Annotated in this window: 43 protein-coding genes, 2 rRNA genes and 1 riboswitch (1 of these 46 running past the window's edge); of the genes, 21 read left to right on the forward strand and 24 right to left on the reverse strand. The window is 67.3% G+C overall.

Annotated features, from left to right (window positions below):
- The 3 genes from AC50X9_RS17820 to AC50X9_RS17830 form a co-directional block, all read left to right on the forward strand.
- Positions 1-2496: ribosomal RNA gene (locus AC50X9_RS17820) — 23S ribosomal RNA — on the forward strand; the annotation flags it as partial.
- A gap of 196 nt (positions 2497-2692) precedes the next feature.
- Positions 2693-2809 (forward strand): 5S ribosomal RNA (rrf, locus tag AC50X9_RS17825).
- Between the two features lie 158 nt (positions 2810-2967).
- Complete coding sequence (locus AC50X9_RS17830; RefSeq protein ID WP_494895687.1) at positions 2968-3816, forward strand: SDR family NAD(P)-dependent oxidoreductase; 849 nt, start codon at positions 2968-2970, stop codon at positions 3814-3816.
- A 111-nt stretch (positions 3817-3927) separates the two neighbouring features.
- On the opposite strand, the gene AC50X9_RS17835 is transcribed toward AC50X9_RS17830, so the two are convergent.
- The 7 genes from AC50X9_RS17835 to AC50X9_RS17865 all read right to left on the reverse strand — a co-directional run bounded on the left by AC50X9_RS17835 (position 3928) and on the right by AC50X9_RS17865 (position 14316).
- Complete coding sequence (locus AC50X9_RS17835; protein ID WP_494895689.1) at positions 3928-6030, reverse strand: putative bifunctional diguanylate cyclase/phosphodiesterase; 2103 nt, start codon at positions 6028-6030, stop codon at positions 3928-3930.
- A gap of 132 nt (positions 6031-6162) precedes the next feature.
- Positions 6163-8412, reverse strand: coding sequence for a sensor domain-containing protein (locus AC50X9_RS17840; protein WP_494895691.1), 2250 nt, complete (start codon positions 8410-8412; stop codon positions 6163-6165).
- A gap of 91 nt (positions 8413-8503) precedes the next feature.
- Positions 8504-9934 (reverse strand): UDP-glucose dehydrogenase family protein, encoded by a 1431-nt coding sequence (locus tag AC50X9_RS17845; RefSeq protein WP_494895693.1) that lies wholly within the window; start codon positions 9932-9934, stop codon positions 8504-8506.
- Positions 9931-11079 carry a glycosyltransferase family 4 protein gene (locus AC50X9_RS17850; protein ID WP_494895695.1) on the reverse strand — a complete coding sequence of 383 codons (1149 nt, stop codon included), beginning with the start codon at positions 11077-11079 and terminating at the stop codon, positions 9931-9933. The genes AC50X9_RS17845 and AC50X9_RS17850 overlap by 4 nt, the downstream gene beginning before the upstream one ends.
- Positions 11080-11412: 333 nt before the next feature.
- Positions 11413-11664: an NfeD C-terminal domain-containing protein gene (locus tag AC50X9_RS17855; protein WP_494895697.1), complete on the reverse strand. Its 252-nt coding sequence runs from the start codon at positions 11662-11664 to the stop codon at positions 11413-11415.
- The gene (locus AC50X9_RS17860) at positions 11661-13097 is read right to left on the reverse strand and encodes a flotillin family protein (RefSeq protein ID WP_494895699.1); all 1437 of its coding nucleotides are present in this window, start codon (positions 13095-13097) and stop codon (positions 11661-11663) included. Before AC50X9_RS17860 ends, AC50X9_RS17855 begins: the two co-directional genes overlap by 4 nt.
- Before the next feature lie 310 nt (positions 13098-13407).
- Positions 13408-14316, reverse strand: a complete 909-nt coding sequence (locus AC50X9_RS17865) for an HNH endonuclease (protein WP_494895701.1) — start codon at positions 14314-14316, stop codon at positions 13408-13410.
- 54 nt (positions 14317-14370) lie between these two features.
- On the opposite strand from AC50X9_RS17865, the gene AC50X9_RS17870 reads away from it, so the two are divergent.
- Positions 14371-14550 (forward strand): hypothetical protein, encoded by a 180-nt coding sequence (locus AC50X9_RS17870; RefSeq protein WP_494895703.1) that lies wholly within the window; start codon positions 14371-14373, stop codon positions 14548-14550.
- Between the two features lie 572 nt (positions 14551-15122).
- Here AC50X9_RS17870 and AC50X9_RS17875 read toward each other — a convergent pair.
- A complete protein-coding gene (locus tag AC50X9_RS17875) occupies positions 15123-15527 on the reverse strand; it encodes a DUF4383 domain-containing protein (protein WP_494895705.1) in 405 nt (134 codons plus the stop codon).
- 252 nt (positions 15528-15779) lie between these two features.
- On the opposite strand from AC50X9_RS17875, the gene AC50X9_RS17880 reads away from it, so the two are divergent.
- Entirely contained in the window at positions 15780-17096 is a 1317-nt protein-coding gene (locus AC50X9_RS17880; protein WP_494895707.1) for a cell division protein PerM, read from the forward strand.
- Between the two features lie 13 nt (positions 17097-17109).
- On the opposite strand, the gene AC50X9_RS17885 is transcribed toward AC50X9_RS17880, so the two are convergent.
- On the reverse strand, positions 17110-17550 hold the full coding sequence (locus AC50X9_RS17885) for a hypothetical protein (RefSeq protein ID WP_494895709.1): 441 nt from the start codon (positions 17548-17550) through the stop codon (positions 17110-17112).
- 39 nt (positions 17551-17589) lie between these two features.
- Here AC50X9_RS17885 and purN point away from each other — a divergent pair, with 39 nt between their 5' ends.
- Positions 17590-18168 (forward strand): phosphoribosylglycinamide formyltransferase, encoded by a 579-nt coding sequence (purN, locus tag AC50X9_RS17890; RefSeq protein ID WP_494895711.1) that lies wholly within the window; start codon positions 17590-17592, stop codon positions 18166-18168.
- Between the two features lie 574 nt (positions 18169-18742).
- Positions 18743-19471: a hypothetical protein gene (locus tag AC50X9_RS17895; RefSeq protein ID WP_494895713.1), complete on the forward strand. Its 729-nt coding sequence runs from the start codon at positions 18743-18745 to the stop codon at positions 19469-19471.
- 174 nt (positions 19472-19645) lie between these two features.
- Here AC50X9_RS17895 and AC50X9_RS17900 read toward each other — a convergent pair whose 3' ends face one another.
- Positions 19646-20998, reverse strand: coding sequence for an MFS transporter (locus AC50X9_RS17900; RefSeq protein WP_494895715.1), 1353 nt, complete (start codon positions 20996-20998; stop codon positions 19646-19648).
- 151 nt (positions 20999-21149) lie between these two features.
- Here AC50X9_RS17900 and purH point away from each other — a divergent pair, with 151 nt between their 5' ends.
- A complete protein-coding gene (gene purH, locus AC50X9_RS17905) occupies positions 21150-22835 on the forward strand; it encodes a bifunctional phosphoribosylaminoimidazolecarboxamide formyltransferase/IMP cyclohydrolase (protein WP_494895717.1) in 1686 nt (561 codons plus the stop codon).
- 294 nt (positions 22836-23129) lie between these two features.
- Here purH and AC50X9_RS17910 read toward each other — a convergent pair whose 3' ends face one another.
- Positions 23130-24131 (reverse strand): trypsin-like serine peptidase, encoded by a 1002-nt coding sequence (locus AC50X9_RS17910; RefSeq protein WP_494895719.1) that lies wholly within the window; start codon positions 24129-24131, stop codon positions 23130-23132.
- Between the two features lie 245 nt (positions 24132-24376).
- On the opposite strand from AC50X9_RS17910, the gene AC50X9_RS17915 reads away from it, so the two are divergent.
- Positions 24377-26596: an NADP-dependent isocitrate dehydrogenase gene (locus AC50X9_RS17915; RefSeq protein WP_494895721.1), complete on the forward strand. Its 2220-nt coding sequence runs from the start codon at positions 24377-24379 to the stop codon at positions 26594-26596.
- A 219-nt stretch (positions 26597-26815) separates the two neighbouring features.
- On the forward strand, positions 26816-29035 hold the full coding sequence (locus AC50X9_RS17920) for a catalase (protein ID WP_494895723.1): 2220 nt from the start codon (positions 26816-26818) through the stop codon (positions 29033-29035).
- Positions 29036-29159: 124 nt separating this feature from the next.
- Here the strand turns inward: AC50X9_RS17920 and AC50X9_RS17925 are convergent, their stop codons facing one another.
- The 9 genes from AC50X9_RS17925 to AC50X9_RS17965 all read right to left on the reverse strand — a co-directional run bounded on the left by AC50X9_RS17925 (position 29160) and on the right by AC50X9_RS17965 (position 42182).
- A complete protein-coding gene (locus AC50X9_RS17925; protein ID WP_494895725.1) occupies positions 29160-29669 on the reverse strand; it encodes a mucin-associated surface protein in 510 nt (169 codons plus the stop codon).
- Entirely contained in the window at positions 29666-30928 is a 1263-nt protein-coding gene (locus AC50X9_RS17930) for a serine/threonine-protein kinase (RefSeq protein WP_494895797.1), read from the reverse strand. Before AC50X9_RS17930 ends, AC50X9_RS17925 begins: the two co-directional genes overlap by 4 nt.
- A gap of 2268 nt (positions 30929-33196) precedes the next feature.
- Complete coding sequence (locus tag AC50X9_RS17935; protein WP_494895727.1) at positions 33197-34267, reverse strand: Gfo/Idh/MocA family protein; 1071 nt, start codon at positions 34265-34267, stop codon at positions 33197-33199.
- A gap of 183 nt (positions 34268-34450) precedes the next feature.
- A complete protein-coding gene (locus AC50X9_RS17940) occupies positions 34451-35158 on the reverse strand; it encodes an ABC transporter ATP-binding protein (protein WP_494895729.1) in 708 nt (235 codons plus the stop codon).
- A gap of 2 nt (positions 35159-35160) precedes the next feature.
- On the reverse strand, positions 35161-36612 hold the full coding sequence (locus AC50X9_RS17945) for an ABC transporter permease (RefSeq protein ID WP_494895731.1): 1452 nt from the start codon (positions 36610-36612) through the stop codon (positions 35161-35163).
- A gap of 189 nt (positions 36613-36801) precedes the next feature.
- Complete coding sequence (locus AC50X9_RS17950; protein WP_494895733.1) at positions 36802-37902, reverse strand: substrate-binding domain-containing protein; 1101 nt, start codon at positions 37900-37902, stop codon at positions 36802-36804.
- Between the two features lie 75 nt (positions 37903-37977).
- The gene (mmsB, locus tag AC50X9_RS17955) at positions 37978-39246 is read right to left on the reverse strand and encodes a multiple monosaccharide ABC transporter permease (protein ID WP_494895735.1); all 1269 of its coding nucleotides are present in this window, start codon (positions 39244-39246) and stop codon (positions 37978-37980) included.
- Positions 39247-39304: 58 nt separating this feature from the next.
- Positions 39305-40861: a multiple monosaccharide ABC transporter ATP-binding protein gene (gene mmsA, locus AC50X9_RS17960; RefSeq protein WP_494895737.1), complete on the reverse strand. Its 1557-nt coding sequence runs from the start codon at positions 40859-40861 to the stop codon at positions 39305-39307.
- 130 nt (positions 40862-40991) lie between these two features.
- The gene (locus tag AC50X9_RS17965; protein ID WP_494895739.1) at positions 40992-42182 is read right to left on the reverse strand and encodes an ROK family transcriptional regulator; all 1191 of its coding nucleotides are present in this window, start codon (positions 42180-42182) and stop codon (positions 40992-40994) included.
- A gap of 254 nt (positions 42183-42436) precedes the next feature.
- On the opposite strand from AC50X9_RS17965, the gene AC50X9_RS17970 reads away from it, so the two are divergent.
- Positions 42437-43228 (forward strand): nitrilase-related carbon-nitrogen hydrolase, encoded by a 792-nt coding sequence (locus tag AC50X9_RS17970; RefSeq protein ID WP_494895741.1) that lies wholly within the window; start codon positions 42437-42439, stop codon positions 43226-43228.
- An 11-nt stretch (positions 43229-43239) separates the two neighbouring features.
- On the opposite strand, the gene AC50X9_RS17975 is transcribed toward AC50X9_RS17970, so the two are convergent.
- The gene (locus tag AC50X9_RS17975) at positions 43240-44985 is read right to left on the reverse strand and encodes a PucR family transcriptional regulator (protein ID WP_494895743.1); all 1746 of its coding nucleotides are present in this window, start codon (positions 44983-44985) and stop codon (positions 43240-43242) included.
- Positions 44986-45126: 141 nt separating this feature from the next.
- On the opposite strand from AC50X9_RS17975, the gene AC50X9_RS17980 reads away from it, so the two are divergent.
- Together AC50X9_RS17980 and AC50X9_RS17985 are read left to right on the forward strand one after the other, a co-directional pair.
- The gene (locus AC50X9_RS17980; RefSeq protein WP_494895745.1) at positions 45127-46668 is read left to right on the forward strand and encodes an amino acid permease; all 1542 of its coding nucleotides are present in this window, start codon (positions 45127-45129) and stop codon (positions 46666-46668) included.
- Positions 46665-48368, forward strand: a complete 1704-nt coding sequence (locus AC50X9_RS17985) for a flavin monoamine oxidase family protein (protein WP_494895747.1) — start codon at positions 46665-46667, stop codon at positions 48366-48368. The genes AC50X9_RS17980 and AC50X9_RS17985 overlap by 4 nt, the downstream gene beginning before the upstream one ends.
- Positions 48369-48382: 14 nt before the next feature.
- Here the strand turns inward: AC50X9_RS17985 and AC50X9_RS17990 are convergent, their stop codons facing one another.
- Positions 48383-48901, reverse strand: coding sequence for a gamma carbonic anhydrase family protein (locus tag AC50X9_RS17990; RefSeq protein WP_494895749.1), 519 nt, complete (start codon positions 48899-48901; stop codon positions 48383-48385).
- A gap of 187 nt (positions 48902-49088) precedes the next feature.
- Between AC50X9_RS17990 and AC50X9_RS17995 the strand changes: the two genes are divergently transcribed.
- The gene (locus AC50X9_RS17995) at positions 49089-49580 is read left to right on the forward strand and encodes a DUF2231 domain-containing protein (RefSeq protein WP_494895751.1); all 492 of its coding nucleotides are present in this window, start codon (positions 49089-49091) and stop codon (positions 49578-49580) included.
- A 99-nt stretch (positions 49581-49679) separates the two neighbouring features.
- On the opposite strand, the gene AC50X9_RS18000 is transcribed toward AC50X9_RS17995, so the two are convergent.
- Both AC50X9_RS18000 and purU read right to left on the reverse strand, forming a co-directional pair.
- On the reverse strand, positions 49680-50105 hold the full coding sequence (locus tag AC50X9_RS18000) for a class I SAM-dependent methyltransferase (RefSeq protein ID WP_494895753.1): 426 nt from the start codon (positions 50103-50105) through the stop codon (positions 49680-49682).
- 61 nt (positions 50106-50166) lie between these two features.
- Positions 50167-51027: a formyltetrahydrofolate deformylase gene (gene purU / locus AC50X9_RS18005; protein WP_494895755.1), complete on the reverse strand. Its 861-nt coding sequence runs from the start codon at positions 51025-51027 to the stop codon at positions 50167-50169.
- A gap of 60 nt (positions 51028-51087) precedes the next feature.
- Positions 51088-51174: riboswitch (ZMP/ZTP riboswitch) on the forward strand.
- A gap of 170 nt (positions 51175-51344) precedes the next feature.
- On the opposite strand from purU, the gene glyA reads away from it, so the two are divergent.
- The 7 genes from glyA to AC50X9_RS18040 form a co-directional block, all read left to right on the forward strand.
- Positions 51345-52646 (forward strand): serine hydroxymethyltransferase, encoded by a 1302-nt coding sequence (gene glyA / locus AC50X9_RS18010; RefSeq protein ID WP_494895761.1) that lies wholly within the window; start codon positions 51345-51347, stop codon positions 52644-52646.
- Between the two features lie 3 nt (positions 52647-52649).
- A complete protein-coding gene (locus AC50X9_RS18015; protein WP_494895764.1) occupies positions 52650-53600 on the forward strand; it encodes a bifunctional methylenetetrahydrofolate dehydrogenase/methenyltetrahydrofolate cyclohydrolase in 951 nt (316 codons plus the stop codon).
- A 203-nt stretch (positions 53601-53803) separates the two neighbouring features.
- Positions 53804-54754, forward strand: coding sequence for an ABC transporter ATP-binding protein (locus AC50X9_RS18020; RefSeq protein ID WP_494895766.1), 951 nt, complete (start codon positions 53804-53806; stop codon positions 54752-54754).
- Between the two features lie 10 nt (positions 54755-54764).
- Positions 54765-55649, forward strand: coding sequence for an ABC transporter permease (locus tag AC50X9_RS18025; protein ID WP_494895799.1), 885 nt, complete (start codon positions 54765-54767; stop codon positions 55647-55649).
- On the forward strand, positions 55646-56479 hold the full coding sequence (locus AC50X9_RS18030) for an ABC transporter permease (protein ID WP_494895768.1): 834 nt from the start codon (positions 55646-55648) through the stop codon (positions 56477-56479). The genes AC50X9_RS18025 and AC50X9_RS18030 overlap by 4 nt, the downstream gene beginning before the upstream one ends.
- Before the next feature lie 58 nt (positions 56480-56537).
- Entirely contained in the window at positions 56538-57113 is a 576-nt protein-coding gene (locus tag AC50X9_RS18035; RefSeq protein WP_494895770.1) for a hypothetical protein, read from the forward strand.
- A 10-nt stretch (positions 57114-57123) separates the two neighbouring features.
- Positions 57124-57671 carry the 5' portion of an exodeoxyribonuclease III gene (locus AC50X9_RS18040; RefSeq protein WP_494895772.1) on the forward strand. 286 nt of this gene lie beyond the right edge of the window, so 548 of the gene's 834 nt are visible here — the first part of the coding sequence; it begins with the start codon at positions 57124-57126; its stop codon lies off the right edge, out of view.

Here is a 57671-nt window from a genome sequence, read left to right on the forward strand (position 1 = left end):
TGTGACGGCGTGCCTTTTGAAGAATGAGCCTGCGAGTTAGTGTTACGTCGCGAGGTTAACCCGTGTGGGGAAGCCGTAGCGAAAGCGAGTCTGAATAGGGCGTTGCAGTGGCGTGATCTAGACCCGAAGCGAAGTGATCTACCCATGGCCAGGTTGAAGCGACGGTAAGACGTCGTGGAGGACCGAACCCACTTCAGTTGAAAATGGAGGGGATGAGCTGTGGGTAGGGGTGAAAGGCCAATCAAACTTCGTGATAGCTGGTTCTCCCCGAAATGCATTTAGGTGCAGCGTTGCGTGTTTCTTACCGGAGGTAGAGCTACTGGATGGCTAATGGGCCCTACAAGGTTACTGACGTCAGCCAAACTCCGAATGCCGGTAAGTGAGAGCGCAGCAGTGAGACTGTGGGGGATAAGCTTCATAGTCGAGAGGGAAACAGCCCAGACCACCAACTAAGGCCCCTAAGCGTGTGCTAAGTGGGAAAGGATGTGGAGTTGCGAAGACAACCAGGAGGTTGGCTTAGAAGCAGCCATCCTTAAAAGAGTGCGTAATAGCTCACTGGTCAAGTGATTCCGCGCCGACAATGTAGCGGGGCTCAAGTACACCGCCGAAGTTGTGGATTTCAGATTTTTGCTAAGCCGCCCCCTTGTGGGGTTGGTTCAGGCGTCTGGAGTGGTAGGGGAGCGTCGTGTGGGCAGTGAAGTCGCGGTGTAAACCAGCGGTGGAGCCTACACGAGTGAGAATGCAGGCATGAGTAGCGAAAGACGGGTGAGAAACCCGTCCGCCGAATGATCAAGGGTTCCAGGGTCAAGCTAATCTGCCCTGGGTAAGTCGGGACCTAAGGCGAGGCCGACAGGCGTAGTCGATGGACAACGGGTTGATATTCCCGTACCGGCGAAAAACCGTCCATGCTGAACAGGGGATACTAACCGCCCGAGACCTGCCCGATCACCCTTGTGGTGTGAGGGTTTTGGTGGAGCGCGGGACCTGATCCTGGGAGGCAAGCGTATTAACAGGTGTGACGCAGGAAGGTAGCCGAGCCGGGCGATGGTTGTCCCGGTCTAAGGATGTAGGGCGAACGGTAGGCAAATCCGCTGTTCATGATGCCTGAGATCTGATGGGACTCCCGTAAGGGGGGATTCGGTGATCCTATGCTGCCGAGAAAAGCATCGACGCGAGGTTTTAGCCGCCCGTACCCCAAACCGACACAGGTGATCAGGTAGAGAATACTAAGGCGATCGAGAGAATTATGGTTAAGGAACTCGGCAAAATGCCCCCGTAACTTCGGGAGAAGGGGGGCCCCCATCGTGATGGACACTTGCTGTCCGGAGCGTGCAGGGGCCGCAGAGACCAGGGGGAAGCGACTGTTTACTAAAAACACAGGTCCGTGCGAAGTCGCAAGACGATGTATACGGACTGACTCCTGCCCGGTGCTGGAAGGTTAAGAGGACCGGTTAGCCGCAAGGCGAAGCTGAGAATTCAAGCCCCAGTAAACGGCGGTGGTAACTATAACCATCCTAAGGTAGCGAAATTCCTTGTCGGGTAAGTTCCGACCTGCACGAATGGAGTAACGACTTCCCCGCTGTCTCAACCATAAACTCGGCGAAATTGCAGTACGAGTAAAGATGCTCGTTACGCGCAGCAGGACGGAAAGACCCCGAGACCTTTACTATAGTTTGGTATTGGTGTTCGGAGTGGCTTGTGTAGGATAGGTGGGAGACGTTGAAGCCCGGACGCCAGTTCGGGTGGAGTCATCGTTGAAATACCACTCTGGTCACTTTGGACATCTAACTTCGGCCCGTAATCCGGGTCAGGGACAGTGCCTGATGGGTAGTTTAACTGGGGCGGTTGCCTCCTAAAAAGTAACGGAGGCGCCCAAAGGTTCCCTCAGCCTGGTTGGCAATCAGGTGTCGAGTGTAAGTGCACAAGGGAGCTTGACTGTGAGAGAGACATCTCGAGCAGGGACGAAAGTCGGGACTAGTGATCCGGCGGTACATTGTGGAATGGCCGTCGCTCAACGGATAAAAGGTACCTCGGGGATAACAGGCTGATCTTGCCCAAGAGTCCATATCGACGGCATGGTTTGGCACCTCGATGTCGGCTCGTCGCATCCTGGGGCTGGAGTAGGTCCCAAGGGTTGGGCTGTTCGCCCATTAAAGCGGTACGCGAGCTGGGTTTAGAACGTCGTGAGACAGTTCGGTCCCTATCCGCTGCGCGCGCAGGAAATTTGAGAAGGGCTGTCCTTAGTACGAGAGGACCGGGACGGACGAACCTCTGGTGTGTCAGTTGTACTGCCAAGTGCACCGCTGATTAGCTACGTTCGGATGGGATAACCGCTGAAAGCATCTAAGCGGGAAGCTCGCTTCGAGATGAGATTTCCATACACCTTGTGTGTGAGAGGCCCCCAGCCAGACCACTGGGTTGATAGGCCGGATGTGGAAGCGAGGACTAACGACTCGTGAAGCTGACCGGTACTAATAGGCCGATAACTTACACCACACACCACCCCCGCAAACGAACTTCAAAAGCGTTTGCACCCAAAGGGGTGGTAAAAAGAAACAAGACTGCTTGCGTCCACTATGTGGTTCCCAAACAACAAACCCGTTGTCTGAGAACCAACAACTACATAACAACACCACAGTTGTAACACCAGATTTCCCACCCCAAGCCACGGCACGGGGTGTGGAGCAAGGGTTACGGCGGTCATAGCGTGGGGGAAACGCCCGGTCCCATTCCGAACCCGGAAGCTAAGACCCACAGCGCCGATGGTACTGCACCCGGGAGGGTGTGGGAGAGTAGGTCACCGCCGGAACATCATTACACGGTCGAGAGCCCCAACCACACAGGTCGGGGCTCTCCCGCATTTAAGGCTAAATCCACATAGGGAACATCTGTCGTCCCGGCGTCGTTGACTTTCGGTAGGCTCGATTCCGACAGCCTGCTTACCGTCTCCGCTCAAAGGACTCTTTCATGACCGCACGGACCATCGTTATTACCGGGGCCAGTGACGGCATCGGATCGTCCGCCGCGCGGACCCTGAGCAAACAGGGGGAGCGGGTCGTCGTCGTCGGGCGTTCCGCGGAGAAGACCGCGAGGGTCGCGAAAGAGATTGGCGCGGACTACTTCGTCTGCGACTTCGCCGAACTGGCACAGGTGCGCCAACTCGCCGCGCAGCTGAGGGAGAAGTACCCGCGGATCGATGTCCTGGCCAACAATGCCGGCGGCATCATGGGCCACCGCGGGCTCACCGTGGACGGACATGAGAAGACTTTCCAGATCAACCACCTGGCCCCGTTCATGCTCACCACCGAGCTGCTGGACGTGCTCACCGCGAGCAGCGCCACCGTCATCAACACCTCCAGCGCGGCGAACGCGCTGTACGGCAAGCTGGACCTCAACGACCTCGAGACGGCCACCAAGTATTCAGCCAACCTGGCATACGGCAACGCCAAGCTGGAGAACATCCTCTTCACCGCGGAGCTGAACAACCGCTACCAGGCTGCGGGGATCTCGACGGCTGCGTTCCACCCCGGCGTCGTGGCCACCAATTTCGCCGCGGACACCACCAGTCCGTTCCGGTTCATGTACCGGAGCTTCCTCAACAGGTTCATGCTGAGCCCGGAACAGGGCGCGGACACCCTGGTCTGGCTTGCCACGGCCACGCCGGGACAAGACTGGATCTCCGGCGGTTACTACGTCAAGCGGGCACTGGCGAAAGCGAACAAGCAGGCGTACGACCCGGAACTCGCGCGGGGCCTGTGGGAGCGCAGCGCAGCCATGGTGGGCGCAGACCTGGGCGAGCTCGATCCCCGGAACTGACCGGAGCTAAACCGGCCGTTATACCGAAGTTCCCCGCGCCGGCCGGAACCAGTCGAGCCGCAGTTGCGGCCGGAACCAGCCGAGCCGCAGTTGCGTCGGCGGGACCTTCAGTTATGCCGGACGGGACGCCCCGGTCAGCGCCGCCACGGCGGCGGCAGTGTTGCGGATGCCGAGTTCCCTGCGGTGCTCCGGCTCGGGCCGGGAAAAGAGAAAGCCCTGCAGGGCATCGCAGTCATGGTCCATCAGGTAGTGGGCCTGTTCCGGGGTTTCGATGCCCTCGGCCGTGACCTTCAGGCCCAGGCTGTGCGCCATGTGGATCATCGAGGTCAGGATCGGCAGCTTCTCCGCCCCGGTGTGCAGCAGCGACACGAAGGACTTGTCGATCTTGACGATATCCACCGGGAGCTCCTGCAGACGGCCCAGCGAGGAGTAACCGGTGCCGAAGTCGTCCAGGGCCACCCGGACCCCGGCCGCGCGCAGGCTCTCAAGCTGTGAGATGACGTGGGAGCGGGGGTCGAAGAAGACACTCTCGGTCACCTCCAGCACCAGCTGGTGCGGATCCACGTTGCCGTACGCCGCGACGTCCAGGACGCTTTCGGCGAAGTCCCGGTGCAGCAGCTGCACGCCGGAAACGTTCACCGCCAGGGTCCGGGTCGGGTCCTCCGCCAGCCAGGGCTGCAGCTCGGCGCAGCTGCGGCGGAGCACCTCCGTCCCGATGTCCCGGATCAGGCCGCTGCGTTCCGCGGTCCGGATAAACTCGTCCGGCGGGATCAGCTTCCCCTCGAACTGCCAGCGCGCCAAAGCCTCGAACTGCACGACCTCCAGCAGCCCGGTGGACACCACCGGCTGGTAATGCACAATGATCTGGCCCAGTTCCACGGCCCGCCGCAGCCCGGCCGTGAGCTGGGTCCGTGTCAGCAGCTCGGCCAGCATCTCCGGCCGGAAGTGCAGATAGCAGTTCTTGCCGGCTTCCTTGGCGGCGTACATGGCCAGGTCCGCCTGCCGCAGCAGCTCCGAGGACGTCATGGCCCCGGCGCTCCGCGAGGCCACCCCCAGGCTGAGGCCCGGCCGCAGCAGGGTGCCCTCGATGGAGAACGGCGCGTTCAGGGTGGCCACGATCCGCTGGGCCACGGCATCGGAATCGTTGCAGCCCACCAGCAGCACGACGAACTCATCCCCGCCGAGCCGGGCCACGGTGCCGTGCGGCCCGACGCACTGCTGCAGCCGGCCCGCGATCTCCACCAGCATCTCGTCCCCGGCGTGGTGGCCCAGGATGTCGTTGACTTCCTTGAAGTCATCCAGGTCCAGCAGCAGCACGTCCACCGCATTTCGGGTCAGCAGGGCGGCGGCGACGCGTTCCGTGAACAGGATCCGGTTGGCCAGCCCCGTCAGCGGGTCCCGGAAAGCAAGTTCCTTGAGTTTGTCTGCCTGTTCGGCGAGTTCCTCCAGCGCGCGTCGGGCCCGGTCCTCGGCGCGCTGTTTGGAGGTGATGTCGCGGAAGTTCCAGATCCGGCCCACGACCACGTCCGCGACTTTCTGCGGCCGGGAATAGAGCTCCACAGTGCGGCCGTCTTTGAAATCCAGCACTTCGTTGCTGTGTCTGACATTGTCCGTGTAGAGTTCCGTGACTTTCTGCAGGAAGCTCTCCGGATCACGGAGCTGCCGGGAAATGAAGGTGACCAGCGCCAGCGGATCTTCAGCCGCGATCAACTCGGGCGGCATGCCCCACAGCTTCAGGTACTGGTCATTGATCCCGGTGATGAGTCCCTCGCTGGAGATCACGACAATCCCGTCTGCGGTGGATTCCAGCGTGGCATCCAGGAGCGAGACGGCCAGGCGCCGGCCAGAATCGGTGTCCTTCCGGTGGCTCCCGTCCCTGATGGCTACCGCCATGGCCGGTCTGGTATCGACTGTGACCAGCGAGCAGGTGATCTCCAGGGACAGCTCGCGGCCGTCCCGACGGCGGCCTGCCGCAGCGAACGGCCGGCTGACGGACAGGCTGCCGCGGCCCAGCCGGCCCAAGACCCGCACGAAGCCGCCGCGCTCGTCCTCGGAGAGCAGGATACTGTGCGCGGCTCCGAGCAACTGGTCGCGCGGGTAGCCAAAGAGGCGCTCAGCTGCAGCGTTCACAAAAGCGATCGTGCCATCCGCGGTCAGCAGCAGGAAAGCATCGGGACTCTGCTCAAGCAGACCCTCTTCAATCCCTGTTCCCACGGTGATACCGGCCCCCCAAAGCGACGGTTAATGTGCTGATGACTGTCCCGGCGGCGCCGCGGACACTCCGTTCCCTGAATCATAGGGTCCGCTGGCCCCGAATGCAGTACCCCGGCAGCGGACTCTGCCGGGTCACCGCGGCCCGGACACCCGCTCTCCCCGCAGGACGGCGAACGCGGCGTTGGACCGGGCGATGGCGGACCGCAGCCCGGGCCCTGCGGTGGGGCGGGCGAACAGGAAACCCTGCAGCGAATCGCAGTCCAGTTTCATCAGGTACTCGGCCTGCGCCGCCGTCTCGACGCCTTCGGCCGTGACACTCAGGCCCAGACCGTGGGCAATGGTGATCATGCCGTCAAGGATCGGCAGCTTCTCATCGCCGGTGTGGATCATGTTCGTGAACGACTGGTCGATCTTCAAGGTGTCCACGGGGAGCCCCTGAAGCCGCCCCAGTGAGGAGAACCCGGTGCCGAAGTCATCCAGCGCGACCCGCACGCCGGCGTTCCGGAGCGCGGTGAGCTGCCGGATCACGTGGCCGTCGTCGTCGAAGAAGACACTTTCGGTGACTTCCACGGCCAGCTGCCGCGGATCCACCCCGGTGCTGCGGGCGACGGCCAGCAGCAGCTCGGCGAAGTCCCCGTGCTGGAGCTGGACCCCGGAAACGTTGACGGCGAGGGCGCGCGCGGGGTCCTCCGCCAGCCAGGGCCCCAGTTCGGTGCAGCCCTGGAGCAGCACCTCGGTGCCGATTTCGACGATCAGGCCGCTGCGTTCCGCGGCCGGAATGAACTGCGCGGGGGAGACGATGCCGCCGTCGCGCTCCCAGCGGGCCAGCGCCTCGACCGTCTCGACGACGCCGCGCCGGGTCGAGAGGATGGGCTGGTAGTGCACGGTGATCTGGCCGGCATCCACGGCCAGCCGCAGCCCGGCCTCCAGCTCGGTCCGCTCGACCAGGCTTTTCATCATCTCGGGCCGGAACCGCAGGTACCGGTTCTTCCCGGCAGCCTTCGCCGCGTACATCGCGACGTCGGCCCGGCGCAGCAGCTCGGAGGCGTCCACGGCGTCCTCATGGATCGACGCCACTCCCAGGCTGAGGCTCGGGTGGAGCATGGTTCCGTCGATCCAGAGGGGCGCCTTCAGGGACGCGACGATCCGCTCGGCGACCATTCCGGGATCCAGCGAGCCGACCAGAAGCACCACGAATTCGTCACCGCCCAGGCGTGCTACAACGTCGTTCGGGCGGACACACTCGCGCAGCCGCCGGCCAACCTCGATCAGCAGCTGGTCCCCGGCGTGGTGGCCCAGGATGTCGTTGACTTCCTTAAAGTCGTCGAGGTCCAGGAGCAGGACGTCGACGGCGGTGCCGCAGGGCCCGCGCAGCGCCGCCTCGAGGTGGTCGTTGAATAGCTGCCGGTTGGACAACCCGGTCAGCGGGTCCTGGAACGCGAGGGCCTTGAGCTGGGCGGCCTTCTCGGCCAGGTCGGCCAGGGCCTGGGTGATCAGGTCCTGCGCGACACGGGCCGGGGTCACGTCGCGGAAACTCCACACGCGGCCGACGACCCGGTCCGCGACCTTCTGCGGGCGGGAATAGCGTTCGAAGGTGCGGCCGTCACGGAAGTCCAGGACGTCGTGGCTTTCGGCGTCCGGATCGGCGTAGAGCGCGGCGACCTTTTCCACGAACTGCGCGGGGTCCACCAGCTGGTCCAGGACAAAGCTCAACACAGCTTCATCGTCCTGGGTGGCCAGCAGCTCCCGCGGGACGCCCCACATCGAGGTGAACTGGTTGTTGACGCTCGCGATCCGGCCGTCGCCATCGACGACGAGTATGCCGTCGGCCGTGGATTCCAGCGTTGCGCTGAGCAGCGACAGGGCCTCACGGAGTCCCGCGTCCGCGGCGAGCCGGTGCGAGGTGCAGCGGACGGCGACGGCCACGCTGACCGGCGCGTCGCTGGTGTCCCCGACCAGCAGCGAGCAAGCCACTTCGCCCTGGAACTCGGTGCCGTCGCGCCGCAGGCCGTAGGCCTCCACCGGCGGGAGGCCGGGGTTGGTATGGGCGGCGGGTGTGGCGAGCGGGCCGGGGTTGTTGCCGGCGGCGGGGGCCTCAGCTTGGGTGGGCGGGCCGCCGTCGGCCTCCTTGCGGAGGTCGAAGACGTGCCGATGGAAGCTGCTCCGGAACCCCTCGGCGAGCAGCATGCGGTGGTCCTGGCCCACGAGCTCCTCGCGGGTGTAGCCGAACAGGCGCTCTGTGGCGGCGTTGACCAGGCGAATGGTGCCCTCCTCGGAGATCACCAGGAGGGCGTCGGGGCTGGATTCGAAGACCGCGTCGGCGTCGGGCGCAGGGTGCGAGAAAGCCGTCACCGCGCTACTGCCGTTCGAATCTGGGACCACCGGTAGTTCATTTCGCGTCCTCCCCTCCGGAAATCATAGGGGTAGCCGGTGCGGAGATGGCGCGTTACGCCCGCGTTTCAGCGGCGGGGTTTCAGGCGCTATGGTCAGCGCCGGGTGCGCTGGTCGAAAGGAGTTGGTGGCCCGGGGCCCGGTTCGGGCCGGTTGGCGTGGCTGCGGTGCGGCTGGCTGCGGTGCGGCTGGCGGCGCGGCCCCGGCCCAGGCCGCGGACGGTCCAGCCTTCCGCTTCCCAGGCGGAGGCGTCGACGGCGTTGCGGGCGTCCAGCAGGATCCGTCGCCGGACCAGCGCCCCGGCGTCGGCCGGCGGGAGCGCAACGTATTCGTCCCATTCGGTCAGCAGCAGCACAAGCTCCGCGCCCTCCAGCGCCGAGCCCGTGGAGGGTTCGAAGCGCAGCTGCGGGTAGCGGAGCCAGGCGTTGTTGATCGCGGCAGGATCCGTCACGGTGACATGGGCGCCGTGCGACGCGAGCTGCAGGGCAACGTCCAGGGCGGGGGAGTCGCGGATGTCGTCCGTGTCCGGTTTGAAGGCCGCGCCGAGCACCGTGACCCTGCGGCCGCTCAGCTGGCCGCCGCACAGGTCCCGGGCCAGCCCCACGGTGCGGGATCGCTGGTCGCGGTTGATGGTGTCCACCACGTCCATCCACTGGTCCACCGAATCCACGCCCAGACCGGCCGCCTGGACCCGGAGTGAGCGGATGTCCTTGGGCAGGCAGCCGCCGCCGAACCCGAGGCCCGCATGGAGGTACCGGCTCCCGATGCGCGGATCAAGTCCCATCGCAGAACCCAGCTGCTGCACATCGGCGCCCGTGGCGTCGCAGAGCTCGGCCATGGCGTTGATGAAGCTGAGCTTGGTGGCAAGGTACGCGTTCGATGCCGATTTGATCAGTTCCGCGGTGGCGAAGTTGCAGACCAGCCGCGGAACCCCGGCGGCCAGCAGAGGCTCGTAGACGGCGTCGAGGGCTGCGCTGATCGCCGCGCTGGTCGCTAAGCCGCCTTCCGGGACGCCGTAGACCAGGCGGTCCGGGACCAGGGAGTCCCTGACCGCGGTGCCCTGGCGCAGGAACTCGGGATTCCAGCCCAGGAGCACGTCCGGCCGGTCCGCCAGCACACCGCTGAGCATGTCCACCGTTCCGACCGGAACAGTGGACTTGCCCACCACGGCGGACCCGGCGGCCAGATGGGGCAGGAGCGCCTCCGTGGCGGCGACAAGGTAACTGAGGTCGGCGCCGCCGGAGGTCTTGGACTGCGGTGTGCCCACGCACAGGAAATGCAGCCGGGAGCAGGCGGCGTCGGCGAATTCCGTGGAGAAGCTCAGCCGGCCGGTGGCGATGCCGTCGCGCAGGAGTTCGTCCAGCCCGGGCTCGTGGAACGGCGCCGCACCGCGGCCCAGCTGCTCGACCTTGGCGGCGTCGACGTCGATCCCCACCACGTTGTGGCCCATCGACGCCAGCGTGGCCGCGTGCACGGCCCCCAGGTAACCGCAGCCGATCACGGAAATTCTCACAGGGCGACTCCTTGGGTGGTTGTTGTGGCGATGCCGGCGGCGAGGACCGCCTGGTAGTGCTGGACCAGTTCGGCACCCAGGGCGGACCAGGTCCGTCCCTGGACCGATGCGTGGGCCGCCGCGGCGAACGCGCGGCGCTTGGCGTCGTCGCCCATCAGGTCCACCACGTGGTTCCGCAGCGCGGCCAGGTCGCCTGGTCTATACAGCCAGCCGGTGCGGGAGTTCTCGACGAGGTCCAGGGGGCCGCCGCGGCCCGTGGCGACCACCGGCACGCCCGAGGCCATCGCCTCCTGGATGGTCTGGCAGAAGGTTTCGAACTCGCCGGGGTGCACGAAGAGATCGAAGGATGCCACCGCGCGGGCCAGTTCCTCACCGCCGAGGAAGCCGGTGAAGATGGCGTCCGGCAGGGCCTCCTCGAGGGCCTGCCGCTGCGGTCCGTCGCCCACAATCACCAGCCGGGTGCCGGGAACGTCGGCCAGCACCGCGAGGTCCTGCACCTGCTTTTCGACCGCGAGCCGGCCCACATAGCCGATGATGCGCTCGCCGGCCGGGGCGACGGCGGCCCGCCATCCGGCGTCGCGTTTGGCGGGGGAGAACCGCTCGGTATCCACGCCGCGCCGCCACATCTCGACCCGGGGGATGCCGCGGCCGCGGAGCTGGTTGACCGCGAAGCTGGACGGGGCGAGGGTCCGGGAGGAGAGCCGGTGGATGTTCTCCACCCGGTTCCAGGCCCAGTTCTCCAGGAAGGGGACGCCATACCGCCCGGCGTAGCCCGGCACCTCGGTCTGGTAGATGGCGATGGTGGGGATCCCCAGCTGGTGTGCTGCCTGCGCCGCGCGCCAGCCGAGCACGAACGGCGAGGCCAGGTGGACCACGTCCGGCGCATAATCGGCAAGGATTCGCTTGACCCGATAAACACCGCCCATCGCCACCCGAACGTTCGCGTAGCCGGCCAGCGGAACCGACGGCAGCCGGTGGACATGCGCCCCGTAGACCTCGTCGGGGGCTTCCGCGTCCTGCGTGGACGGCGCGATCACGAGCACCTCGTCTCCGCGCTCCTGCAGATGCTCCAGGACCCGCAGGATCGAGTGGGTTACCCCATTCATCAGCGGCAGGAATGACTCAGCAACAATTGCGATCCTCACCCCTCCACGGTGCGCGGACAGTCTTTCGGCACGGGGCTGGGCGTATGGCGGGGGAGGGAAGAGTGGGTTAACACGGCGGTGCTGGGGCCGGCTCGGCTGGGTCAGCACCCGCTGCGTTTCGGTCCGGGCCCCGAATGGGCATGCCCTCCGTCCGGGCCAAGGGCTGGACATAATCCCGGTATGCCCAGTCCCTGCCGCGGAGAATGAGCATGTCCACCCGGGCTGCGGCCGTAACCCGCGGGAGTCCTCGACACGTCCTTGGATGGCGGCAACCTGACGGGCGTGCCGAAGTCGGTGTGGCCGCTCCGGCGCACACCACCCGCTCGTGCGCTTCTAACCGCGGGTGTCTTTCCTCAGGACGTCCGGCAGTTCATCCACGTAGACGGTTTGCGGCGGCTCGTAGTAGATAATCAGGACCTCCTCGCCCACCGCGAAAACACTGGTCTTGTCGAACGGGTGGGCGTGGAAGGCGCTTGTTCCGCCACGGAACGGCAGCATGACTTCGCCGATGGTGCCCGGCGCGATGCGACCGGTAACCCGCCCGATCCTGCCGGTGAGGCTCCGGTCAACGTCCCTGTGCATCATGCATCCGGAGCTTTCGTGGGACCCTTTGGATCCTCCCGGCCGCTCCTAAGAGCGGACCTGAGTGCGGGGAGATAGTCGCCCACCTGGGCCAGGATCCCGCCGATCATGCGGTTGATGCCATCGCCGCCATTGAGGACGGTGAACTGGCCAACGTGGGCGAAGGGCTCCGCCGCCGCCGCGACGATGGCCGGCATGTTTTCCGCCAGCTGCTGCGAAATAACGGCCTCCTGGTTGGTGCCCAGGGCCTCGGCGCGTGCCTTGATGCCGTCCGCCTCGGCCAACGCCTTAGCCTTGATCGCCGAGGCAGCGGCATCGCCGCGGGCCTTCGTGGCCGCCGCCTCCGCCTCGCCGGTAACCCGGGTGGCGCCGGCCGCCGCTGCCGCCGCCGTGGCGTTGGCGTTCGCCTGCAGTTCCGTGCGTCTGGCATTGGCCTCGGCTTCGAGTTCCGTGCGCCGGGCCAGCGCCTCTGCGGCGCTGATATCGGCGGATTTCTGGCCCTCGGCATCGGTGCGCTTTGCATAGGCCTTGGCGTCGGCCGGCTTGCGGACACTGGTCTGCAGTTTCTGTTCCTCCCGGTCCGCCTCAAGCTTGGCCACTTCGGTCTCCTGGACCACCACCTGCTGGCGGGCCGTCGCGTCGGCGAGGGGGCCCGCCTGGGCGGCTTGTGCTTTAGCCCGTTCGGCGTTGGCCCGGGCCTCGGATTGCCGGATGGCCGAGACACTCTGTGCGTCCGCGATCAGTGCCTCCGCTTCGGCTTCCTTTTCCGCGGCCTCACGGTTCCTGGTGGCCTCGGCGATGCGCGCTTCCATCTTGACCTGGGCGATGTGCGGTTTGGCGATGTTCTCGATGTAGCCTGTGGGATCCTGCAGGTCCTTGATCTGGAGCGAATCGACCACCAGCCCGAGCTTTTCCATTTCAACACCGCTGGCGCTGCGGACCTGTGAACCGAGCTTGTCGCGCTCGCGGATGATTTCCTCCATGGTCATGCTGCCGATGATCGAGCGCAGGTGCCCCTCGAAAACGTTGTAGACCTGACTTTCCATTTTCGGCTGCTGGCCGAGGAAACGCCGCGCGGCGTTGGCGATGAACGGCGGGGCGTCCCCGATCTTGTAGATCACAACACCTTCGACGATCACCTGGATGCCCTGCGACGTCACGCAGGAGACTTTGAGCTCGGTTTCATTGAGCGTCAGGGACAGGGTCCTGACGGTCTGCAGCCCGGGAAACACCAGCGCGCCCTTGCCGGTGACGATCTTGAAGTCCATTCCCTCCCGGGTCTCCAGGGTTCCCCGCGTCAGCCCCGAGATGATGAGGGCCTCATTGGGTTCAGCCACTTTCCACATCAGTTTGGTGGTCAGCCAAATGACGGCAATGAGAACAGCTGCCCCGATGAGCGTGGCAAACAGCGGGAAGAATACTGAAAAATCCGGCATACCAGGTCCTTTCACAATGCTGGAAAAGGTCGTGCGGCACGGCCCCAACCGTTGAGCGGATAGAACCCGGCCGGACGCGAAAGCGGAAGTGCGGGGCCGCCAATCCAGCTGTTGTAGACAGTCTGATGCGCTCCCCGGCGCAAAGTCCAGCGATTAGAAAATGCGGGGACGAACGCTGTCCCGGGGAGGGATTCACGACGTATGTCGGCTCCGAAGCAATCGGGATCGCGCGGGACACCCGGCGGGGCCCCGGCCCGACCCCAGCGGGAATTTCCGGCAGGTCAGGATCGCCTGACGGCGCACTGTGGCGTTACTGCGGCCTCAGGAGCTCCCGGGCCTGCCGCTGGGCCTCGAGCTGTTCGTCGGAGACGGTGGATCCGCGGAGGAATCCGGCGTCGCCGATGATCCGGCGCAGCTCCGCCACCGTCCGCGGAGTGCTCACGCCCTGATGGGACATGGCATGGCAGTTGGCGCAAAGGGGGACGAGGTCCGTGATGGGATCGAGTTCATAGCCGCTGCCGAGCTGGGAGACCGGGACGAGGTGGTGAACCGGAATGAAGTCCACGCCGAGCTCGCCGTAGCTCTGCTCGAAGGAGAACCCGCAGGCCGCACAGCTGCTGCCGAAGTGCGCAATACAGGCCCGCCGCGCGTCGGAATCCTGCTCGTAGCGGTTCACCACGACCCGGGTGAGGGCATCCTGCGGATAGGTGCCGGGACATGGCCGGGTGGGGTCGGGGCCGGGCTGAGGTCCAAGATCGCTCCAGAGGGCTCGGATCGTCGTTTCCTCGGCCGGCTCAACGCCCAGCTCCCCGGCATCATCACTTTCCCACGCGACCCCGGGCAGCGCCTCCTTCAGAACGTCAACGGCGATCTGCTCGCCGAGAGGCAGCAGGGCATCGACGGCCACCTGCACGTACATCGGGGCTTCATCCGGCGCAGCTTCGTCAGAGCTGGGGGAGCCCGGCGCTGCACCAACGGGCCCGAGCAGTCGTGTCCGGGCTTCGGGCTGTTCCGAAACCACGACGCCGTGGCCGATCAGTCCCCGGCCGTGGTCTCCCTGCAGGAACAGCCAGGCGTCCGTTCCCACACCGATATTCCTTTGGCCTCCGACGCTCCACGGCTGGACGTGCAGGCCGGTTGCGGCAACGTACTCGACGACTTTGGCGTAGTTCCAGTCGTTCCAGCGGTCCGGGTTCCAGCCCAGGATGATGGCGGTCATCTGGCCATTCTCGCAGGCGCGGACAGCAGTAAAATTAACCTAGAGGTGTTGGACATGACCGGGTCATTTGTCGTACTACTTTTCATCCTGGCAGCGGTTGCCCTGTTCGCCATCGTCGGAACGGTGGTGCTGGTGATTCGCGACGGCCGCGGCCAGATTCCGGTGGAAAAACCGGACCGCCCCTGGACTGCGGGAAACCTGCCGAGCCTGCCGTATTCGTTGGTGCGTTTCTAACTGCAACTCATCGAGGCCACTGGACGTGGACGTTTGCTAAGTACGGAATCTTGACGACCCGTTTAGCGAAGCACAAACGTGGCCCCAATCCGCCACTGATGGCCGCTATGAGAGATTCATAGCGGCCATCTGTGGCGAATGGGCGGGAGCTTCGGGCGCAAGCGTGTGGGCACAAGGTCTCGACGTGTAGCCCCGAGTCGGACGCCACTTCGCCCGGACCGAGGGCTCGCGGAACGCCGGAGCCTTCTTCAGCGCGTTCAGGGCGCATTCAGCGCAGCGATTCGACGTACATGGCCGCTATGAGGGACCCATGGCGGCCATTTGTGTCGGACGGGCGAAGGTTCGGCAACTCGCCGCTGCCCGCGCCACGGAAACGAACGCCCACGCGCAACCAACCCCGGAATGCGCCACCCCAGGAGCCCAACCAGCACCCACCAGCAAACCCCCAAACACAGGGAAAGCTGGTACAGCCACTGCGTTTCCGCGAGGCGACTGCACCAGCAGGTAGTACGAATTTTCAGAATGCTATGAAACGTTACTCATTCGCGGCTCCCTTTTTCCCGGTTGTTTGCTTACCGGGTCCTTGCGTCGTCGGACAGATGCCTCGACATCAGCCAACCGGCGCCTACCATTACCACGCCCATGATCATGAAGGCCCAAATATCAATGGTGTTCAGCGACAGGAAATTGGCCGCCGACCCCACCCCAACGATGAGCCCGTAGACGCTTAGGACGATGTACAGCAGGCCAAAGCCCATCAGGAAGTTCCGGGCACCCATGGGGTTGCTCCGGGACATGGCCACGCCGGTGGCGCCGATCGCCAACTGAACAATGTTCAGCAGCATCGATACCTGGAACAGGCCCAGGAACAGTGCCGTGGAACCCGGCCCGACGAACGCCAATGAGCTGTACTGCGTGGTGATGCCCGGGATGAACCCCAGGATGCCCACGACTATAAGGACGATACCTACACCCATGCCGGCGTTCTGGACGTCTGTACGTCCAAAGTGAATGCCGTGTGCATGTGGAGATGCGGTAGTCATTTTTCTGCCTCCAACCAATGATTGCGGACATTCCAATTTTACGGCGGGGTAGCGAAAAAAGCGCCGGGAAACAAACCAATTGACGGCACCCCGCGATCCGAAAAAATGGGCACAATACCTGCGAAATCCGCCGCTAGGGCCTGTCGGGGCGGGCCGGAACGCCGCCACGTGGCACCATGGAACACGATGAAACTGCGCGCTGATCAGACCGGGGAACGTGGACTTCCGATGCCCTTGTGGCTCCAGGGAGCCCTTGAGTCCGCGCAGGCAGCCATCATCTCCGCCCTCGTGGTGGCCGTTCCAATCCTCGCCGTGTGGGCCACCGCCGGTTTCCTGAACAGCGAGCCCGACGGCCTGGCACGCCTCGCCGGCCAGGCCTGGCTGCTGATCCACGGCGTTCCGCTGCTGCTGGACACCGCCGGCGTCAGCTCCGCGGCCCATCTGCAATCCGGCGTCCTGTCCCTCACGCCGCTCGGCCTGACCCTGATCCCGTTCCTGCTCGCCTGGCGCGCCGGCCGACGGCTGGCCCGGGCCTCGTACACGGACCAGCTCTGGCAGGCGCTGCTCGGTTCCTGGCTGATGTACGCCGGATTCGGCCTGACCACCGGCTTCGTCTGCCGCACGGACGACGTCGGCGTGGGCCTCTGGTCCGCCGCCCTCGTCCCGCTGATCCCGGTCGGGCTCGGCATGGTTATCGGCGCCCGCCGTGAGGCCGGCTCCTGGAGCCGCCTGATCGGCGTCGACGCCGTCGACTGGCTCTCCCGCACCAGCCAGCATTCGCGCTGGGCCGGCTCCTACCTGGGGTCCGCGGTCAAGGCCGGGGTCGTGGCGCTGATGGCCGGACTGGCAATGTCCTGCGTGCTCCTCGCCGCCACCCTGTTCATCCACTGGAACCTCGTGATCGCGGTCTATGAAGCGCTCGACGCCGGAGCGGTGGGCGGTGCCGTGCTCACCATCGCCCAGCTTGGCTTCCTGCCCAACCTGGCCGTCTTCGCGCTCGCCTGGACCTCCGGTGCCGGGATCGCCCTTGGCGTCGGCTCGCAGGCCGGGGCGCTCGGCACCGCGGTCGGGCCGCTGCCGTCAATCCCGGTGTTCGCGGCGCTGCCGTCCGGGCCGCTGGACTACGCGATGGCGGCGCTGGTGGTGCCCGTCCTCGCCGGAACCCTGGCCGGCTGGTGGTTCCTGCGCGAGGGCGAAAACCACTTCGACGAATGGCTCTCCATCAAGATCCACGCCCGCTGGTTTACCGCCACGGTCTCCACGCTGGCACTAAGCGTGATGATCGGCTGCGTCGCAGGGCTGCTCGCCGCGGGTCTGGCCTGGCTGGCCCAGGGATCCGCCGGCATCGGGCGGCTCACCGAGATTGGCCCCGACCCGCTCCGGACGGCCCTGTTTGTGGCCGCGGAGGTGGGGATCGGCGTCGTGATCGGTTACGCCGCGGGACCGTGGCTGGAACGCCAGCAGAAGCTGCGCGAAGCGGACCTGGAGCCGGCATCGCGCTGACCCGGCCTGGGGCTTAGCGGAACCGCGGGAGCGTCTTTTCCAGCTGGGTCTGGCACATGGACGCGGCCTGCTGGGTGAGGGCCTGTCGGCTGCACTGCTGGTAGTCCCGGACCTGGTTGAAGAACAGCGCCGAGGACACGAGCAGCAGCACCTGCACGGCCAGGACCACCAGCCCGGAGATCGTCCCGAACAGCACGAACTTCGATTCCTTGAGCTTCGCGTACCGGACCAGCACCATGATGCCCAGCACGATCGCGATCAGCGTCAGGAGCGCACTGAGCCAGAGGTAGTTGATGTCCAGCTGGTAGACGAAAAACGACCCCAGCACCGCCACGACGAAGCTGCGGAACAAATTGTGGGTTTTCGCCTGCGAGGCTTTGGCGGCGTCGCTGAGCGGGTGCTGGCTTTGCGGCGGGGTACCCGGGCTGCCGGCGGTGTCGTTCGGGGGATTCATGTTTTCCAGCCTACGCGAGCGGCCCCATAAGCTAGGACCATGCGCATCGTAGTCCTCGTCTCCGGCACCGGTTCCAACCTCCAGGCCGTCATCGACGCCGTGAAAGAGGGCCGGCTCGACGTTGAGATCGCCGCCGTCGGCGCGGACCGGCCCGGCACCTACGGCGTGGAGCGCTCGGCCGCCGCCGGAATCCCGACCTTCGTGGTGGACTTCAAGGCCTATCCGGACCGGGCCGCCTGGAATGCGGCACTCACCGACGCCGTGGCCGCGTACTCGCCCGACGTCGTCGTGTCGTCAGGGTTTATGCGGATCGTCAGCGCGGACTTCATCAACGCGTTCGGCGGCAAATACCTCAACACCCACCCGGCGCTGCTGCCGTCGTTCCCCGGCGCGCACGGGGTCCGCGACGCCCTGGCCTACGGGGTGAAGGTCACCGGCTGTACGGTGCACTGGGCCGACGCCGGGGTGGACACGGGCCCGATCATCGCGCAGGAGGCCCTGGCGGTCGGCGATGGCGAGACCGAGGAATCCCTGCACGAACGGATCAAAGTCGTGGAACGGCGGCTCCTGGTCTCGACGCTGGCTTCCCTCGCCGCCGGAGCCACGTCAGCCAACTAACCCGCAATTGGTGTCGTTTGAACCCCACGAAACGACTGCGGAGTCTCAGGACTCAATGAACAGTTCTTGCTCAGGGCTTCGTTGACACCCGGGTTGGGGTGGCTGCTGTGGATGTGCAAATCCCAACCCGACATCAGGATCCGTATGTTGTGGCAACGTGGTCGGAGGACTCGCCCAGGGGTGCCGAGACCGCGGCGCGCGAGCAACTGGTTCTGACCGAAAACCAACCAACCAAGTAGCCGGTCGCGGATAACTGAGTACACCCCCGAAAAGACAGGTGGTACCCGGTGAAAAATCGAGTATATGGGAGCCGGTTTCAGCGTGGCTGGGGGCCATAGTCTGGCCCAGTCACATTCGTCACTTGCGCCTCTGGGGGTTCCTCTTGTCACAGTTCAGCTTCGCTAAAGCCAGTCCCAAAGTTCTCTGCCTTACCGCGGCTCTCGTACTCGGAACGGGTGCCGTTACTGCGGCCTATGCCGCTTCGACGACGACCGCAAACGGCATAATCAATGGCTGCTATAACGTCAACAACGGCGGAGAGCTCCGGGTTCTCGCACCCGGACAAAAGTGCGATTTGCAGAAGGAAACCGCGCTCTCCTGGAACATGCAGGGAATCCCGGGCGTGGCCGGTCCGCAGGGGATCCAGGGCATCGCCGGCCCGCAGGGCATCCAGGGTCTCCAAGGCGAGAAGGGCGACACCGGTGAGACAGGTGAGACCGGCGCCACCGGTGAGACCGGACCCCAGGGCGACACGGGAGCCCAGGGGGAGAAGGGCGACACCGGCGAGACGGGTGCAGCCGGCGCCCAGGGCGAAAAGGGTGACACCGGCGCGACTGGCGCAACCGGAGCGCAGGGTGAGACCGGAGCCACCGGCGCCCAGGGCGAAAAGGGTGACACCGGCGCGACCGGCGCAACCGGCGCCCAGGGTGAGACCGGAGCCACCGGCGCCCAGGGCGAAAAGGGTGACACCGGCGCGACTGGCGCCACCGGACCCGTCGGACCGGCCGGCCTGCAGGGTGCCACCGGTGCCACCGGTGCCACCGGCGCCACCGGTGCCACCGGTGCGGCGGCATCCACAAGTGTGAGCGTCGAGTCGGCCAGCGGATCGGCGCTCACCGTCGGTGCCAACTGCCCCACCGGCAAGACTGCCGTTAGCGGGGGCTACTCGCTGGGGGTGACCACCGGCAACAACGGCGTCGTCAGCAGCCAGCCGATCACCAACGCCGCCGGAACGCCCACCGGCTGGACGGTCACGCAGAGGAGCCAGACGGCCATGACCGTGTACGTGACCTGCATCCAGTAGCACTACCCCCGGATGCCCTACCCCCGGATGCCCTGTCACTTGTGGTGCTTTCGAAGCCCGTGTTTTCGAGGCCCTCGAAGCAACTACAAGTGATAGGGCATCCCGGCGTTTCCGGTCCCGACCGGCCCGCAGTTGTTGACGTTGGGGGCTGATACCAACTGCGGGCCGGTCGGGTTATTCGAGTTGGCGCTGTTTCGTTTCGGGGGCGAAGAACGCCATCCAGAGCACACTGAGCAGCACCAGGCCGCCGGCGAGGGCGAACGACGTCGCCAGGCCCAGCTCCGGCCAGAGGAACGCGGCAAACACCAGCGGGCCGAACCCGGCGCCGATCCGGGAGAAGGTCGAGGCCCAGCCGAAGCCCGAACCGCGCAGCTCCGTCGGATACAGCTCGGAGACATAGGCATAGAGCACCGGGATGGCCACCTGCACCACAAAGCCGAAGACCAGCAGCCAGAACACGGCCGCCGTCGGGATGTCCACCACGATCGCCACGATCACCAGGGTCAGCGCGGACAGCGGGCCGGTGATCGCCAGGATCCACTTCCGGCCCACCCGTTCCACCAGCAGTGCGGCCAGCACCACGCCCAGGAGCCCGACGGCGGCCATGGACGCGGTGGTGAGGAAAGCCTTGTACTCCTCGAAGCCGGCCCCGATCAGGATCCGCGGCATCCAGGTCAGCGACAGGTAGTAGACCAGCAGGATGCTGAAGAACAGGGACCAGGCCGCCGTCGTGATCTTCCAGTCGTACTGCCAGAGCGCGCGGAGCTGGATCCAGGCGCTGCCGGCGGAGAGCCGCGGGGCGTCCTGCGCCTCGGGCAGGCTGTAGGCGCGGGGCTCGGCACCGGTGGCCGCGACGAGGTCGTCGATCACCTTCGCGGCCTCGTCGCGCCGGCCCTTGCGGATCAGGAACAGCGGGGATTCGGGGACACTGCGGCGGACCCAGAACACCAGCAGCGCCGGCAGGACCATCACCAGCATGGTCAGCCGCCAGTCCCCGTACAGGGCCACCAGCCCGGCGGACACAAATCCGCAGAGCGCGGCGCCGATCGGCCACCAGCCGTCCATCGCGGTCAGGACCTTGCCGCGCTGCTTGCGGGGTGTGAATTCGCCCACCAGCGCGTAGTCCACCGGGATGCAGCCGCCCAGGCCGAAGCCGGCCATAAAGCGGAAGGCCACAAACCAGAGGAAGTCGGGGGAGAACGCGCCGAGCACGGTGAAGAGCGAGAAGATCAGCAGGGTGGCGGTGAAGGCCTTTTTACGCCCGATGGTGTCCGCGATGGTGCCCCAGACGAAGGCGCCGAGGGCCATGCCGATCAGGTTTGAGGCGCCGATCCAGGCGGCCTCGCCCGGGGTCAGGGCCCAGTGCTTGGACAGCAACGGAATCAGGATGCCGTTGAGCGTGACGTCCCAGGCGTCGAACATAAAGCCCAGGCCGCCGATCAGGAAGATCCGGCCCTGCACCTTCCAACGCCACGGCAGTTCCTGGACCACCTGTTCGCCGCTGGGCACAGTGGTGTACGTATTCATCTCAGCCTCCTGGGAAAACTCTACGTGCCCGCGCCCGCCGGTGCCGTGCGCTTCACACTCCGGCGCGCGGGGAGGCCCGGGTCGCCGACGCGATAAACTGACCCCATCCCCACCACCCGCGGCCACGCCGCGTTATAAGACGGAGACTTTTGTGAGCTTCACGCAGCTTGACCGTGTATCCATCGACCGTGTTCCCATCCGCCGGGCCCTGATTTCGGTCTACGACAAGACCGGTCTGGAGGAGCTCGCGCGGGGCCTGCACGAAGCCGGCGTCAAGATCGTCTCCACCGGCTCCACCGCCAAGAAGATCGCCGCCGCCGGCATCCCGGTGCAGGAAGTCGAGGAAGTCACCGGCTCCCCGGAAATGCTGGACGGCCGCGTCAAGACCCTGCACCCGCGCGTCCACGGCGGCATCCTCGCCGACCGGCGCGTCCCGGCACACATGGAAACCCTCACGTCGATGGAGATCGAGCCGTTCGACCTCGTTGTGGTCAACCTTTACCCGTTCGTGGAAACCGTGAAGTCGGGCGCCGCGCTGGACGACGTCGTCGAGCAGATCGACATCGGCGGCCCGGCGATGGTGCGCTCCGCCGCCAAGAACCACGCCGCCGTCGCCATTGTGGTGGACCCGTCCTCGTACCACGACGTCGTTGCTGCCGCTGCTGCGGGCGGTTTTGATCTCAAGACCCGACGCCGGCTCGCCGCCAAGGCCTTCGCCCACACCGCCACCTACGACACCGCCGTGGCCAGCTGGACCGCGAGCCAGTTCCTCGACGAGGACGGCGACGGCGTGATCGACTGGCCCGCCTACGCCGGCCTGTCGCTCGAGCGCTCCGAGGTCCTCCGCTACGGCGAAAACCCGCACCAGCAGGCCGCCCTCTACGTGGACCGGGCCGCGCCCGCCGGCATCGCGCAGGCCGACCAGCTGCACGGCAAGGCCATGAGCTACAACAACTTCGTCGACGCCGACGCCGCCCTGCGCGCCGCGTTCGACTTCGCCGAGCCCGCCGTCGCGATCATCAAGCACGCCAACCCCTGCGGCGTGGCCGTGGGTTCCGCCTCGGCCGCGGATCCCATTGCCGACGCGCACGCCAAGGCGCACGCCTGCGACCCGGTCTCCGCGTTCGGCGGTGTGATCGCCGCCAACCGCACGGTCACCGCGGGCATGGCACGGACCGTGGCGGGCATCTTCACCGAGGTCGTGATCGCCCCGGGCTTCGAGGATGAGGCCGTGGAAATCCTGTCCAAGAAGAAGAACATCCGCCTCCTCGCCCTGCCCGAGGGCTACGGCCGGTACCCCTCCGAAATCCGCCAGGTGTCCGGCGGTGTGCTGGTGCAGATGTCGGACCGGGTCGACGCCGAGGGCGACAACCCGGCCAACTGGACCCTCGCCGCCGGTGCGGCCGCCGACGCCGGCACCCTGGCCGACCTCGCGTTCGCCTGGACCGCCTGCCGCGCCGCCAAGTCCAACGCCATCCTGCTCGCTGACCACGGTGCCGCCGTGGGCATCGGCATGGGCCAGGTCAACCGGCTCGATTCCTGCAAGCTCGCCGTCGAGCGGGCGAACTCCCTCGGCGTGAGCGTGGACTCCGACGTCGACGGCGCCGGCGGTGCCTCCAACGCCGACGCCGCCGGGGCGCCGGAACGTGCCCGCGGCGCCGTGGCCGCGTCGGACGCGTTCTTCCCGTTCGCCGACGGACTGCAGATCCTGATCGACGCCGGCGTCCGCGCCGTCGTCCAGCCAGGCGGCTCGGTCCGGGACGATGAAGTCATCGCCGCAGCCAACGCCGCCGGCATCACGATGTACTTCACCGGCGCCCGGCACTTCTTCCACTAGGCCGGTTGCGGGGCTCCTACCGCAAGTAGCCACACCACGAATGGACATGCCCTCCCTTACCGGAGGGCATGTCCATTTTTCGTGGCTATGGGTGGACACAACGGCCATATGTCCAGGCCTTGAGGCTGGGGGAGGGCATGTCCCGTGGTGACCGGTCACCCGCGAACCTCGTCCGTGTGGCACCGCCCGCGCCACGCACCCCAGCGAAACGCCAACGCGGGGTCACTTGCGGCCCATCCGCGCTGCTGGAATGGACCGCAAGTGACCCCGCGTTGGGGGTGGGGTGTTGGCCGGTTAGGAAGCGGCCGCGGTGGTGTAGGCCTGCTGGATGACGGAGCCCCAGTACGGTCCGTACATCGTGGTGGACTTGCTGCCGTAACCGTAGCTGTTGACCGAGTTCTGGTAGCCGGTGGAGCTGGATCCGATGAACCACGGGCCGCCCGAGGAGCCGCCGGTCATGTTGCAGGGGATGCCCTGGGAGTTGAACCGCGGGTTGTAGGGGTCGTTCGTGGCGGTGCCGGTGCAGCTCTTCAGGGACTCACCATTGAAGGGCCGGGCCGCGGGGTAGCCGAAGGCCTTATAGCTCAGGCCCCGGGCGGCGTTGAACTGCACGCCGGAGGCGCCGACAACGTCCGTGAGGCTCTGGCCGTTGAGCGGGTTCATGACCGCGAAGCCGGTGTCGTAGGTCATGTCCCCGCCCGAGCTCCACTGGGTCGGGGCGTGCAGGGACTTGGCTGTCCACATGCCATAGGGCGCGGCGCCGTTGAGGTAGGCCGGGACGAAGGTGAACTTGGTGGCGAAGGCTCCCGGGCCCTCGTTGAGGCAGTGGCCGGCGGTGGAAACGGTGCTCTTGTTCGTGGAGGAGACCGAGTTGCCGGAGCAGACGTAGTTGGAACCGCCGAGGGTGAAGAAGACCTTGCCGATGTGCTTGACGGGGGTTTCGCTCGCGTTGACCTTGGTCTGGACTTCCTTCGCCTGCAGGCTCGGTGCCTGCGACTCGACGGTGCTGGGCGCGCCCGCTGCCGCCGGGCGGTTCACGGCCGCCCTGGAGTTGGCCCCCTTCTGCAGCGCCCTTTCGGCCAGCACATCGCCGGGGATGGCGGTGCGCATCCGCTCCTCGGTCCAGTACTCCGCTCCGCCGGTTTCGGTGACAGCGTGGCTGCTGACCCCCGACGTCGCCGACAGGGTAGGGCCGGATGCAGGCGCTGCGCTCGCTGCGCCCGCAGCGCTCAAAGCCAACAGTGCAGCCGCGGAGAGGCTGAGCAGGCTGGTGGCCAGAGTCTTGGGTGTTCTCATGGGTGTCCTAACCGGTCGAAGCGGGGCGGCCACCCGTGGTGGCCGCTGTGATGGAACGAAACTACGGTACTTTGACCAGCCTGTAAAGACTCCTGTCAACTCCTGTCATGTCCTGTTGCTGGCGTCATGGAGTTCTGGCCAGACGACGCCGGTAGGCGGCAACCCGGCTCCCTCGGGTAAGTTAGACATGTTGAAATAGCACAAAATTCCGGAAATACCCAGACATTCAGGGAGACGCCCGAGCAATGGCAAAGATTATCTATACCCACACCGACGAAGCGCCGATGCTGGCAACCTATTCGTTCTTGCCGATTGTCGAAGCCTTCGCTTCGACGGCCGGTGTGGAAGTGGAGACCCGCGACATTTCGCTGGCCGGCCGTATCATCGCCGCGTTCGGCGACTACCTCACCGAGGAGCAGCGCGTCAGTGACGCCCTGGCCGAACTTGGCGCCCTCGTCAAGAAGCCCGAAGCCAACATCATCAAGCTGCCCAACATCAGTGCCTCGACGCCGCAGTTGAAGGCCGCCATCGCGGAACTCCAGAGCCAGGGCTACGCCCTCCCGGACTACCCGGACAACCCCTCCTCGGACGAGGAGACGGACATCCGCTCCCGCTACGACAAGATCAAGGGTTCCGCGGTGAACCCCGTGCTGCGTGAAGGCAACTCGGACCGCCGCGCACCGCTTTCGGTCAAGGCCTACGCCCGCCAGAACCCGCACAGCATGGGCGCCTGGACCGCCGAGTCCAAGACCAACGTCGCCACGATGGACGCCGACGACTTCCGCGCCAACGAGAAGTCCGTGGTCATCAAGGCCGACACCAGCATCAAGATCCAGCTGGTCAAGGAAGACGGCACGGTCAAGGTCCTCAAGCGGGCCTTCCCCGTCCTCGCCGGCGAGGTCATCGACGGCACCGTGATGCGCGCCGCCGCCCTGGACGCCTTCCTCGCCGCCCAGGTTGCCCGCGCCAAGGAAGAGGGCGTGCTGTTCTCAGCCCACCTCAAGGCGACCATGATGAAGGTCTCCGACCCGATCATCTTCGGCCACGTCGTCAAGGCGTACTTCGCCGACCTCTTCGACGCCTACGGCGCCCAGATTGCCTCCGCCGGCCTGAGCCCGAACAACGGCCTCGCCTCCATCCTCAACGGCCTTGAGGATCTCCCCGAGGAGATCCGCGGCGACGTCGAGGCGGCCATCACCAAGGGCCTGAACGACGGCCCCGAACTGGCCATGGTCGACTCCGACAAGGGCATCACGAACCTGCACGTCCCCTCCGACGTCATCGTGGACGCCTCCATGCCGGCCATGATCCGCAGCTCCGGCCACATGTGGGGCCGCGACGGCCAGGAAGCCGACACGCTCGCCGTCCTCCCGGACAGCAGCTACGCCGGCATCTACCAGGTGGTCCTCGACGACTGCCGCGCCCACGGAGCCTTCGACCCGACCACGATGGGCACCGTCCCGAACGTCGGCCTGATGGCGCAGGCCGCCGAAGAATACGGCAGCCACGACAAGACCTTCGAGATCCAGTCCGCCGGCGCCGTCCAGGTGGTCGACGACGCCGGCACCGTGCTGATCGAGCACCAGGTCGCCCCGGGCGACATCTGGCGCGCCTGCCAGACCAAGGACGTGCCGATCCGCGACTGGGTCAAGCTGGCCGTCACCCGCGCCCGCGCCTCCGCCATGCCGGCCATCTTCTGGCTGGACAAGGGCCGCGCGCACGACGCCCAGATGATCGCCAAGGTGGAGGAATACCTCAAGGAATACGACACCGAGGGCCTGCAGATCGGCATCATGACCCCGGACGAGGCCACGGCCTTCACCCTGGAGCGCATCCGCAAGGGCGAGGACACCATCTCGGTGACCGGCAACGTGCTGCGCGACTACCTGACGGACCTGTTCCCGATTCTGGAACTGGGCACCAGCGCCAAGATGCTCTCCGTGGTCCCGCTCATCAACGGCGGCGGCCTCTTCGAGACCGGCGCCGGCGGCTCCGCCCCGAAGCACGTCCAGCAGCTGCTCAAGGAAAACCACCTGCGCTGGGACAGCCTGGGCGAGTTCCTGGCCCTCGCCGTCAGCTTTGAGCACCTCGCCACGTCCACCGGCAACGCCCGCGCGCAGATCCTCGCCGACACCCTGGACCGGGCCACCGGCACTTTCCTGCTCGAGGACAAGTCCCCGAAGCGCAAGGCCGGCGAGCTGGACAACCGCGGCAGCCACTTCTACCTGGCCAAGTTCTGGGCCCAGGAGCTGTCCCGCCAGACCGACGACGCCGAACTGGCCGCGGCTTTCGCTGCTGTCTCCGGCGCGCTGGATTCCGGCGAGGAAACCATCGTCAGCGAGCTCCTCGCCGTCCAGGGTGCCCCGGTGGACCTCGGCGGCTACTACCGCCCGGATGAGGCCAAGGTCACCGCGGCCATGCGCCCCTCCGCGAAGTTCAGTGAAGTGCTGTCCATGCTGGGCTAGTCCCGACCAGCCGGCATCCAGCCGGCAGTGTGGCACGCCGAACGGCGCACCGGACATGTCCGGTGCGCCGTTCGGCGTTTTACGTGTCCGGCAACGGGAGAAACTGTTGCCTGCGCGGGGACTGTCACCTAGGGTACTAAGCAAGCTTAGTTTCGGCTGGGGTGCCCCAGGGCCCGCCCCGGTCCGGGGCCAAGGTTGCCTACCCTGAGGAGTCATCCCATGCCAGCAGACAGCAACATCCAGATCCCCGGCGCCCCTTCGGTGGAACCGCCCGCGCTGGAGGAGCCCACTACGCCGCGGGAGCCGCTTCCGCCCAAGCCCGACCAGCAGGGGCCCGAAGCCGTGTCACCCACCGGCAGCCCCACCGGCGCCCCGGTGAACTCGCGGGCCCAGTCGGGGGCCTACCTCACCACAGCCCAGGGGCTCCGGCTCTCGGACACGGACCACTCGCTGAAAGCCGGCCGGCGCGGTCCGGTGCTGCTCCAGGACCACCATCTGCGCGAGAAGATCACCCACTTCGACCACGAGCGCATCCCGGAACGCGTGGTCCACGCCCGCGGTGCCGGAGCGCACGGCGTCTTCCGGTCCTACGGGTCGGCGTCGGCCATCAGCCGGGCCGGATTCCTGGCCAAGGACGTCGAGACCCCGGTCTTCGTCCGCTTCTCCACTGTCCTGGGCTCCCGCGGTTCGGCGGACACGGTCCGGGACACCCGCGGTTTCGCCACCAAGTTCTACACCGACGAGGGCACCTTCGATCTCGTCGGCAACAACATCCCGGTCTTCTTCATCCAGGACGGCATCAAGTTCCCGGACATCATCCACGCCGGAAAGCCGCACCCGGACCGCGAAATCCCGCAGGCCCAGAGCGCCCACGACACCTTCTGGGACTTCGTCTCGCTGCACACCGAAGCCCAGGCCCACACCATGTGGAACATGTCCGACCGGGCACTGCCGCGCTCCTACCGCACGATGGAGGGCTTCGGCGTCCACACGTTCCGCTTCGTCAACGGCGAGGGCGCCACGAGCCTGGTGAAGTTCCACTGGAAGCCGAAGCAGGGCGTGCATTCCCTGCTCTGGGAGGAGGCCCAGCTGATCAACGGCATGGACCCGGACTTCCACCGGCGGGACCTGGCGGACGCCATCGAGGCGGGCGCCTTCCCGCAGTGGGAACTCGGGGTGCAGGTCTTCCCGGACACCGAGGAGGAGTTCTTCGAGGGGATCGACCTGCTCGACCCCACAAAATTTGTCCCGGAGGAACTGGCGCCCGTGCAGCCGATCGGGATCATGACCCTGAACGCCAACCCGGTGAACTACTTCGCCGAAACCGAGCAGGTGGCCTTCCACCCCGGCCATCTCGTCCCAGGCATCGACGTGACGAACGATCCGCTGCTGCAGGTCCGGCTGTTCTCCTACATCGACACCCAGATCAGCCGGCTGGGCGGCCCCAATTTCGGCCAGCTTCCGATCAACCGGCCGCAGGCGCCCGTCAACGACATGCTGCGCGACGGCATGCACCAGACGGCAGTGCACGGGGGAGCGGCGCCCTACCACCCGAATTCGCTCGACGGCGGCTGCCCGTTCCTGGCCGGCGCGGACCTGGGCGCGTTCATCGATGTCCCGGAGGAGCTCGCCGCCGCGGTCAAGGAACGGAAGGCACCGGCATCTTTCGATGACCACTACAGCCAGGCACGGTTGTTCTTCCGCAGCCTGGCCCCGGTGGAGCAGGACCACGTGATCCAGGCGTACACCTTTGAACTGGGGAAGTGCCGCGAGGAGACCATCCGGCAACGGCAGCTGCTGGCACTGGCCAACATCGACGCCGGCCTGTGCGCCGCAGTGGCCGCCGGGCTGGGCATGCCGGCCCCGCAGGCCGTCGAACAGGTGGAGGACTCCGCACCGAGTACGGCCTTGTCCCAGATCGGAGGGTCCTGGCCCGTGGCCGGCCGTGTGGTGGGCATCATCGCCGACGGGGACAGCGACCTGGACTCGGTCCGTGCCGCCCGGGCGGCGCTCGACGCCGCCGGGATCGTTCCGCTCGTGATCGCGCCGGCCGGCGGTTTCCTCGGCGGAGCCGGCGGCGGCATCCCGGTCCAGCGCACCTACCTCACGGCCCGCTCAACCGAGTTCGACGCCGTGCTGGTGGCCGCATCGGGCGCGCGGGCCAAGGATGCCACGCAGGGACGGGACGCCAAGGCCGGCGAGCCGGGGGCCTCGCTCGATCCGCGCGTCGTGCTGCTGCTCTCGGAGATGTTCCGGCATGCCAAGGCAATCGGCGGCTGGGGCCCGGCCGCCACGTGCCTGGACGGGGCAAGCATTCCGTCCGATGCTTCCGGCATCGCCCTGGGGGACGGGCCGGACGACGCCGTCGGGCAGCTCACGGAACTGCTGGCGGCACACCGGGCCTGGGAACGCTTCCCGGCCACCGGAGCCAGCACCTAACCACGCCAACCGCCAAGAGGACCGGAGTGCCGGAGGCAACGGAGCTAACGAAGGGAGGAGCCCGCACGGCTCCTCCCTCTGTTGTCTGGACTGCCTCGGTTATCTCCGGTGCAGGGGCACGGCCTTAGTCGTTGCCCTTGCCCTTTCCTTTGGCCTTGCTGTTGTCGGCCGGCGGCGCGACGGCGGGCGGCGGAGCAGCCGCTGCGGCCGCTGCGTCGGCTTCGGCCTGGGCGGCGGCTGCCGCGGCAGCCTGCGCTGCCGCTTCCTGCTCGGCAGCGACGCGGGCGGCTTCGGCCTGCTGGGCGGTCAGGTCTGCCCGGACGGTTTCGACTGACGCGCGGATGCTCTGGTGCCGCTTGAACGACACTTCGCCGCGGGCGGCCGCCTCGTCCAGTTTCAGCACGAGCCCGTCGAGCTGCTGCAGGGACGCGGCCGGATCATTGGCCGCTGCGGCCTCGGTCACGGCAAGGACCTGGGATTGAAGCTGCCGGGCAGCATCGCGGTCCAGCTCCGGGGCCGGGGCGCAGCCAGCCAGGGTGCACGTGAGCAGCACCGTGCCCAGGAACCAGCCGGCGAGGACCGGGTGGGAGCCGCCTCTCCGGGCTCCGGAAGCCTGCAGGGTGGTCAGGTTCATGGTTCCACACTCTTCTGCAGCTCCTGGAGGTGCTGCCCCAGGTCGCCGGTTACGGCCGGATAGGGTACGACGTCGGGCGGTTCCGGGGTTGCGAGAGCGACGGTAGCCGCCACGGTACCCGCCACAACCGCCAGAAGTGCGAGGGACAGCAGGATCCGGGTCCGGCGCCGGGCCTGCCGGAAGCGTGACGCGGTCCGGGAAAACGAGGAGCCGCTGCGTGTTGGCGAGGGGGTTATCGCGTCCGGGTCGAGGACGTGCAGCGTCCGTGTCCCGGTGCTGCTTTGGCGCCCATCATCCGTGGGGGCAGTGGTGCCGGGGCCGGCGCCGGGCCTGGCGGCGGACAGCGCCGGGGGACGGGCCGGCGGGGCGGGCAGCACGCGGGTGCGCTCTTCGGCGAGGGGGCCGGGGAGCGATCCGGGGGAGACCAGGGCTTGTCGCAGCGCCTTTTCAAGGTCCGCGGCGGACGGGCGGTCCAGAGGGTCCAGCGCTGTCATTGCCCGGATCAGTTTGGCCCATTCGGCGGGTACGGAATCGGGGATGGCCGGGGCGCGGTGCAGTCTCGCGACGGCGGATTCCACGGCACTGCCGGGGTACTCGATCTCGGCCTTGATGCATTCGAGCAGGACCAGTCCGAGCGAATAGATATCGCTTGCCGGGCCCAGGTCGGCGCCCCGGGACTGTTCCGGGCTCAGGTACGCGGCGGTCCCCACCATGGTGCCGGTGGCAGTCAGCCGGGTCCCGTCCATCATGCGGGCGATCCCGAAGTCGGTGAGTTTGGGCCGCAGCGGCTCCCCGGGCCGGACCGGAACGAGCAGGATGTTTGCCGGCTTGATATCCCGGTGGATGATGCCAAGCGAGTGCACGTAGGCCAGGGCGTCCGACACGCCGGCGCCGATGACCGCGATCTCCTCCAGCGGCAGCGCGCTGTGCCGGATCCGGGCCCGGAGGTCCTGTCCGTCCACGAGTTCCATGGTCAGGAACGGCCGTGGTTCCTCGGGAATGCGGGTGTCCGTGCCGGCGTCGAAGAGGGTCACCAGGCTCGGATGATTCAGGGTGGCCAGCAGTTCGATTTCTGCTTCCTGACGCTTGAGTTCGTCAGGATCGGCGGACTGCGGGGCGAAGAGCTTGAGTGCCACGTCGCGGCCCAGATTGGTGTCCTTGGCGCTGTAGACCGACGCCATTCCGCCCCGGCCGATCAGTTCCCCCAGCCGGTAGCGGCCGCCCAAGAGCTCTGCCGTGCCGATGTTGGGCGAATCAATATCCACGCTGGTCCCCGTCCTTCCCCCGTGCGCCACGGCGGCGCCCCTAAGAATGATACCGGGACGGGTATTAGCTCCGCGCACGGCGGCCGCGGACCGACGGCCGCCGTGCGGGTGGAAGTTGCACATCCTGCGATGCCGTTGAGTCCCCCAGCGGACCCAATGACGATGCTTTTGACCGAGCCTGGTGGTCGTTGGATCCCCCAGCGGACCCAACGACCGAGAGCTTTGCCTGAGCTGGTGGCCGTTGGATCCCCCCAGCGGACCCAACGACGATAGCTTTGCCTGAGCTGGTGGCCGTTGAGTCCCCCAGCGGACCCAACGACGATAGCTTTGCCTGAGCTGGTGGCCGTTGGATCCCCCAGCGGACCCAACGACGGAGAGCATTGCCTGAGCTGGTGGCCGTTGGATCCCCCAGCGGACCCAACGACTCCGCTCCGGCCTCACGAGACCTGGCGGCGTCGGCGCGCCCTAGGGTGGACGCTCCTGATTGGGCGGGGATTGTTTGCGGCGCGCCGGCAGTCGGCCGGGGCGGGCTTGGGCAGGGGCTGCCGGCGTCAGGCCGGTGATGGGCGACGCGACAGCGGAAAGAGGGTTGCCGGAATTACGGCAGTGGACGGTGGCGTCCATTGGGGATCTCCTGAATGACAGTTGGCGGGCGCTCAAGGCAGCCCGAGTGGCCGTGCTCTGTGGAGGGCAGAGACGGCTAACTAGTCAGGAGATGAACTGGGGTCAGCGGCGACGGCTGAGTGGACGTGCTCAAGCGGCCCACTGATTGGTTCCGCGCCGGCTGTGGGCATGACCAAGTACTGGCTCGGAAGCCAGGCCACAGCACTGCCGGGCCCGCCGGAGGAAAATGTGTTTCCGGATCCGGAACCGGGGGCTGCGGGCAGCGCGTTGGGAGCGGGCAGACCTGTCCCATTGGGCAAGGGGACGGGGTCGTCCTTGCCAGCAGGTGCTGGCGGCGGTGTGCCTCCCGGCGCAGATCCCGACGGCGGCACACTTCGCGAATGCTGGCCGGTGCCGGTCAGCTGGATGGGGCCATCGATGGCAGGCCGGTACGCGGCAGATCCGAGCAAGTCCGCGCGCAGAGCCGGGGAGGACTCTTGCACCCCGGGTACGGATTCGTCGGGGATCTGGCAATCTGCCGGGGTCTCGGACGCGGTGACAGGGACAGGGACAGGGGCCGGCGGGACGGGATCCGGCGCCGGGAGAATCAGTACGGGGAGCACGACGTCCAGGAGCGTCAGGTCCGGAACTAGCGGGCTAACAACCCCTGCACCGTCAGTGAGGGTGGGATCTGCCGGCACAAGCACCGGGTCCGTCACCAGCAGGTCCGGAGATCCCGGTGCCGCCGGCACTGGATCTGTGGAGGCCGGAGTCGGAACGGGGACCGGCTCGGTGGGCTGCGGCGTGGGCTCCACACCCGGTTCAGTCACGGGCGAAGTTGGCGCAGGAGCCGGAGCCGGGGACGTCACGTCCGGTTCCGGAGTCGGTGACGGCGTGGGACCGGTCGTCGGTGTCGGTGTCGGTGTCGGTGTCGGGGTTGGTGATGGTGCGGTGACCGGTTCGGGCTCCGGCACGGCTGTCGGTGTTGGACTAGGCGTTGGGGCGGGCGCCGGTTCAGAAACCTGCGTGGATGTGGGTGTCGGGGCGGGGGCGGGCGCCGCGGGCGCCGGTGCCGGCGCGGTTGCGATCGGCGCGGGAGCAAGAACGGCGTCTGCCGTGGGGGCAGGTGCCGGCGGGGGAGCCGGCAGCGCAGTCGGTTCGAGGACAGGTTCCGGCGCCGGTGCGGGGGCGGGGGGATCAGACGGGAGGGCGGGAGAGATCGTAACGGCGGCGACCGGCGTCGGCTCCACGATGGGGGTCGGAACGGGAACAGCTGTCCACGGCGTACCGGCGGGCATTGAGATGCCCCCGACGGCCGCTTCGACGACCGCGGACGCTGGTGGCGCTGCCAGGGTGACCGCGGGGACGGCGGTCAGGGGGACGGATTCTGTGACGGTGGCGTCGGCCGAGGGTGTAGGAATGGCGGCGTCGTCAGCGTTCGCAGCGGTTGTGGAGAGGGCCAGCCAGGCGGCGCCGGCAACCCCTCCAATGAGTACACGTCGGAGCAGGCGGCGCGCGCGCGGGGGGACTGATGCTGGGTCCACGCGCACACCCCATTTCCCCGAAAGCCCGATGGTTGCCTCTAGGGTAAGTCCGGGCGCGGGGGCGAGTCCAGAGCACAAAGTAAACTTTGCCCGATTTAACCGCCTAAAACCGCGTCTAACGGGCGTCGTTCGGGTAGCTGACACCGAGCTGGGCCCGCACGCCGTCGAACAGCCGCATCGTGTTCAGGGAGTCCTCGAGCGGCATCACGGGGCTTTCCGTAAGCCCGTGCTGGATGCAGCGGGTCACCTCGCGCAGTTCGTAGCTGTAGCCCCGCCCTACGACGTCGAAGGTCTCGCTGCGGGGATCGTCGAAGCCGACCCGGACCAGGAGTTCCTTGGGGTTGTTGATCGACCCGATGGACTGCAGGAACCCTTCGCTGCCGGCCACATTGGCGGTCCGCGGGCCGTGCGCCAGCAGTGACGACGTCAGCTGCGCCTGGGCGCCGTGGTGGTAGCCGAGGGTCAGCGCGTTCTGGGCGTCCACGCCGTCGTCGTTCAGCCAGCCGGTGGCGCTGACGGTCTGCGGGAAGCCCAAGGTGCCCAGGGCCCAGAGCAGCGGGTACACGGTGATGTCCAACAGGGCGCCGCCGCCGTCTTTGGGGGCCCAGAGGCGCGAGGTGGGCGAATACGGCGCCGGGAAGCCCAGGTCCGCCCCCACCCATTTGACCTCCCCAATTTCGCCGGAGGCGGCGATCTGGAAGGCCCGCTGCATGCTGGGCAGGAAGCGGCTCCACATGGCCTCCATCAGGAACAGGCCGTTGGTCCGGGCCACGGACACCAGGTCCGAGGCTTCCCGCGCATTGATGGTGAACGACTTTTCACAGAGCACGTGCTTGCCCGCGTTCAGCGCCGCCAAGGCAATCTCATGGTGGTGGGCGTGTGGGGTGGCCACGTACACGACGTCGACCGCGTCGTTGGCGAGCAGCCGTTGATAGCCGGTCTGCCCGTTCTGGTCCCCGTAGGCCCGGGCGAAACCGAAATCGGCGGCGAAGGCATCGGCCGCCGCCTGAGTGCGCGAACTGACCGCGTACAGTTCGGCGTCGGGCAGGAGCTCCAGATCGCGGGTCACGGAGGCGGCAATGCCTCCCGTGGCGATGACTCCCCAGCGCAGCCTGGCGCCGGTGGCAGTGCGGGGATCAGTGTCCGGCTGGCTGGACAACCACGGCGCGGCGATATGTGCGGTCATGCAGTCATCCTCTCACCCGGGCCGGTCATGACCCGGATGTGCACGCCGGATACTTGGCGGGCTTTCGGGCTTCGGGGCTTCGGGGCTTGGTGGCGGGCGTCGGGGTTTGGGCCGCGGGGTTGGGCCGCGGAAGCTGGGGGCGGGGGCACCCCCGGCTTCCGCGGCGGTCTGTTGAGCGATCCGCTAGGCGGAGGACCCTGCCGGGACCCGGACGCGCGCCGCCTCCTCCGTCAGCCGGCCCTGCTGCAGCCGGAACCGCCGGTCGGTTTTGTTGGCCAGCGAGCGGTCATGGGTGACCACGAGGATGGTGGTGTTATGGTCCCGGCTCAACGAGCTGAGGAGCTCGATGATGTGCTCGCCGGTCTGTTCGTCCAGGTTGCCAGTGGGCTCGTCCGCAAGGATCAGCTTGGGGGAGTTGGCCAGCGCGCGGGCGATCGCCACGCGCTGCTGCTCTCCGCCGGAGAGCCGGTTGATGCGCCGCCCATGCTTGTCCGGATCGAGCTGCACCTGCTCCAGCAACTCCCGGGCTCGCTGCTGGCGGCCGGGTTTCCGGATCCCGGCAAACTCCATCGGCAGCATGACGTTGTCCAGCGCCGGGAGGTTGGGGATCAGGTGGAACTGTTGGAACACGAAGCCGATGTCCCGCCGGCGGTACTCGGTGAGCTTGCCGTCCGGCATCCCGGCCAGGCTCACGCCGTTGACGAGGACATCCCCGCTGGTGGGCTTGTCCAGGGCGCCGAGGAGGGACAGGAGGGTGCTCTTGCCGCTGCCGCTCTTGCCCACGATCGAGGCCAGGGTGCCCTGCTCGAGCTCGAAGCTGACATCGTTGACCGGCTTGATGGTGCGGTCGCCGGACTTGAACGTGCGGACCAGGTTCTTGACTTCGATCATGGCTACTCTCCTCGGAGGACTTCGATGGGACGGATGCGGGCGGTCAGCAGCGCGGGAACGAGCGCCCCGACGATGGCGACACCAAACACCGCGGCGATCCCGGCAGCGATGACGCCGGGGGAGGAGCTCGCGGTCACGGAGGTCAGCAGCTGGCTGGCCCCGCCGAGGGGATCGCCGCCCGGAACGCCGCTGGGGAACCCGCCGGGCATGCCGCCCGGGCCGCCGCGCTGGCCGGCAACGGCAGTGGCAGTGGCAGTGGTGGTGTTGGAGCTGATCAGTGCGGACGCGATGCCGCCGCTGGCAAAGGACGCGACGGCGGCACCCACCACGCTGCCCAGGGCCACGAGGACCAGCGCCTCCAGCACGAACTGTAGGCCGATGGTGCGGTTCGGGGCGCCGATCGCCTTCAGCACACCGATTTCCCGGCGGCGCTCGCGGACCAGCATGACCATGATCAGCAGGATGATCAGACCCGCGGTGGACAGGGCGGCCACGAAGGCGATGAAGGAGATGTTCTTGACGCTGCCGAGCGCGCTGACCGCGGTCTCAAGGTTGCGCTGGCCCTGGCTGACATCGGCGCTGCCGGAACCGAGCGCGTCCTGCAGCGCTGTCTTGGCGGCGTCGACGTTCTCCATGGAATTGACCGTGACGATCATGGTGGACAGTTCGCCGGGGAGTCCCGCGAGGGTCTGGGCCGCGGGGAGCGTGAGGTACAGGGCGTTGTTGCCGAAAGAGGTGCCGGCGTCGAACAGGCCCGCCACGGTGAAGTTCTGGTCGTTGATGGTAAACGTCGAGCCGACGGCGAGGCCGTTCTTCTCGGCCAGGGTGGTGCCGAGCAGGGCGCCGGTGGATGCCGCCGTGTAGTCGCCCAGGCCGGTGCCCTCGGTCAGTTCCAGTGCCTTGCCGGTGGCGTCAACTTCGGCGCCGATCCCGGTGGCCGTGATCGGCACGGAGAACGCCGGCGCCGCCGCAGCGGTTCCGGACGTGCCGGAGGTTCCGGTGCTGCCCTCGGCGGCCTGGTTGCGGGCCCCGAGCGTGCCGGCGTCGACAGCGGCCGTGAGGCTGGTGGTCACGGTGGTGGCCGACTGGCTGTCTGGACCGCCCCGCCCGCCCGCTCCGCCCGTCCCGGTCTGGGCTGCGGCCGCGTCGGCGTTTCGCAGCCGGAGGGCCTTGGTGCCGACCACGGCGCTCACGTTGGGCACGGCGGCCGCCGTCGCAGTCTGCTCCGCGGTCAGCGGCTCGCCGCCTCCCTCGAAGCCCTGCCCGCCGGCGGGATTGACGGTGAGCACCGTGCCCACCGAGGCGTTCAGTTCCGCGACCTTCCCGGCAACAGCCTGGTTGGCCACCAGCATGGCCAGCGCGAGACCGATGGCAACCGCCAGCACGGCCACCACGGCCGCAGTTCGGACCTTGTTTCGAAAGGCGTTGCCTATACTCCGGGCAAGGACGCTCACGTGACTCCTAGGTTTTCAGGCCGGCCGGAATGGCCGGCGGCTGAACCCAGACTGGTACGGGCCGCTGTGCGGATCGCAGTCCGGAGCTATGGATCCGCTGTGAAAGGGTGCCCGGAAGCCGGCAGCAAAAAGCCCCGGCCCGCCAGGAGGCGGAACCGGGGCTCTTCGGGGTGCTGTCTAAACCGGGGACTACTTCGTCAGCGGGCCGAGGACCGGATCGTTGACGTAGGCCGTCTTGACGTTCTCCATCGTCACGATGACCGGCTCCAGCAGGTACGCCGGAACAACCTTGACCGTGTTGTTGTAGGACTTGTCATCGTTGACCTCAGGCTTCTTGCCGGCCTGAAGGTCCTTGACCATGGTGATCGCGTGCTCGACAAGCTTGCTGGTGTCCTTGTTGATGGTGGAGTACTGCTCACCGGCAAGGATGGACTTCACGGACTCGACCTCGGAGTCCTGCCCGGTGATCACCGGAAGCGGCTTGCCGGCGGCCTTAACCGAGGTCAGGACGGCGCGGGCCAGCGTGTCATTCGGGGACAGCACGCCGTCGAGCGTCTCGCTGCCGTAGCTGCCGGTCAGCAGGGTGTCGGCACGACGCTGGGCGTTCTCTGCCTTCCAGCCCTGGGTCACGGCCTGCTCGAAGGTCGTCTGGCCGGAAAGCACGGAGAGGGTGCCGTCGGCGATCTTCGGCTTCAGGATGCTCATGGCGCCGTCGAAGAAGACCTTCGCGTTGGCATCATCGGGGGAACCGGCGAACAGTTCGACGTTGTACGGTCCGGTGGCCTTCTTGGCCTTCATTCCGTCCAGCAGGGCCTGGCCCTGGAGGACACCAACCTTGAAGTTGTCGTAGGCCACGTAGTAGTCGACGTTTGCGGTGTTCAGCAGCAGACGGTCATACGCGATGATCGTGGCGCCGGATTCCTTGGCCTGCTGGAGCTGGGTGCCCAGCTGCGCGCCGTCGATGGCTCCGACGATGATGACCTTGGCGCCCTTGGTGATCATGGCGCTGATCTGGTTCTGCTGCTCCGAAACGCCGCCGTTGGCGAACTGCACGTCCGGCTTGAAGCCGGCGCCCTTGAGGCCGTCGTTGAAGAGCTTCTCCGCCAGGACCCAGTTTTCGGACGTCTTCTGGGGGAGTGCGACGCCGATCATGGAGTCTTTCGGGAATGCTTCACCGCCGCCGGTGGAACCTCCGGTGGTCCCGGTGTCGCTGCGGCCGCAGGCCGTCAGCGCCAGTGCCGCGATAGCAGCGATTGCCGCTGCCTTTCCTGCTTTACCTATCAGTCGCATTGCTTGGTTCGCTTTCTTTAGATGGTGTGCGGAAACTCGGTGAAATGAGTACGGGGGAGCCGATCAGGGACCGGCCTAGGCACCCTTGGAGATGACCTCTTTGGTGGAGGTGGTCTCGTCGGGCTTCATCTCGCTGCTGCGGCCGAAGTTCTTGAACATCAGGCCGATGATGGATTTCTTGCCCTGGGTCTTGTTGTAGACGTCGAAGGCGACGGCGATCAGGAGCACGAGGCCCTTGATGATCTGGGTCAGGTCGGCGCCGACGCCGAGGAGCTGGAGGCCGTTGTTCAGCACGGCCATCACCAGGCCGCCGACGATTGAGCCGATCACGGTGCCGACGCCGCCGGTCACCGCGGCGCCGCCGATGAACACGGCCGCGATCGCATCCAGTTCCCAGCCGACGCCGTCGAACGGCCCGGACGCGGTGGAGCGGCCGACGAAGATCATGCCGGCGAGGCCGGCGAGGACGGACATGTTCATCATGACCAGGAAGTTGACCTTCTTGGACTGGACGCCCGAGAGCTCCGCGGCGTGGCGGTTGCCGCCGACCGCGTAGATGTGGCGGCCGATGATCGTTTTGGAGGAGATGAAGCCGTAGATGAGCACGAGGGCTGCCAGGATCAGGCCCGGGATCGGGAAGGACGTGCCCGGCCGGCCGGTGGCGAAGAGGTAGGTGGCGTAGAGGATGGCGCCGCAGATCAGGACCAGCTTGGTGATACTCACCCAGGTTTCGGGCACCTCGGCGCCCAGGGCCTTGGCGTTGCGGCGGGACCGGATCTCACTGAAAATCACGAAGGCGACAGCGAGCAGGCCCAGCAGCACGGTCAGGTTGTTGTAGCCGGTGCTCGGCCCGACCTCGGGCAGGTAGCCGGAGCCGATCTTCTGGAAGTCCGAGGGCACCGGGATGGTGTTGGACTTGCCGACGTACTGGTTGGCGCCGCGGAAAATCAGCATGCCGGCCAGCGTGACAATGAACGCCGGGATGCCGACATAGGCCGTCCAGAAGCCCTGCCAGGCGCCGATCAGCACGCCCAGCAGCAGCCCCATCAGAACGCCGAGGTACCAGGGAATACCCCAGTCCCGGATGAAGAGGGCCACGCAGACGCCTACGAACGCCGCCACCGAGCCGACCGAGAGGTCGATGTGCCCGGCGATGATCACCAGGACCATGCCGATGGCAAGGATCAGGATGTAGGAGTTGCCGTTGAAGAGGTTGATGACGTTGCCCGAGGTGAGCGTGCGGCCATCGGTTGCAATCTGGAAGAAGATGATCAGGGCCACGAGGGCGAAGATCATGCCGAATTGGCGGGTGTTGCCGCCAAAGAGCTTCTTGAGCGCGTTCATTGTTTCAGTCCTTGTTTCCGGAGTGTTCGGAGTAATCGGAGCAGGTGGCCACAGCGGGTCAGGCTGACTTGCGTGCGGAGGTCATGAGTTTCATGAGGCTTTCCTGACTTGCTTCGTCCTTGTTGAGCACGCCGGTGATGGCGCCTTCGAAAATGGTGTAAATGCGGTCTGACAGGCCCAGCAGTTCGGGCAGCTCCGAGGAGATGACGATGACGCCCTTGCCCTGGTTGGCCAGCTGCTGGATGATGCCGTAAATCTCGTACTTGGCGCCGACGTCGATCCCGCGGGTGGGTTCGTCCAGGATCAGCAGGTCTGGTTCGGTGAACATCCACTTCGCCAGCACGACCTTCTGCTGGTTGCCGCCGGAGAGTTTGGCGACTCCCTCCTCCACGGACGGCGCCTTGGTCCGCAGCGATTTGCGGTACTTCTCGGCGACGGTGAAGACCTTGTTCGCGTCGATTACGTTGTGTTTGCTGACTTTGCGGAGGTTGGCCGAGACCGTGGTCGCCTTGATGTCGTCCAGCAGGTTCAGCCCCAGGGACTTGCGGTCCTCGGTGACGTAGCCAAGTCCGGCGTCGATGGCGTGCTTGACGTTCTTGAGCTCGATCTCCTTGCCGTTCAGGTAGATCTGCCCGGAGAGGAACCGGCCGTAGGACCGGCCGAAGACGGAGCGGGCCAGTTCGGTGCGTCCCGCGCCCATCAGCCCGGCGAAGCCGACGATCTCACCGTGCCGGACGAAGAAGCTGGAGTTCTTGCAGACCAGTCGGTCCTGGATCTGCGGGTGGCCCACGTTCCAGTTCTTGACCTCGAAGAAGACCTCGCCGATCTTCGGCTCGTGGTCCGGGAAGCGGGACTCCAGGGTCCGGCCCACCATTCCCTTGATAATGCGGTCCTCGTCGACGCCGTCTGCCTTGACGTCCAGCGTTTCGATCGATTTGCCGTCACGGATGATGGTGATGGAGTCCGCGATCTGCTCGATTTCGTTCAGCTTGTGGGAAATGATGATGGAGGTGATGCCGCGGCCCTTCAGGCCCAGCATCAGGTCCAGTAGGTGCTGGGAGTCTGATTCGTTGAGCGCCGCCGTGGGCTCGTCGAGGATGAGGAGCTTCACCGACTTGTTCAGCGCCTTGGCGATTTCGACGAGCTGCTGCTTGCCGACGCCGATTTCCTTGATCGGGGTTTCCGGGTCCTCGCGGAGGCCGACCCTGGCCAGCAGTTCGGTGGAACGGATCCGCGCCTCGGCCCAGTCGATCACCCCGCGCTTGGTGGGCTCGTTGCCCAGGAAGATGTTCTCCATGATGGACAGCTCGGGGATCAGCGCGAGTTCCTGGTGGATGATCACGATGCCGGCGTGCTCGCTGGCCCGGATGTCCTTGAACTGCTGGACTTCGCTCTGGTAGACGATGTCGCCGTCGTAACTGCCGAAGGGGTAAACCCCCGAGAGCACCTTCATGAGGGTGGACTTGCCGGCGCCGTTCTCGCCGCAGATCGCGTGGATCTCACCGGCCTTCACCCGCAGGTTCACCTCGGACAAAGCTTTAACGCCGGGAAACTCTTTGGTGATGGAGCGCATCTCGAGAATTATCGGATCGCTGTGCGTGTTGAGGGACGTCATCTGCCCTTACGCCTCCAATGCATGACTTCGTTGTCCGCCCCTGCAAACCGCAGGGCCGTCTGATGGAAAAGTAAACTTGATCACAGCGTTGTCGTCAAGTCTTTAACGCAACGGCCAGATAACGAAAAGCTCAGTTCCGCCGGATTCCGGCGTGCTGGAAGACCAGGGCGGTCGCGCCCAGGGACTCGGCGCGGTCGCCGAGGGAGGACATCGTCAGGGTTGTCGTCTCGCCGATTACCGGCACGGCGTGCCGGATCAGGCCCCGCCGGATCGGGTCCAGCAGCAGGTCGCCGAGGCCCGCCAGCGGGCCGCCGACCACGATCACTTCCGGGTTGATCAGGTTGGCCACATTGCCCAGCGCGCGGCCGACGGCGAGCCCGGCGTCGTCGACGACTCGCAGGGTCGCCGAGTCCCGTGCGAGGGCCTTGCGGACGATGTCCTCCGGGGTGAGCGGCTTGTCCTCGCCGCGGCTCAGGAGTTCGATCATGGTGGTGGTCGAGGCGATGGTTTCCAGGCAGCCGCGGTTCCCGCAGCGGCAGACCAGGCCGTGCTCGTGGATGGTCGCGTGGCCGATTTCGCCGGTGATTCCGACGTGGCCGTAGTAGGGCGCCCCGTTCAGGATCAGGCCCGCGCCGATGCCGGAGCCGATCTTGAGGAACATCAGGTTGCTGATGCCGGTGTGGGGCCCCCACGTGACTTCCGACAGGGCCCCAAGATTGGCATCGTTGTCGAGGAAAACCGGGAGATCCAGCGCCCCCTCGAGGCGTTCCAGGATGTTGATGCCCACCCATTCGGGCAGGATTGCGCCCTGCGCCACCGTCCCGGTGCGGCGGTCGATGGGTCCCGGGATGCCGACGCCGGCGCCCACGACCGCACTGCGCTCCACTCCGCTGCCGGCCAGGAGCCGGTCCAGCAGTCCGACGGCGGCGCTGATGCCTTCCTCGGCGTGGTGGCCCAGAGGGAGCAGGACCGATTCCTCGGCGATCACGTGGTAGCTCAGGGAGGCGAGGACGACGCGCAGGTGCCGGCGGCCGAAGTCGATTCCGACGGCGACGGCCCCGTTGCTGTTGAGCCGGACGTTCAGGGCCCGCCGGCCGGAGCTGGTGATCGGTTCAGTGGAGGCCAGTCCGGCGTCCTGCATGATCTTGACGATGTTCGAGACCGTGGCCGTGGAGAGGCCGGTCTGCCGTGCCAGTTCCGCCTGCGTGGAGGGCCCGGCGAGAAGGCATTCAATGATCCGCTGTTGGTTCAGATGCCGGAGGGCGGACTGTGATCCGGGGTTTTTGGTTCGGCTCCTCGTTGAGCGCGTTGGTGAGGGCATGCAATGAAGATTGCCCCATCCGCGTCTTGTAGTCAAGAAGTTAACGCATGGAAGGTCCGGAAGTCGGCTGGCGGGGCCGGTGCGGGGCGCGGCGCTGTGTCCGCCGGGGCGCCTGCCGGGGCCGGCGGGGCATTCCGCCCCGCTTCCCGGTCGGCCGGGCGGAAATGCACCGGGACGCCGGCGCTGGCGGATGGCTACGCTGGAGGAGCCAGAGTCCGCCGCGAAGGGCGGGCCCTAAGGATGCTGAGGTGGTAATGGTGCTACTGGCCCTGATGCAGGCGAACGCCGCCGTGCTGGACGTTAATGCCAATTGCGCTGCGTTGGATGCTGCCGCCGGCAGGGCGGCCGCGGCCGGCGCCCGGCTGCTCCTCACCCCGGAGCTTTTCCCGGTGGGGTATGCGCCCCTCCGGCTGCGGGCGGAGCTTGACCCGGCGGCGCTGCCCTCCATCCGGACGGCCCTGGCGGAGATTGCCCGCCGGAACGGCATTGCGCTGGTCTACAGCCTCCCCGCCGTCACCGCTACTGGGGAATGGCAGATCACGGCCACCCTCGTCGATCAGAACGGCGAGGAGCTCCTCAGCTACGCCAAGGTCCACCTCTTCGGGCCGGAGGAGCGCCAGGCGTTTTTCCCCGCCGCGGCCAGTCCCGGCGTCGTGGACTTCCGCGGGGTCAGGACCTCACTGGTGATCTGCTACGACGTGGAGTTCCCGGAGGCCGTCCGTGCCGCCGCGGTGCGCGGCGCCGAACTGCTGCTGGTGCCGACTGCCCTGGCGGAGGGATTCGACGCCGTGCCGCAGGTGCTGATCAGGGCGCGGGCCCTGGAGAACCATCTGACGGTGGCCTACGCCAACCACTCCGGAACGGAGGACGGCTGCGACTTCCTGGGCGGCAGCGTCATCGCCGCCCCGGACGGCGGGCTCCTGGCCTCGGCCGGCACCGGGGCCGAACTGCTGTTCGCCGAGCTGCCGGAGCCGGGCGCGGCCGGGCACGAGGTGGCCTACCTGGATGATCTCCGGCCGGAAATCTACCGCTCCTGGGGCAGCTGACCGGTACCGGACTACGGGGTCTCCAGCGCGGCAGGGGCCGCCGGCGCCGCCGGCATCCCGGGCAGCTCGTCCGTGTACTGCAGGGCGATCCAGAGCTCGGCCCGGGCCTGCGCCTGGTTGAGATCCAGCTCCAGCAGCTCCGCGAGCATGCCGATCTGCCGGCGGATGCTGTTGCGGTGCAGACCGGTGGCTTTGGCCGTGGCATCCCAGCTGCCGTTCTCGCCGAGCCAGGCGCGGAGGATGCCGAGCAGGGTGTCCCGCCGCTCCGGTGCCAGCGCCAGCACGGGCGCCAGCAGCCGGGCGGCCAGCATGGCACCGGCCTCCTTGCCGAGCAGCCCGGCCACGGACCACGTCACGTCATCCACCCGGACGCTGCGTCCCGTGGTCCCGACGCGGCCGCGAAGGGACCAGGCCCGCTGGTAGGCCTCGGCGAGACCGGAGAGCTCGGTGGCGCTGCCAACCACGAGGCGCCAGCCGAGCCGTTCCACACCGGCCAGCAGGGCGTCGTCGACCTTCAGCCTGGTGATGGCGGCAAAACCGGAGTCCGTGATCTCCACCAGCTTGGTATCAAACATCCGGCGCCACTCCAGCAGCTCCCGCACGGGACTGTCGACGGGGCGGCCGGAGCGGCCCGGGGCGGCTGCAGTGCCTGCCGGCGCGGCCGTGCCGGCCGGGACTGCGGTGACCGCGGTGACTGCCGGGGCGTCGGGAGCCCCGGTAGGCTCCGGGCGGATGCCCAGGATCACCCGCAGCTGCCCGGACCGGGTGGAGGAGACGCTCTGCGCCAGCAGGTCCTTGAGTCCGTTGAGGTGGCGGGTGCCTCCGGACACCAAACTGTCCGGATGCAGCAGTAGCGCGGTGGCCAGCTGGCTGGGGGCCAGCGAGCCGCTGGTGCGCTGGCGCACCAGCAGTTCCAGCAGCCCGACGGCGGTGGAGACGACGCTGTTCTGGGCCGGGGTCAGTGGAGCGTCGGTGCCCAGGACCAGGGCGCCCAGATTGGCGTCCCGGGTGCTGCGCAGGGGATACCCGAAGACCAGCGCCGAACCTGCCGTGCCGAACGAGTCCAGCTCCACGCGCGGGCCGCTGCCGGAGAGCAGCCTCGCCAGCAGGGGCTGCAGCGTTGCCGCGTCCACGCCCGGCGTGGCGGGGGCTCCTGCTGCGCCGGCGATTCCGCGGGCACGCACCCGCCCGTCGGCCCCCACCAGGACCGCCCAGACCGGAACCCGCTGCACGAGGGCGGCCAGGAGCTCGTGTTCCGGCCGTGCCGACAGCACCGCGCGCATGAGCTGCCGGTTCGTGTCCGCGAGCTGCCGGAACGTCGTGGCGTTGTCCGATTCCAGCAGCTGCGAGAATGCCAGGCCGACGGCGGCGAAGGGAACGGTCTTCGGGACGGCCACGAGGGTCAGGTTGTGGCGCCGGCAGGCCTGCACCACGGCGTCGGGCACCGCGTCGAAGTACGGTTCCAGGCCGAAGCCCAAGGCGGAGACGCGGGCCCCGACCAGCCGCCGCACGTAGGCGTCCACGGGCTCCGCGGCGCCGCCCCCGCCCAGGAACGGGAGGCCGGCGGTGAGCAGGAACTCGCCGTCGAGCAGGTACGGGGTGGGATCCTCCAGCTCGCTCGGCTCCACCCAGCGCAGCCGCTCGGCCCAGTTGCCGCCGTCGTGCAGAACCGACAGCTCCGGCGGCAGCTGGCGCAGGAACTGCGCCAGGGTGACGAAACCCAGCCGCTCGGCGTCGTCAGCAGCCACGGCTGCCATGGGGGTCCAGGGGCCGGAGCTTAGGTGCATTTGGTCTCATGACTGAAGACTATAGGTCATTTTGCACAACCGTGAGAGCTGGCTCACAAGCCTAGGCTGGACGCGGGGAAAAAGACCACTACTGAAGAACGGACGTCAACGATGACTGTGCCAACTCTTATTGGAGAACGGCCACCGGCCACCACGGGCCGTCCCGGACTGACCGCGCAGCTGCTTCGCCGCAAGCCGATCGGGCAGCTCGTCAGCGAAGCCGAAAACGGCCACGATGGCACGCGGCTGGTCCGCAGCTTCGGTGTGCTGCAGCTGACGATGATCAGCGTCGGCGCCACCCTCGGCACCGGCATCCTGGTGATCCTGGGTGAATCCGTGCCGCTGGCAGGCCCGGCCATCTGGATCTCCTTCGCCATCGCCGGAGTCGCCGCGCTGCTCTCCGCCGTCTCGTACGCCGAGATGGCCGGGATGGTGCCCGCGGCAGGATCGAGCTACTCCTACACGTACGCGACGATGGGCGAAGGCATGGCCTGGATCTGCGGCTGGTGCCTGGTGCTCGAATACGCCGTCTCCGTGGCCGCCGTCGCCGTCGGCGCCGGCCAGTACGTCAACGAAGCCCTCGCCGTCTTCGGCCTGGCGCTGCCGGACGCCATCTCGCAGCCGCCCGGGGACGGCGGAGTGCTGAACGTGCCGGCGATCGTGATCGTGGTCCTGGCCATGGCGTTGCTGGTCCGCGGCGCCAAGGAAAGCGCCTGGATCAACACGGCCATTGTGGTGGTCAAGGTCGGCATCCTGGTGTTCTTCTGCGTTGTGGCCTTCACCGCCTTCAACGCCGCACACTTCGAACCGCTGCTGCCGATGGGCGCCGCCGGCGTCTCCGCCGCCGCCTCCCGGGTGTTCTTCTCCTACATCGGGTTCGACGCCGCCTCCACGGCCGGCGAGGAGGCCCGCAATCCGAAGCGCGACCTGCCCCGGGCCATCCTGCTCTCCATGCTGATCGTCACCACCATCTACGTGCTCGTCGCGGTCGCCGCGATCGGCGCGCGGCCCTGGGGCTGGTTCGACGGCACCGAAGCCGCCCTCGTAAAGATCCTGGAGGAGACAACCGGGCAGCCCTGGATTGCGCTGGTGTTCGCCGTCGGGGCCGTGCTGGCCATTGCCAGCATCGTGCTGACGGTCCTTTACGGCCAGACCCGCATCCTGCTGTCGATGTCACGGGACGGCATGGTGCCCAAGATCTTCGGCCGCGTCTCGCCCCGCACCGGCACTCCGGTGGCCGGGACCCTGATTGTGGGCACCGCCGTCGCCCTCACCGCGGGCCTCGTCCCGCTCGGGGCGCTGGCGGACGCCACCAGCATCGGCACGCTCTTCGCCTTCGCCCTGGTCAACGTCGCCGTCATCTACCTGCGGCGCCACCGGCCCGAACTCACGCGAAGCTTCCGCGTCCCGCTGTTTCCGCTGACCCCCATCCTCGGCGCCGCCATGTGCGGTTACCTCATGCTCAACCTCGGCGCGGACACGTGGGTGGTCTTCGGACTGTGGATGCTGGTGGGACTGGCCATCTACTTCGGCTACGGCCGCCGGCATTCCCGGGTGGCGGCGCTCAGTAACGAGGAATACCGTGAACTATCCGGCGCAGCCCCCTCCGACACCACGTCCTCACCCGAACCGATGAAAGCACACCACTCATGACAACCGCCACAGAACTCCCGGCCCCCGGACCGGCAGCGCCCGGCGCCGGCGACCAGGCCCCTATCACCATGCTGAATCCCGACTTCCCGTTCAGCTACGACCACTACCTGGCCCATCCGGACGGTCTGGGCGCCATCCCGGCCGGGCTCCACGGAACCGAAGTGGCCGTGGTCGGAGCCGGGCTCTCCGGGCTGGTGGCGGCTTACGAGCTGATGAAACTGGGCCTGCGCCCGGTCCTTTACGAAGCGGACCAGATCGGCGGCCGGCTGCGGACCGCGAGCTTCCCGTCCGCCGCCGGCGTCGTGGCCGACCTCGGCGGGATGCGCTTCCCCGTCTCCGGCAAGGCCTTCTACCACTACGTCGAGCTGCTCGGGCTGGAGACCCAGGAGTTCCCCAACCCGCTGGCGGCGGCGACCTCCAGCACGGTGATCGAGCTCGCCGGGCAGAAGCACTACGCCCGCACCCCGGCGGACCTCCCGCCGTTCTTCCGGGAGGTCGCGGAGGCCTGGAAGGCTGCCGTCAACGACGGCGCCAAGTTCACCGAGATGCAGGACGCCATCCGCGCGCGGGACACCGCCCGGATCAAGGAGCTGTGGAACGCGCTGCTGCCCCTGCTGGATGAACAGACCTTCTGCGGGTTCATCGCCGGCAGCGACTCGTTCAAGCAGGCCGGATTCGCCCACCGCGAGGCGTTCGGGCAGGTGGGCTTCGGCACGGGCGGCTGGGACACAGACTTCCCCAACTCCATCCTCGAAATCCTGCGCGTCGTCTACACCGACGCCGACGACGCGCACCGGCTTATCGCCGGCGGGGCGCAACGGCTCCCCGAGGCACTCTGGCAGCACGCGCCGTCGGGCATGGTCCACTGGCCGGAGGGAACATCGCTGGCATCGCTGCACGCCGGCGCCCCCCGGGGCGCCGTGGACCGGATCGCCCGGGACGGCAGCGGCGACTTCCGCATCCGGGAGCGGTGGGGCCGCGAGGCGGCCTATCCGGCCGTGATCACCACCTGCCAGTCATGGCTGCTGTCGACGCGGATCCACACCGAGGAAACCCTGTTCCCGGCAGAACTGTGGACCGCGATCGAGCGCTCCCACTACATGCAGTCCTCGAAGACCTTCGTGATGGTCGACCGGCCCTTCTGGAAGGACATCGATCCGGCGACGGGCCGGGAGGTCATGTCCATGACGCTGACCGACCGGTTGAACCGGGCCACCTACCTGCTGGACAACGGGCCGGAGAAGCCCGCGGTGATCCTGCTCTCCTACACCTGGAACGATGACGCGCTGAAATGGCTGGCCCTGGACGCGGACCAGCGGGTCGAGCTGATGCTGCACTCGCTCGAACAGATCTACCCGAACGTGGACATCGCCAGCCACATCGTTGGCCAGCCCATCACCGTCTCCTGGGAAGCGGACCCCAACTTCATGGGGGCCTTCAAGGCCAACCTGCCGGGGCACTACCGCTACCAGCAGCGCCTCTTCAGCCACTTCAAGCAGGACCGGCTCCCGGAGGGCCAGCGCGGGATCTTCCTGGCCGGCGATGACGTGTCCTTCACCGCCGGGTGGGCCGAGGGCGCCGTGACCACCGGGCTGAACGCCGTCTGGGGCGTCGTCAACCACCTGGGCGGGTCAGCGGCGGCCGGAAACCCGGGTCCCGGCGATGTGCTGGACGAACTGGGCCCGATCTCGCTGGACTGAGTCTCCCAGCGTGCTTAGCCGTGCAGGTCGCCGTGCGCCCGGGCCAGCTCCTGGTAGTGCGCCGCGTTCTGCTGCACGCCTGCGAACTCTTCGTCGGTAAGCTCACGGCGGACCTTGGCGGGCACGCCGGCGACCAGCGAGCGCGGCGGAACCACGGTGCCTTCCAGCACGACGGCGCCGGCAGCCACGAGCGAGCCGGCGCCGATGACGGCGCCGTTGAGGATGGTGGCGCTCATGCCGATCAGGCAGTCGTCCTCGACCGTGCAGCCGTGCACGACGGCGCTGTGCCCGACGCTGACCCGGGCGCCGACCGTGCAGGGGAAGCCCGGGTCGGCGTGCAGCACCACGTTGTCCTGCAGATTGCTGCCGGCGCCCACGCTGATCGCGGCGGTGTCGGCCCGGACGGAGACGCCGTAGAAGGCGCTGGAATTCTCGGCGAGCGTGGCCTTGCCGATCACCGAGGCGCTCGGTGCGATGAAGGCGGATTCGTGGACGGCCGGGGTGTCCCCGGCGAAAGCGTATATGGGAGCCATGCCTCCAGCCTAGGACACATTCCCGGCCCGTTGCGCTATCACCGCTGGTGGTTCTCAGGGCTGAGAACCACCACAAGTGATAGGTCAACGGGGGTTGAACCGGGGCCGGGGGTGAGTAGGATCGGGGCCATCAAAGGCCCTGTCCGGGAGGTGGTCCGTGGTGACGGAGAACGGGAAATTCCGACGAATGATGCGGCGGCTGGAGGAGTGGGACGGCCTCGACCCGGCCGTCCGGGCGGCGGAGCCGCTCGCAGGCCGGCTGGTGGCCAACCCCCGGCTGCGCAGCTTCTTCCGGGGTGACGCCACCGGCAGCATACCGCACGCCGTCGCCACCGATGTGCCGTTCGGGGCCTGGTTCATGGCCATCTTCCTGGACCTCTTCCCGGACGAGGGAACCCGCCGGGCAGCCACCCGGCTGGTGGCCCTCGGCGTCGTCGCGGCCGGCCCCACGGGAATCACCGGCTGGGCCGAATGGGCCCGGGCGGACCGCGCCACCCGACGCGTCGGCGTCGTCCACGCCGCGGCGAACGGCACTGCGACGCTGATCTTCCTGGCCTCCTGGGCCGCACGATCCCGTGGCCGGCACGACGTGGGCGTGCGGCTGGCCCGGCTCGGCGGCGTCCTGCTGATCGTGGGGGGTTTCCTGGGCGGGTACATGCGCAGCGTGCGCCGCCGCTGAGCCCGCGCACGGCCGGTTGCGCCATCACTTGTGGTGGTTCTCAGCCCTGAGCACGACCGCGAGTGATAGCGCTTCGGGGTTTTCAGGCATCGGGGGTATTCAGGCGGGGGAGCGGAACACGGTAAACCCGGCGCTTTCGGGACGATCCAGTTCGGGCGCGTCCTGTTCGGGCAGGACGACGGCGATCGGGGCGCCGGGCGCCGCTACCCTGCCGAGTTCGCGGACGACGTCGTCCCACTTCTCCGGCGGCAGCCCGGCCAGGGCGTCGACCGCCCACACGGACGGGAACGTCGAGTCGGCGAACGGCAGCGAACCGGCAGCGGCGACCGAGGCTTCCAGGCCGCGGGCCCGCGCGGCATGGATGTGCTCCTCGGACGGGTCCACGCCGGTGAAATGGATCCCGGCCTGGACAAAGCGCAGCCCGTCCGTGCCCGGGCCGCAGTCAAGGCCCAGGACCCCCTTGCGGCCCTCGGACTTGAGCAGGGCCACGAACTCGGTCAGCAGGTCTTCCCCGGAAAGTGCCATACCTCTATTCAATGACCGGGATCGGTTGAATACAACCGGTCTCAGTTGAATACAACCGGTGTCAGTTGAATACAACCGTGCGGTTGCCGTCCAGCAGGACCCGGTGCTCGGCATGCCACTGCACCGCCTGGGCCAGGGTGCGGCCCTCCACGTCGCGGCCCATCTGGACGAACTGCTCGGCCGTGCGCCGGTGGTCCACCCGGATGACTTCCTGCTCGATGATCGGCCCCTCGTCCAGCGCCGCCGTCACGTAGTGCGCGGTCGCGCCGATCAGCTTCACACCGCGGGCGTGGGCCTGGTGGTAGGGCCTGGCGCCCTTAAAGGACGGGAGGAAGGAGTGGTGGATGTTGATGGCCTTGCCGGTCAGCTCCTGGCACAGCTCGTTGGAAATGATCTGCATGTAGCGGGCCAGGACGGTGAGCTCGATGGCGTGCTCGGCCATCAGCGCGCGGAGCTCATCCTCGGCCTGGACCTTGGTGGCCGGGGTGACCGGGATGTGGTGGAAGGGGATGCCGTAGAACTCGGCCAGGCCGGCCAGGTTCCGGTGGTTGGACACGATGGCCGGGATCTCAATCGGCAGGGTGCCGGAGCGCTGCAGGAACAGCAGGTCGTTGAGGCAGTGCGCGGAGGTGCTGGCCATCAGCAGGGTGCGGACCTTCCGGCCGGCCGGGTTGAGGCTCCACTGCATGCCGAAGGCCTGGGCCACCGGCTCCAGGGCGGTGCGAAGCTCGAGCGAGGAAGCCGCCGTCGTCGCCTCGACGCGCATAAAGAACGTCCCGGTGCTCTGGCTGCCGTACTGCTGCGAGTCCGTAATATTGCAGCCCGCGATGAGCAGGGCACCCGCGACGGCGTGCACGATGCCGGGGCGGTCCGGGCAGGAGAAGGTCAGAACATAGGAAGCTGTCAGCTGGTCGTCAGTCACCCAGACAGCCTACCCGCGGGTAGGCGCCGGCTGGGGCAGAGCCGCCGGCCTGGGGTAGTCTGGATCCGTCGCAACTGGCGTTGGGTGGGCTAACCACCAGGGAGCGGCATTCACGAAGACCACGGATCGTACGCCTGGGCCGAGGGTCATGTTTGTCCGGTTGGCAGCACCCCGCTGCCGGCCCGCAGCGGCACCCCGCAACGGGTGCCGGCCCCTTTGGCGCGTCCCCGGTTTCGGGGCCGTAACCTAGGGACGCCGCGCGGGCCAGCCGGTAACCTGACCTTAAGCAGTGCCCGTCGCCTAGCCAGGAGTTCCCCGTGACCACCTCCCTTAGCCTTTCGTCAGCCGCCGTGAGCAACCAGCCGCTGGCCGAGCTTGACCCCGAAATCGCAGCCGTCCTCGCCCAGGAGCTGGGCCGCCAGCGCGGCACCCTGGAAATGATCGCCTCCGAAAACTTCGCCCCCCGCGCCGTGATGGAGGCCCAGGGTTCGGTCCTGACCAACAAATACGCCGAGGGTTACCCGGGCCGCCGCTACTACGGCGGCTGCGAATACGTCGACATCGCCGAGCAGCTCGCGATCGACCGGGTCAAGGAGCTCTTCGGCGCCGAATACGCCAACGTCCAGCCGCACTCCGGTGCCCAGGCCAACGCCGCGGCGCTCTCCGCGATGATCACCCCGGGCGACAAGATCCTCGGCCTGTCCCTGGCCCACGGCGGCCACCTGACCCACGGCATGAAGCTCAACTTCTCCGGCAAGCTCTACCAGGTTGCCGCCTACCAGGTCGAGGAAGACAATTTCCGCATCGACATGGACAAGCTCCGCGCCCAGGCCGTCGCCGAAAAGCCCCAGGTCATCATCGCCGGCTGGTCCGCCTACCCGCGTCACCTGGACTTCGCCGCCTTCCGTTCGATCGCCGACGAGGTCGGCGCGCTGCTCTGGACGGACATGGCGCACTTCGCCGGCCTCGTGGCCGCCGGACTCCACCCCAGCCCGGTCCCGTACTCCGACGTCGTCACCTCCACCGTGCACAAGACCCTCGCCGGCCCGCGCTCCGGGGTGATCCTGGCCAAGCAGGAGTGGGCCAAGAAGATCAACTCCAACGTCTTCCCCGGCCAGCAGGGCGGACCGCTGATGCACGTCATCGCCGCCAAGGCGGTCGCCTTCAAGATCGCCGGCACGGAGGAATTCAAGGAACGCCAGGAGCGCGTCCTGGAAGGCGCCCGGATCATCGCGGACCGGCTGAACCAGACCGATGTCTCCGACGCCGGCGTCTCCGTCCTCACCGGCGGTACCGACGTGCACCTGGTCCTGGTGGACCTGCGCAACTCCCAGCTCGACGGCCAGCAGGCGGAAGACCTCCTGCACTCGGTCGGCATCACGGTCAACCGCAACGCCGTCCCCTTCGACCCCCGCCCGCCGATGGTCACCTCCGGTCTGCGGATCGGCACCCCCGCGCTGGCCACCCGCGGCTTCGGCGCCGAGGAGTTCACCGAGGTCGCCGAGATCATCGCGACCGCGCTGAAGGCCGGCTCCGCGGCGGACATCGATGCGCTGCAGTCCCGCGTGGACAAGCTCGCCGCTGACTTCCCGCTGTACCCGCAGCACGAGCAGTGGTAGTCCATGACTCCTGCAGAGACCGCACCCACGGCTGAGACCGCAGCCACGGCTGACACCGCCCGGATTCTCGACGGACGGGCCACCGCCGCGGCGATCAAGGCCGAGCTCACCGAACGCGTCGCAGCGCTCAAGACCCGCGGGATCGTTCCCGGCCTGGGCACCATCCTGGTCGGCTCCGACCCGGGCAGCACCTGGTACGTCGGCGGCAAGCACAAGGACTGCGCCGAGGTGGGCATCACGTCGATCCGGCGCGACCTGCCGGAGGACACCACCCAGGAGGAGCTCCTGGCCGTGGTCCGGGAACTCAACGACAACCCGGAATGCACCGGCTACATCGTCCAGCTCCCGCTCCCCAAGCAGATCGACCAGGACGTCATCCTGGAGGCCATGGACCCCGAGAAGGACGCCGACGGGCTGCACCCGATGAACCTCGGCCGGCTCGTGGCCAACGTCGGCGGACCGATGAAGTCCCCGCTGCCCTGCACCCCCAAGGGCTGTGTTGAGCTGCTGACCCGGCACGGCATCAGCCTCAACGGCAAGCGGGTGCTGGTGGTGGGCCGCGGGGTCACGATCGGCCGCCCGGTGGGCCTGCTGCTCACCCGCAAGGACGTCAACGCCACGGTCATCCTGGCCCACACCGGCACCGTTGACCTTCCCGCCGAACTCCGGCAGGCCGACGTCGTGATCGCCGCGGCCGGCCAGCCGCACATGATCAAGGCGGCGGACCTTAAGCCGGGGGCCATCGTGCTCGACGTCGGCGTCAGCCGCGTCGACGACGGCTCCGGCAAGGCCGTGGTCACCGGAGACGTGGACCCGGCAGCGGCCGACGTCGCGGCCTGGCTGTCCCCGAACCCCGGGGGAGTGGGCCCGATGACCCGCGCGATGCTGCTGGCCAACGTGGTGGAAACCGCCGAACGGCAGCTGGCCGAGGCGGACACCGCCGCAGCCGTCTAGTTCCGGAGCCTAAGAAGTCCCGAACCTCAGGGCGCCCCTCCCGTCCGGAGGCGGCGCCCTGAGCCGTTTAGGCCCCGGACATCACGGATCAGCAAACGTCTGGATTTTTTACGAAAAGACCCTTTCATAGTCCGGCGGCATCCACTACCGTGATTCGGGTGCCTGAACTCGTCTCCAAAGAATCCTCACCCAAGGACGCTCATGTGAGCAGCCCCGCCGAAGCCGGCCCGCCGCAGTATGTGATCACTGCCGAGAACCTGACGAAGCGCTACGGCGACGTCGTCGCGGTCGACGAAATCTCCTTCTCCGTGCCCGCCGGCGAGGCGTTTGGCCTGCTCGGCCCCAACGGCGCGGGCAAGTCCACCACCATGAAGATGATCGGCGGGGTGTCCCAGCGGACCTCCGGGAACCTGAGCATCATGGGCCTGGACCCGGACCGGAACGGACCGGAGGTCCGCGCGCACCTGGGCGTCGTCCCGCAGCAGGACAACCTGGACGAGGAACTCAAGGTCAGGGACAACCTGCTGGTCTACGGCCGCTACTTCGGCCTGCCGATGAGCTACCTCAGGCCCAAGGCGGACGAGCTGCTGGAGTTCGCGCAGCTCACGGACAAGGCGAAGTCCAAGGTGGACGCCCTCTCCGGCGGCATGAAGCGCCGGCTCACCATTGCGCGCTCCCTGATCAACGAACCCCGGATCCTGCTGCTGGACGAACCCACCACCGGGCTGGACCCGCAGGCCCGGCACATCCTCTGGGACCGGCTGTTCCGGCTCAAGGAACAGGGCGTCACGCTGATCCTCACGACCCACTACATGGACGAGGCCGAGCAGCTCTGCGACCGCCTGATCGTGGTGGACAAGGGCAAAATCATGGCCGAGGGATCACCCGCCAGCCTGATCCGCGAGTACTCCACCCGCGAAGTCCTCGAGCTGCGCTTCGGCTCGGAACGCAACGCCACGGTCGGCGCCGAACTGGAGGGCATCGGCGAACGGGTGGAAACCCTTCCCGACCGCGTCCTCATCTACGCGCACGACGGCGAGGCCGCCCTCGAGGAGGTCTCCGCGCGGGGGCTGCGCCCGGTGACCTCGCTGGTGCGCCGCTCCTCGCTCGAGGACGTCTTCCTGCGGCTGACCGGCCGGAGCCTCGTTGACTAGGAAAGCCGCCCTGCCGGAACAGCCTGCGGGGACCACGACGGCGGACGCGGCACCGGGCGCGCCGGCGGCCCCCGCCCTGCGCGCCCATTCCCCGGCGGTCTCGGCCGCCCGGGCCCGGCGCTACGGGTCCCTGTACTTCGCCGAACACGTCCTCCGGGTGATGAAGAGCTACGGCTGGACCATCGTGATGTACGGCGTCGGGCAGCCCGTCGCCTACCTGTTCGCGATGGGCGTGGGGCTGGCGACGCTGGTCGATACCAACAGCGAGGCCGGCTTCGGCGGGGTCAGCTACCTGACCTTCATCGCGCCGGCGCTGCTGATCTCGGCCGCCGTGATGACGGCCGCGAACGAGTTCACCTTCCCGGTGATGGACGGGTTCAAATGGCGCCGGATCTACTACGGGCCGCACGCCTCGCCGCTGACGCCCCAGCAGATTGCGTTCGGCCAGGTCCTGGCCGTCACCGCCCGGTTCCTGCTGCAGTCGGCGATCTACTTCGTGGTGGTGGCGCTGTTCGGCGCGGCACCGAGCGGCTGGGGCTGGGTCTCGATCCTGGTCGCCTGCCTCGCCGGGCTGGCCTTCGGGCTGCCGCTGATGGCCTACGCCGCGTCGATCAAGGAGGACAAGGGCCAGTTTGCCATGGTGATGCGGTTCATCGTGATGCCGCTGTTCCTGTTTTCCGGCACCTTCTTCCCGCTGGATACCCTGCCCGTCGCCGTGCGCTGGATCGGCTGGATCTCACCGATCTGGCACGGCACCGAACTGGGCCGGGTGTTCAGCTACGGCTACCAGGAGGCGCCGCTGCTGACCATCGCGCACCTGGTCTTCCTGCTCGCCCTCACGGTGCTCGGCTGGGTCCTGACCAAGCGCCAGTTCGTCAAGAGGATGGGCGGATGAGCGCGCTCAGCACCAGCCACAGCGACACCGAGGCCGCCCGCAACCGGAAGTTCGGGCCACTGTACTCACGGAACGTCCGCGCCGTCGTCGCCCGCGGGCTGATGGCCACCAAGAGCAGCAACTGGATGGTGATGCTCTCCGGCTTCTTCGAGCCCGTGCTGTACCTGATCTCGATGGGGGTCGGCCTCGGCGCGATCGTCGGCTCGGTCCAGGGCCCGGGCGGCGGGGAGATTTCCTACGCCGCCTACATCGCCCCGGCGCTGCTGGCCGTCTCCGCGATGAACGGCGCGGTCTACGACTCCACCTGGAACGTGTTCTTCAAGATGAACTTCGCCAAGCTCTACCAGGGCATGCTCTACACCTCGCTGGGCCCGCTCGACGTTGCGATGGGCGAGATTTTCCTGGCCCTGCTGCGCGGCCTGATGTATGCCACCGGGTTCACCGCCGTGATGGGGGTGATGGGGCTGATCACCACGCCGTGGGCCATCCTGATGATCCCGGCCGCGGTGCTGATCGCATTCGGCTTCGCGAGCTTCGGCATGGGCATCACCAGCTTCATGAAGACCTTCCAGCAGATGGACTGGATCAACTTCGTGATGCTGCCGATGTTCCTGTTCAGCGCCACCTTCTACCCGCTGAGTGTGTACCCGCAATACATCCAGTGGCTCATCCAGGCGATGCCGCTATGGCATGGTGTGGAGTTGCTCCGGCAGATCAGCGTCGGTGTCTTCACCCCCGCCACCGCGGTCCACATCGGCTACTACCTCGCCATGATCGCCTTCGGGGTGCTGCTGACCACCGGGCGGCTGCGCCGGCTGTTCCTCAAGTAGGCGTTCGCCGGGGGTGGAAGCGGGCCGGGGCCCTGCGCGGGTTTGCGATAATAGGCTCATGCAACCTCTGGGCAACTCCGCGTCTTCCAAGCCGTCCGCGTACAACGCCGCCACGGGCAAGTTCTCGCTCCTCCGCATCAGCGGGCCCGGGATGATGGTGTTCATCGTCGCCTTCGTGGTTGCGGTCATCTTTGCCGCGAACCAGAACGACGTCGTGGGCTGGGTCGTGGCGATCATCGCCGGCTTCTGGCTCGCCCTGGCCTCGTTCGTGGTGTTCAGCATCCAGAAGGCGGCCAAGAAGGCCGGCGCCAAGCTGACCGAAGCGCAGAACGCGTTCAACGCGGCGGCCGGCCGCGCGCCGTCGTCGGGCAGTGTGGACCACGGCAGCACCCGCCTCAGGGAGGTCCGCCGCGAAGCGGACGAAGTCCGGGACCTGAAACTGGACCACTCGTTCAAAATTGTGCAGGTGCAGGTCCGCGTCGTCGAGCAGGAGCGGGCGAAGGGCGCCGCGTCGGACCAGGAAACGATCCGCCGGGCGCTGGAGACCATCGAAATCACCGCCACAAACGCCCGGGACATGATCAAGCACTCCGGCGGCAGCGACGAGCCCGTCTCCGGAACCATTGTCGACTAGAGTGGATCGGGTGAGTTCGGCATTGAAGAAGGACAACCTTCGCATCGCATCAGTTAACGTCAACGGCATGCGCGCCGCCTACCGGAACGGCATGGCGGAATGGCTTGAGCCGCGCGAAGTGGACATCCTCTGCCTGCAGGAAGTCCGGGCGCCCGACGCGATTGTGCATCAGCTGCTCGGCGACGGCTGGTTCATCCTGCACGCCGAAGCCGAGGCCAAGGGCCGGGCCGGAGTTGCCATCGCCTCCCGCGCCGAACCCCAGCAGACCCGGGTGGGCATCGGCGACGACTATTTCGCCACCGCCGGCCGCTGGGTCGAGGCCGACTACATCGTGCGGAACGCCGCCGGCGAGGCTTCCCAGCTGACCGTGGCCAGCGCCTACGTGCACTCCGGCGAGGCGGGCACGCCGAAGCAGGACGACAAGTTCCGTTTCCTCGACGTGATGGTCGACCGGCTTCCCGAGCTGGCCAAGCACAGCGACCACGCCCTGGTGGTGGGCGACCTCAACGTCGGCCACACCGAGCTGGACATTCGAAACTGGAAGGGCAACGTCAAACG

The sequence above is a fragment of the Pseudarthrobacter sp. HLT1-3 genome (assembly GCF_059383535.1).

Bases quoted from the DNA above. Each gene is read 5' to 3' on its own strand.
- AC50X9_RS17965 (WP_494895739.1), bottom strand. From the start codon at position 42,182: ATGCCCTCACCAACGCGCTCAACGAGGAGCCGAACCAAAAACCCCGGA.
- AC50X9_RS18030 (WP_494895768.1), top strand. From the start codon at position 55,646: ATGAGCGCGCTCAGCACCAGCCACAGCGACACCGAGGCCGCCCGCAAC.
- AC50X9_RS17885 (WP_494895709.1), bottom strand. From the start codon at position 17,550: ATGAATCCCCCGAACGACACCGCCGGCAGCCCGGGTACCCCGCCGCAA.
- AC50X9_RS18000 (WP_494895753.1), bottom strand. From the start codon at position 50,105: ATGGCACTTTCCGGGGAAGACCTGCTGACCGAGTTCGTGGCCCTGCTC.
- AC50X9_RS17915 (WP_494895721.1), top strand. From the start codon at position 24,377: ATGGCAAAGATTATCTATACCCACACCGACGAAGCGCCGATGCTGGCA.
- AC50X9_RS17995 (WP_494895751.1), top strand. From the start codon at position 49,089: ATGATGCGGCGGCTGGAGGAGTGGGACGGCCTCGACCCGGCCGTCCGG.
- purN (WP_494895711.1), top strand. From the start codon at position 17,590: ATGCGCATCGTAGTCCTCGTCTCCGGCACCGGTTCCAACCTCCAGGCC.
- AC50X9_RS18015 (WP_494895764.1), top strand. From the start codon at position 52,650: ATGACTCCTGCAGAGACCGCACCCACGGCTGAGACCGCAGCCACGGCT.
- AC50X9_RS18035 (WP_494895770.1), top strand. From the start codon at position 56,538: ATGCAACCTCTGGGCAACTCCGCGTCTTCCAAGCCGTCCGCGTACAAC.
- mmsA (WP_494895737.1), bottom strand. From the start codon at position 40,861: ATGACGTCCCTCAACACGCACAGCGATCCGATAATTCTCGAGATGCGC.
- AC50X9_RS17990 (WP_494895749.1), bottom strand. From the start codon at position 48,901: ATGGCTCCCATATACGCTTTCGCCGGGGACACCCCGGCCGTCCACGAA.
- AC50X9_RS17925 (WP_494895725.1), bottom strand. From the start codon at position 29,669: ATGAACCTGACCACCCTGCAGGCTTCCGGAGCCCGGAGAGGCGGCTCC.
- AC50X9_RS17860 (WP_494895699.1), bottom strand. From the start codon at position 13,097: ATGCCGGATTTTTCAGTATTCTTCCCGCTGTTTGCCACGCTCATCGGG.
- AC50X9_RS17900 (WP_494895715.1), bottom strand. From the start codon at position 20,998: ATGAATACGTACACCACTGTGCCCAGCGGCGAACAGGTGGTCCAGGAA.
- AC50X9_RS17920 (WP_494895723.1), top strand. From the start codon at position 26,816: ATGCCAGCAGACAGCAACATCCAGATCCCCGGCGCCCCTTCGGTGGAA.
- mmsB (WP_494895735.1), bottom strand. From the start codon at position 39,246: ATGAACGCGCTCAAGAAGCTCTTTGGCGGCAACACCCGCCAATTCGGC.
- AC50X9_RS17985 (WP_494895747.1), top strand. From the start codon at position 46,665: ATGACAACCGCCACAGAACTCCCGGCCCCCGGACCGGCAGCGCCCGGC.
- AC50X9_RS17935 (WP_494895727.1), bottom strand. From the start codon at position 34,267: ATGACCGCACATATCGCCGCGCCGTGGTTGTCCAGCCAGCCGGACACT.
- AC50X9_RS17910 (WP_494895719.1), bottom strand. From the start codon at position 24,131: ATGAGAACACCCAAGACTCTGGCCACCAGCCTGCTCAGCCTCTCCGCG.
- AC50X9_RS17855 (WP_494895697.1), bottom strand. From the start codon at position 11,664: ATGATGCACAGGGACGTTGACCGGAGCCTCACCGGCAGGATCGGGCGG.
- AC50X9_RS17830 (WP_494895687.1), top strand. From the start codon at position 2,968: ATGACCGCACGGACCATCGTTATTACCGGGGCCAGTGACGGCATCGGA.
- AC50X9_RS17975 (WP_494895743.1), bottom strand. From the start codon at position 44,985: ATGGCAGCCGTGGCTGCTGACGACGCCGAGCGGCTGGGTTTCGTCACC.
- AC50X9_RS17870 (WP_494895703.1), top strand. From the start codon at position 14,371: ATGACCGGGTCATTTGTCGTACTACTTTTCATCCTGGCAGCGGTTGCC.
- AC50X9_RS17875 (WP_494895705.1), bottom strand. From the start codon at position 15,527: ATGGGTGTAGGTATCGTCCTTATAGTCGTGGGCATCCTGGGGTTCATC.
- AC50X9_RS17980 (WP_494895745.1), top strand. From the start codon at position 45,127: ATGACTGTGCCAACTCTTATTGGAGAACGGCCACCGGCCACCACGGGC.
- AC50X9_RS17950 (WP_494895733.1), bottom strand. From the start codon at position 37,902: ATGCGACTGATAGGTAAAGCAGGAAAGGCAGCGGCAATCGCTGCTATC.
- AC50X9_RS17940 (WP_494895729.1), bottom strand. From the start codon at position 35,158: ATGATCGAAGTCAAGAACCTGGTCCGCACGTTCAAGTCCGGCGACCGC.
- AC50X9_RS17865 (WP_494895701.1), bottom strand. From the start codon at position 14,316: ATGACCGCCATCATCCTGGGCTGGAACCCGGACCGCTGGAACGACTGG.
- AC50X9_RS17970 (WP_494895741.1), top strand. From the start codon at position 42,437: ATGGTGCTACTGGCCCTGATGCAGGCGAACGCCGCCGTGCTGGACGTT.
- AC50X9_RS17880 (WP_494895707.1), top strand. From the start codon at position 15,780: ATGAAACTGCGCGCTGATCAGACCGGGGAACGTGGACTTCCGATGCCC.